Here is a 54,286-nt window from a genome sequence, read left to right as displayed (position 1 = left end):
ATAAGGTATTCAAGACTTAGGTGGCCATGGCGGCGGGGCCCACCCCTTTCCATTCCGAACAGGGAAGTTAAGCCCGCCAGCGCCGATGGTACTGCCACACCAGGTGGGAGAGTAGGTCGCCGCCTTCATTCGAGGGCCCATTCACTTTACGTGAAGGGGCCCTTTTTTTATGGGGTATAATTTTGATTTGAAGTAAATTTGCAGTCTCAGCAATAGATTTCATTATAATTATATCGAGATTGTGGGTTTGTCGAAGGAAGAAAAACTTAATAGTGTTTCTCATGGTATAGGCGCCTTATTGGCCATTATTGGAACTTTTGTATTGTTGAAAGCCAATGAGGCTAAATCTTCTTATGCAACGTTCGCTATCATTGTCTATTCCATCACTCTTATTTCTATGCTTTCGGTATCAAGTGCTTATCACGGTACCGCCAATGTAAGGGTAAAGCATAGGTTGCGTATTCTAGATCATGTAAATATTTATTTTTTGATTGCAGGTACTTATACGCCTGTATCGCTTATCACGCTAATAGAAGGCAAAGGCGTGTCTATTTTCTTTGTTGTTTGGGGAATAGCTTTTCTTGGAACATTTTTTAAAATGTTTTTTACAGGTAGATTTGAATTTATTTCCTTGCTCCTCTATCTTGTTATGGGTTGGTTGATTGTATTTGATTTAGGCAGCATACTTGAACAATTTACCGACTTAGGTATTTGGTTGTTGTTTCTTGGCGGTCTCTTTTATACCTTTGGAATCCTTTTTTACGCTTTTGAAAAAATTCCCTATAACCACTTCGTATGGCATTTGTTCGTTCTGGCTGGCGCAACCAGTCATTGGTTCACTATGCTTTATAGCGTTGTTTAACTAAACCCTTACCAAATTATTTGAATACTCTATTTACCATATGACCTCACTAAGTAAACGATTGCACAAATTTTTTGTTTTTATTCTTATAGTCTTAACTACCTCATGTAAAAAGAATTATGAAGAACCGACAATTTCTTTAGAGGGCTACGAAATTGAAGAGGGTTTTGAATTGAGTGTTATAGCATCAGAACCCTTTCTTGAGGCTCCGGTTCAAATTGATTTTGATTCAAAAGGTCGTATTTGGGTAGCGGAAATGAATGGTTTTATGAGGGATGTTGATGGTACCGGTGAAAACCGACCTACGGGAACCATTAAAATTTTGGAGGACTTGGACCAAGATGGTGTAGTCGATCATTCTAAGATTTTTATTGATAGTCTGGTGATGCCTAGGGCATTGGCTATGGCCTATGGCGGACTTTTGTACGTGGAACCTCCTAATCTGTATTTTGTTGAAATTGACGAAAATGATCAACCTGTAAATAGAGTTTTGGTCGATTCTCTTTACGCGTTGGAAGGAAATCCTGAATATCAGCCCAATGGATTGCGATTGAATATTGACAACTGGTTTTATAACGCGGGTTCTCATTTCAAATATCAAAGAAAGAATGGTGAGTGGATCAAAAAGCCTACCACCTATAGAGGGCAATGGGGGGTAAGTCAAGATAATTTCGGGCGTCTTTATTATAACAACAATTCTACGCAGCTTTTAGGGGATTACATACTTCCTAACAGACTGGTTCGAAATGAATATATGATTCCGAACAAAGGGGTAAACCAAAAATTAACCAAAGACCAAAATGTCTATCCGATACATGCGGCAAGGGTGAATCGTGGATATGTCGATGGGGTGTTGAATAAAGATAGCTTACTTCTAGAAGTAACAGCCGCTTGTGCTCCATTGGTTTATCGCGGTTCTGCCTTTCCAGCAAATTATGATCAAAATGTTTTTGTTTGTATTCCGGAAATAAATGCGATCAAACGGAATATACTTAGCTTCGAGGGTAATAAGGTGGTAGCTAAGCAGGCTTGGAATAATAAAGAATTTCTGGCAAGTACAGATGAAGGGTTCAGGCCTGTAAATTTGTCGGTAGGACCCGATGGTAGTATGTACGTTGTTGATATGCATAGGGGAGTTATTCAACATAATGCATTTCTTAGTCCGTACTTAAAAAAGAAAGCGAAGGAATTCAAGTTAGATACCATTGTGACCTCGGGTCGTATTCTCAAGATTACTTCGAAATTGTCTAAAGTCAGTGAAATCCCTAATCTTGATGAAGCTTCAAGTAGTGAGCTCGTTGCTTTACTAAGCCATGAAAACGGTTATGTAAGGGATCAAGCACAACATCGATTGGTCTATAAGGGTAGTAATGATGTGGTACCCTTGTTAAAAGATTTAGCCAACGACACTCAGAGTCCGATAGCACAAATACATGCGCTGAATACATTAAATGGGCTTGGAGAAGGATTGAGTTTCGAAATTCTATCTGAGATAACTAGAAAGAGCCAACCTGATGTGGTGGCCCATGCCATTGTTTTATTGGAGAATTTTAGGGAGAAAAGCAACATAGATCAGGCACATCAATTATTTGAAGGACTTAGCGAGAAAGCAGATAAAACGATAGATCTTTATCTTGCAAGTACTCTAGGTTACTGGAGCAAAGGGCAACAAAATCAATTTTTGCCATTGTTCAATACTTTACAAAATAGGTATAAAAATAACCCTGTTGTTCAAGAAGCTCTCATGAGCGGAATGGAAGAACTTGAGCCTCAATTTTTGGCTTCGATAGAAGATAATGAGTCCAATGAGGCTTTCGAGGAACTCTGGGAGAAAAATCAAATGCGACAAGCAAAGGACGAAAAAAATCCCATTTATGTACGAAACGGTTCAAGTCAAGATTCTCGTACTAAAGGTGCTAAATTATATAGGCAAATTTGCGCCGCTTGTCACCAAGCGGATGGTACTGGGGCAGAGGGGCTAGCCCCACCGTTGGCGAATTCTGAGCATATATTGCCCTCAGAGAAATTAGGTCTCATTATTTTGCATGGTCTAAGAGGGCCTATCGATGTGAATGGAGTTCATTACGACATCAACCATGCAATGCCAGGGCTGAATTCGAACGAAACACTTTCTGATAAAGACATATCGGCAATTGTTTCATACGTGAGTAATGCCTTCTCAAAATACCCTAAAGGCCTTCGGGAGAAAAAAGTGAAAGAACTTCGGGACGTTACTCCAAAAGAAGATGGAGGATTTACCATTGAAGAACTTGATGAAACACTAAAAACACTAAAGTGATTTTAATATTACAAGGGAGATAAAGAAAGGGCGCTTACTAAGCGCCCTTTTTATTCTTTAGAAATTATTTCTTCTTGCCTATTGGGCTGTCGTCGCATTTCAAATCCCCTAAAACATATTGCATGCCATCCAAAAGAAATTTTAAAAATTCTAGATTGTCCAATGTTTGGGCATTATGTGAAGGAGAAGTGTAAAACACCCTTCCTTTGCCATGTTTTTTAATCCATGCTACATAACTTATGTCATCTTCGGGCTCTTTCTTTAGGCCTTCCAGTTTGGTAACATCGATGTACAGCAAGGGTCTGAAGTTATAATCGGAATAGGCATTCTTGAAAAAGTAAGGCTCATCAACATGTGTAAAGCCGTTTCCTGAAAATGCAGCTACCAAAGGGTGTTTTTCATCCACCTCCATTACATGCATTTCCTGTTGCTTGGGATGGTAGTCAAAACTTCCGCCAGTCATTTGACTGAATTCTTGAGAGTTGTTTTGAACCGTGATGGCGCCATGTAAAATCATAAGTCCGCCTCCTTGAGCAATATAATCCATAAATCCTTTTTCGTACTCTCTTGCCAAAGACTCGATTTTATCATCTGATAGATTAGAGTTTTTTTGAAGTAGGTCCCAGAACAAATCTCTTTTAGGTCCCGCGGGATTACAATTGTTAAAAATAACAGCATCAAACTTTTTTAGATTTTCATTATCGAAACTGTCGATATCATAAGAGTTGGTCACTTCGAAAACTCCTGATTTTTCGCCCAATATCTTCAACATCTCTACATTTTGAGGAGCTGTCCAATGGTAAAAGCCCGTATGCTGCGAAAACACCAGTACTTTTTTGGTTTTCGATTTAACTGTTGGTGTTGAAGGGGCTATTTCCTGAATTTTAGCTATCCATTCTTCGGTAACATCAAAAGAATCCAATCCTTGGGCGATGGTACCCAGAGTCGTGAGAAGTAGTAAAAAGGTCAATTTTGTTTTCATTGTCTATCTTAATTGGTTGTTTTTCTAGAAGATTGTCTAATAATCAGTTGATGCTTTAAAAGAATTTGGTCGGCAGACTCTATATTAATTGAGCCATTGAGGTGACTTAGAATACTTTGACCGGCCAAAACACCCATACGGTACCCAGGATATTCGATGGTTGATAATTCTGGATTAATGACTTCTGACACGGGGTCGTTGTTGAAGCCAATTATTTTTATGTCATCAGGTATTCTATAACCAGCCTTTAAGAGTGCCTTTATGCAATATACGGCAAAAGTGTCGTTGGTAACGAACAGACCGTCGATGGGTTCTGGTGAAGCGGTTATCTTTGCGATTACACTATCAATCTCTCTAGAATTGAACTGGTCAAGAACCAAGAGATTTTCTATTTCGAATAATTTAACTTCATCCAAGGCTTTTTTGTACCCAACATATCTTTGGTAGTAAGCACTTCTGTTCAAGCCATGAGTGATGTGCATTATATTTCTGCACCCTTGGTCAAGCAAGTGCTTTGTAGCGTCATAACCGGCTCTCAGATTGTCGATTATTATGGTGGGGCAGTCGGGAATGTTGATTACACGATCAAAAAATAACAGAGGAATTTTTCGATTGGTAAAAGTATTGAAATGATCATAAGTTTTTGTTTCGTTGGCTAAAGAGACCAAGAGGGCATCTACACCACTTTCAAATAGGGTTTTGGTATTGAATTTTTCTTTTTCTTCCGATTCTAAAGACTGGCTAATAATAAGGTTGTAACCTGCATCATTTGCAATTTTTTCAATTCCAGAGAGCACTGTTGACATAAAGTCTGAATTCAATTTCGGAACGATAACACCGATAGTATTTGATTTTTGGAGACTTAAGTTCGATGCAAACTTATTGATGCGATAACCTGTTTCCTCGGCAGCTAACATCACTTTAGACTTGGTTTTCAAACTGATGGATGGATGGTCATTCAAGCTTCTGCTCACCGTGGCAGGTGACACCCCGAGTCTTTTGGCCAAGTCGTATATAGTTACTTTTTTCTCCAAAATCAGTTATGCAATTTTATGCAACAAAATTAAAGTTTAATGGTATATTTCTTTTATTAATTAAACAATTTACTCTTTTTAGAGTCTTAAATTTATCAAAGGTTTAATTTAATATGATATTTTTTGAAAAAAAACTATGTAACCGATTGCATAATTAGTGAATTTTTCTAGATTTGTGAAAAGTGGTTGCAATATTGATTTTGATTGAATCATGCAATTAAAAACATTGATGAATGACAGGTCTTACAAGCTTCATATCTCATAGCAACAGAACTTTAAGAATTTCCCTAATCGGCCTGCTTCTTACTCTTTGCGTGTCACAGTCTTGCAAGCAAGAATCTCAAGAATTGCAATTAGAGGTAATTATTGATAATGAAAATAGCGCCGAATACGTCGTTTACAACCTTGCAAGGGAAGATAGTGGTAAGATAGATTTTAAAAGACCTGTTTCTGTGCAGCAAGTAATTGGAGACTCTTTGGTCAATGTCGTTTTTCAATTAGACTCATTGGCAGACTTGGTATGGCTTCAGAACAAACAAGTGGGTGGTAAAGCCAAATTGGTCTACAAAATTAAAAATGATGCAACGCCAAAATTGGATTATAAAATTGTAAAAGATGTCGAATCTTCTGGCAACCGAATTCTTTCTTTAAACAATCAGCCAGTGCTACAGTATCGCTATGAAATGACCTATCCGCCAGAAGGGGTCGATTCTCTCTATGCGAAATCCGGATTTGTACATCCGATAATAACTTTAAAGGGTGATACTCTAACTAGAATTCAGGCACCTGACCATTATCACCATTATGGTCTTTGGGGCCCGTGGACCCATACCCAAATAGATGGTGAACGTGTCGATTTTTGGAATTTACGCGAAGGCATGGGTACCGTTCTTTTCAAAGATTTCAAAAGTAAGGTGTCAGGGCCGGTTTTTAGCTCGTTCACCGCAGTACAAGAGCATATTGATCTAAAGACTAAAGACAGCCCGCAGTTGGCATTAGAGGAAGATTTGACCATTCGTTTATGGAACCTGCAACGTGCCGACAGGTATATGTTCGATTATATCACTAATTTTAGTACGCCATTAAAAAATGGTATTTTGTTTGAAGCCTACAGATATGGTGGAGGGTTGGGCCTACGGTTTCATGAGCGGTGGAAAGCTGATAATTGTACAGTTTTGACCTCAGAGGGTAAAGACAGGTCATCAGCTGATGGAAGCAATGCCAGATGGTGTATCGTAAGTGGAGAATCTTCTGATGGAAAGAGTACCAACGGTATTTTATTTTTGAGCCATCCTGAAAATAGAAAACACCCTGAACCAATGCGAGTATGGCCTCTAGACGCTAATGGGGGTAGGGGAGATATGTTTTTTGAGTTTTGCCCAATACGTCATGACGAATGGAAAATTGAACCCAATAATACCTACAATCTTCGCTATCGAATGGTGGTTTTCGATGGTACGCTAAGTGCTGCCGAAGCGGAGAATTATTGGCGGGCCTTTGCGAATCAACCAGAAATCATAGTAACCAAGAATTAAAACATAAAAGATGCAGCGTAGAAAATTTATTAACAGAACAGCCTTGGGCAGTGCCGCAATGGTAGGTTTTCCGTCTATCGTTCCCGCAAGCGTTCTAGGTAAAGATGCCCCTAGTAATAAAATCAATATCGGTCAAATAGGTTGCGGAAGAATTGCCCGCGGACATGACATACATGATACCATCAGATTTGATCAGACCAAATACATAGCTGTTTGTGATGTAGATACAAAACGTGCTGATGATGCTAAGGTGTTGGTTGACTCCTTCTACAAAGAAAAAACCGGCAAGCAAAAATACAACGATACGAAGGTCTATGAAGATTATCGTGAGATGTTATTGAATAAGGATATTGATGCCGTAGTGATCAGTACACCTGACCATTGGCATTCTCAGCCTGCCATGGAAGCTGCCTATGCAGGTAAAGATATCTACCTTCAAAAACCTACCTCGCTTACTGTAAAAGAAGGTCAACAATTGAGGGAAGCCGTTAAAAAAACGGGAGTAATTCTTCAAGTAGGTACCCAGCAAAGGGCCATGCCCCAATTTAGGGTGGCCGCCGAATTGGTACGTAATGGCCGTATTGGTAAGGTTCACACTGTTAAAATAGGGTTGCCAGGTGATCCGGCCGGTCCTGAAGCCCCTGAAATGCCTGTACCATCCAATTTAAATTTTGATATGTGGCTGGGCTCTACCCCCGAAGTGCCCTACACAGAAATTGGCGTACATCCGCAGGAAGGTTACGGTAGGCCGGGCTGGCTTAGAATAAGAAATTATGGTGCGGGAATGATTACGGGTTGGGGCCAGCACCATTACGATTCGGCTGCTTGGGGTATGAATACCGAGCTTACCGGTCCGAAATCGGTTGAGGCATTGGCCGAATTTCCAAAGTCAGGATTATGGAATGTACACGGAGATTTCTTTGTAAAGCACGAATATGACAATGGTATGACCGTATATACGAGCGGTGGTTACACTAACGGTATACAATATATTGGCGATGACGGGTGGATTTTCGTTTCACGGGGTGATTACCAAGCTTCTGCTTCAGACCCGGTAGACAAAGAGAAAAGTGCCAAGGCTTTGAATGCATCTGATCCTAAAATTTTGGAATCCGTTATCGGTGAAAACGAAATTCATTTGGAAAAAATCGATGACCAACACGGTAATTGGTTGGATTGTATTAAAACAAGAAAGCAGCCGATATCAGATATTGAGAAGGGTCATAAAGCCTGCGTCATTTGTTTGATCAGTGATATAGCCATGCAGTTTGACCGCAAATTGGAGTGGGACCCAGAGAAGGAACAATTTATAAATGATGATGAGGCAAACACCCTACTTCATAGAGAACAAAGAAAACCCTACGGAACCGATTATGTAAAAGCATGATTGCTGAATAAATTGCTCAGAAACACCTCCCGTTAAAAAGGAGGTGTTTTATTTAGCCGTAAATTTGAAACTAAGTACCAAAGCCCAATAAACTAAAACCCTAATGAAATATTTTCTAATGCTCTTCTGTACTGTTTTGATGTTTTCCTGTGCAGAAGAAAAAAAGAGTTCAAATACTGCAAAAGAAGAAATGTCACAGAAAGTTAAATTAATGACATTAGACCCAGGCCATTTTCATGCTGCATTGGTCCACAAAAAAATGTATCCGCAAGTAGACTCCACTATTTATCTATTTGCCCCTAAAGGTCCTGAGGTTGAAGATTTTCTAAGCAAGATTGAATCATATAATACTAGGGATGAGGCCCCTACCGATTGGACGGTTCAGAGTAAGTTCAGTGATGATTACTTAAATCAAATGTTGGCAGATAAATCTGGTAATGTGATGATTGTTGCCGGAAAAAATTCCAAAAAAATAGACTATATACTTGCCGCGGTAAAGGCCGGTCTTAATGTCTATGCAGATAAGCCATTGGTCATCAACCCAGAAGGTTTTGAGAAATTAAAAGAGGCTTTTAAAGTGGCCCAAGAGAACAATGTTCTTATCTATGATATCATGACCGAGCGTTTTGAATCGACCACCATGATGCAGAAACTGTTGTCTACCTTGCCCGAAGTATTCGGCGAATTAGAAGACGGAACCGCAGAAGAACCTGCCATCAGCAAAGAAAGTGTGCACCATTTTTTTAAATATGTAAGCGGTCAACCTTTAGTTCGTCCGGCATGGTTTTTTGATGTGAACGAAGAAGGTGAGGGTATTGTAGACGTTACAACACATTTGGTCGATTTGGTGCAATGGGAGGCTTTTCCTGAAGAAATTATCGACACGGCACAAATTGATATGGTCAAGGCACGTAGATGGCCAACATTACTGTCGCCTGATGAGTTCAATACGGTAACTGGTCTAACCGAATTTCCCGATTATTTAGATAAAGATATTAAGGATGGTGAATTGAATGTCTTTGCAAACGGAGAGATGGTATACAAAATCAATGGTAAGTATGCCAAAGTATCTGTTATCTGGAATTACCAAGCACCAGAAGGCACTGCCGATACTCATTACAGTATTATGAGGGGCACTAAAAGTGACCTGATTATTAAACAGGGTCAAGAAGAAAACTTCAAACCAGTACTTTACATTTTACCAAAAGAGAAAGAAGGTTTTGAAGAAAGTTTGAATGAGGCCATCTCAGGCGCAGTTGCCGAACAATTTTCAGGAACTACTATTGAAGAATTGAACGACGGGTCTTTTCGAGTGAATATACCTGATGAATTTAAAATCGGACACGAGGCCCATTTTGGTCAGGTAACCGAAAACTTCCTTAAATATTTGGGGGAGGGTCAATTGCCTAACTGGGAAGTGCCTAACATGATCTCGAAATACTATACGACTATAGAAGCTTACAAAATAACGCAGGAGTAGGTCATTAGCCCTTGAGTATATCTCTGAACTCCAGAAAAAATTCTTCAAAGGTACTCATCGATTCGTTTAAAAACACCATGGTTTCTTGCCAGGTGTTTTTATTGTGGATCGATACCCCTGATTTTTCAATGAATATGCGCGAAACCTCCTTTCCGTTATCCAGTAAGTAAAAATCTTCGTATTGAGCACCAGCGAAATAATCGTCAGAGGTAAGTATCGATTTCAATGATTCCAATTTTTCCCAAAGTTGTAATCTGCGGTCTAGGTCGTCGGTTTCAATATCCAAGATGACCATTGCTTTTTTTACATCAAAATGAAATTTGAAAGCTAAGCCTTTTATTTTGGTATTATACAATATCCATTTACGGGGAAATGATTTTCCGAAGGCAATCCAAAATTCTTCACGTAACTTTTTTGATTCTTCCCTGCTGAACATTTAGATAAAATAGGCGAATAAAATTCCTAATATAATAACTAAAATCTTTCTTAAGTTAAAGCTGTGGCCCTCGGAGCTTTCAAAAAGTATAACGGTAGAAATGTGCAAGAAAACCCCTATGACCAATGAAGTGATCGGTGCATAGTAAGCCTCTACCCATTGCGCGTGCCCTGCCAGATAGCTACCGAGCGGTGTCATTAGTGAAAATATCGTTATAAACAAAAGCGCTTTTGCAAAAGCTATTTTAGAATTTAAGAAGAAGATACTCAAAATAATAGCGATGGGTATCTTATGTACCAATACACCGTAAAGAATGGTGTGATGATGTTCGATCGGAAAACCTTCTAAAAAAGAGTGAATGCACAAACTAATGAAAATAGGCCACGGAAAACCCGATTTATCATGTTCTATGTGTACATGACCATGTTCGGCTCCTTTCGAAAAGAATTCCAAAAAAATCTGCAATAGAATACCCAACATAACGAATACCCCAACTGTTTTGGCATCAGCGCTTTCATATACCGAAGGAAAGAGCTCAAAAATGGTCAAAGCCAAGAGAAAGGCACCACTGAAGGCGAGAATGAGCTTAAAATGACTTTTATTGTCGGGCTTTGTAACGTATACAAGGCAGAAGCTGAGCAATACGGCCAGTATGGGTAGTGAATAAGTCATGAGATGTAACGAAGGCTCAAATAGTTTGGTAAAAAATCGTTTGTCGAGTAAAAGGCAGCTTACTTACGAAACCTAACGAATTGACCGCAATTCTTATATTTTGGGGCAAAATTAACCTATTTTTGCCACTTTCAGATGAAATTTTATGAGCGCAAATTTTAAGATGGTGGCCAAGACCCTTTTTGGTCTTGAGGAGATATTGGCAAATGAAATTCGCAGTATTGGCGGAGGAAATATTGAGCAAGGTGTTCGAAGTGTTTCTTTTGAAGGCGATACAGGTTTTATGTATAAGGCGAATCTATGCCTTAGAACGGCAATTAAGATTATTAAGCCCATTCAGTCGTTTTCAGTGCGAAGTGAAAAGGAACTTTATCAAAAAGTGTATGCGATGGATTGGGAAGAATACCTTTCGGTCGACACTACTTTTACCATAGATTCAACCATTAACTCAGATCATTTCACCAATTCTTTATATGTGTCTCAAAAGGTGAAGGATGCCATTGTTGATAAATTCAGGGATTCTAGCGGTAAAAGACCAAGTGTTGATACCAAATTTCCTGATGTGCGAATCAATATTCACATTCATCAAAACGAATGTAGTGTAGCTTTGGACAGTTCGGGAAGGTCGTTGCACCAAAGAGGTTACCGAACGGCTACCAATATAGCCCCTATAAACGAAGTATTGGCGGCTGGCCTGCTTCTGTTGAGTGGATGGAAAGGCCAATGCGATTTTTTAGATCCCATGTGCGGTAGTGGTACTTTTTTGACGGAGGCCGCCATGATTGCCTGTAACATACCTGCCAACATCAATAGAAAAGAATTTGCGTTTGAAAAATGGAACGATTTTGATGAGCCTCTTTTTGAGAAAATAGTGGACGTTTGTTTGGGTAAGACCCGAGAATTTCATCATAAAATAGTGGGGTACGACAAAGCGCCTTCAGCTGTAAGAAAATCGTTGGACAATATTAAAAATGCCAACCTATCGGAATATATTCATGTAGAACGCAAGAATTTCTTTGATACAGAGAAATATAATGAAGGGCCCTTGCATATGGTTTTTAACCCTCCGTATGGTGAACGTCTAAGTCTTGATATGGAAGATTTTTACTCATCGTTAGGCGATACCTTAAAACAGAGTTACCCAGGTACAGAAGCCTGGTTCATTACTTCAAACTTAGAGGCCCTCAAATATGTAGGTTTAAGGCCGTCAAGAAAAATCAAGGTTTATAATAGCCGATTAGAATCGCGGTTGGTGAAATACGTTATGTACGAGGGAAGCAAAAAAGCAAAATTTCAGAATACCTAGCCACCTACTACTTTTGCTCTTCTGGGATGTTTGGTTCTGGCTGCGGGGCTGGTACGGTTTCTTTTGATGCGGTTTTGGCCTTTTTGTAGAGCGGAATCAAATAACTGATAGAATAATTGTAACCCACCCCAAACCTGCTGCCATCGGTAACCTTGTTAAACCCAGGAATAAATAAGTTTCTAAAATTTTCAGGGTTTTTATTGGTCACTAAAAACCCTAAGCGGGCGCTGGCCCCGAAATAAAGGTTTTTGACTATTTCGGCCTTAATACCCACTACAAATTCTAACCACGATGCATTAAGGCCGCTGAATTCGCCTAATTGTTCGGTGCCGGGGGTAAAATCATCAGGACTCCAATACCTATCTGTATTGAAAATTTTATAGTTATTCAGGGTTTGGCTAAAAGTACTGAAGGCATAGCGACCTCCTACGTATATCATATTTTGTTCGCCGTACCAATTACCGTAGGTATTGTAATCGATACCTAGTTTAATATAGCTTCCAGAAGCAGTAAAATTGTAGAGTTCGCCATCAACGCTCTTCTCATCAATGCCCAGTCGTACTCCAATCGATTTTTTTTCGTTACCCAGTTCGCCCGCCAAGTACAGGTCTTGGGTCAAACGATAGTCTCCAACAAATTCTAAACCGGTGTAATTGTCCTCAAGAAAGGAAATCAAAGGTCTGCTCAAATCGATACCTACCCGAATACCGTAAGGTTGTTTATAGGTAACGGTATCTTTTTTATTTAAGTTAATGGGGCTGTTTTGCCCATAGACCGAAACCGCGAACAATATAAAAAGGCTGCTAATGAAAAATCTTGACATGGGCCGAAGCAGTGTTTTCTATGTTAGGGGTAACTATTGTAAAATCTTGTACCCAAAGACTGTCAGCAGGTTCTTGGGTGCTGATTTCAAGGCCTTGGTAAGTAACTGTATAACCACAGGCCCTTGATTGATAAATTTCCTGTACTTCGTAATTAAAAGTAAGGGTGTCTACATTGATATCATCTATAGAAAGCTGTCTGCTCATGGTAAATGAGGTACTTGTCGCATCGACCCTTAAGGGCAATACGATGGAATCAAGAGCCGCATTATCTAAAGTGTCTTGCTCCCCTTCGGGAAGCAAACCGCGAACAATCAAATTTTGAACATCTTTGAATTCAGTGGTGTCGAGTACATCATAAAACCGAATGACCAGATTCGGAGTGTCGGCATCGATACAGATATCGTCTTTTTCACATGCGGAGAAGGAAAGAATACCTAGAAAAATTATAATTACAATTTTAAGCTTGTTCATGTAGCTATATCTTTTCCAAAAGTACGACATTTTCAACGTGGTGCGTTTGCGGAAACATATCAACGGGTTGAACCTTCACCACCTTATAGGTTTCTTTCATGAGCTCCAAATCTCTGGCTTGTGTGGCACTGTTGCAACTTACATACACTACTTTTTTCGGAGCAATGTTCAAGATTTGTTGAACCACATCTTTGTGCATACCGTCCCTCGGGGGGTCGGTAATAATAACATCGGGTATGCCATTCTCTGAAATAAAGGCCTCATTGAAGACATTCTTCATATCTCCCACAAAAAAGGAAACGTTCTCTATTTCATTTCTTTTGGCATTGGCCTTTGCATCGGCAATGGCTTCTAATACCGATTCGATACCCACCACCTTCTTGGCTGTTTTGGCAACGAACTGAGCAATGGTTCCTGTACCGGTATAAAGGTCATACACCAGTTCATCTCCCTTTAGGGCAGCAAAATCTCTAGTCACCTTGTACAGTTCGTAAGCTTGTTCAGAATTGGTCTGGTAAAAAGATTTGGCGGTTATTTTAAATTGAAGACCTTCCATCTCTTCAAAAATATGATCGCGACCAGCAAAACAAATGACCTCTTGGTCGTAAATGGTGTCGTTCTGCTTTTGATTGACCACGTAAAGCAATGAAGTTATTTCAGGAAACTGATTCTCTAAAAAACTTAGAAGTAAGTTTCTGGCCGTTTCATCATCTTCATAAAACTGAATAAGTAACATTAACTCGCCCGTCGAAGCGGTTCGTATCATCATGGTTCTGAGCAGCCCGTACTGATTTCTTGGGTTGAAAAAGCTCAAATTGTTTTCTATAGCAAAGTTACGGGTCGCCAGACGGATTGCATTTGAAGGGTCTTGCTGAAGATGACACTTCTTGATATCTAAAATTTTATCCCACATACCGGGAATGTGAAAGCCCAAGGCATGCTTATCCTTTATTTCTTCATCAGAATTGATTTCATCTAGGGTCAACCATCTACTATCCGAAAAGGAAAATTCCATTTTATTTCTGTAGAAATACCTCTTTTTAGAACCTAAAATAGGAGTAGTGGCAGGTAAGTCTAAATGCCCGATTCGTCTTAGGTTGTTTTCTACTTCTTTCTGTTTGTAAAAAAGCTGATGCTCATAGCCCATATCTTGCCATTTACACCCGCCGCAAACCCCGAAATGTTGGCATTCGGGTGTTGTTCGCTTGTCTGATAATTCATGAAAATGGGTGGCTACACCCTCGAAGTAGGCTTTTCTCTTCTTGGTGGTCTGAACATCTACAATATCGCCCGGTACGGTATTGGTCAAAAAAATGACCCTTCCGTCGGGTGCTTTACCGATGGTTTTACCTTTGGCACCTGCATCGACCACTTCTACATTTTCGAAAACCTGTCGCTTTCTATTTTTTCGCATGGCGCAAAAATAGGATGTTTGAATAAATTCACAGAAGCGTTTAAGACTTTATTAGGCCAATTGCTGGTTAAGTATGGCCAATATTACGGTAGGCTAGAGGAGGTCTATCATTTTATCGATCGATAGAGTCGTTTTATACCCAAATCTCAGGGCAGCATCATTCAAATTTAGTAATTTAGCGGCTCTACGAATTGGATGATTTCTCTCCCATAAGCAGGAATTGCTAAAGTTTTATTTAAAGTAATTTTATCATGTCAGTTTTAGAAAAAATGACTTCTAAAGATGCAATTGCATTGGAAGATAGGTATGGAGCACATAACTACCATCCACTTCCGGTAGTTTTGAGTAAAGGTGAAGGAGTATTTGTTTGGGATGTTGAAGGAAAAAGATACTACGATTTTCTTTCGGCCTACTCAGCTGTCAATCAAGGGCATTGTCACCCTAAGATTGTAGGTGCCATGACACAACAGGCACAGACCCTTACCCTAACATCTCGTGCTTTTTATAATGATATGCTGGGTAAGTATGAGAAGTACGTAACCGAAACTTTTGGGTTTGATAAGCTATTACCCATGAACACAGGTGCCGAAGCTGTTGAAACCGCCCTTAAAATCTGCAGAAAGTGGGCTTATGAGGAAAAAGGTATAGAAGAAAACGAGGCGAAAATTATCGTGTGCGAGAATAATTTTCATGGTCGTACAACCACTATCATATCATTTTCAAACGACCCTGTAGCCCGTAAAAATTTTGGGCCCTATACCCAAGGTTTCATAAAAATTGAATACGATAGCCTGAAAGCACTTGAAGATACCTTAAAAGAAAATGATGATATCGCCGGTTTTCTAGTAGAGCCTATTCAAGGGGAGGCAGGGGTGTATGTGCCATCAGAGGGTTATTTGACCAAGGCGAAGGCTTTGTGTGATAAGTACAATGTTCTTTTTATTGCTGATGAGGTACAGACAGGTATTGCAAGAACCGGTAAAATGTTGGCGGTCGACCACGAAAATGTGAAACCTGATATTTTAATTCTCGGCAAGGCCTTATCGGGTGGTGCATACCCAGTTTCGGCAGTTCTGGCCGATGACCATATAATGGGCGTTATTCGACCAGGTAACCACGGTAGCACCTTTGGTGGTAACCCTGTGGCTGCAGCTGTAGGAATGGCGGCTTTGAAAGTCGTGAAAGATGAAAAACTAGCTGAAAACGCCATGAGATTAGGAGAATTGTTTAGAAAGGAATTGACCAATTTTATACCTGAGTGCGAATTGGTGACCAAGGTTCGTGGCAAAGGACTTCTAAATGCGATTTTAATTAATGATACTGAAGATAGTTCTACTGCTTGGGACATTTGTATGGCCCTGAAAGAAAATGGTTTGCTGGCCAAACCGACCCATGGGAATATTATTCGTTTCGCACCTCCCTTAGTGATGAATGAAGAACAGTTGATGGAATGCGTTTCCATTATCATATCTACATTAAAGGATTTCAGAAAGTAACCGACAATTAATATATGGAAAAAGGCCCGAAACATTGCTTCGGGCCTTTTTAGTTGATAAAATGTTAGTTTCCTACATATTTTGTCCGCTAAGGGCGGCCATTACAATAGCTGCTATTGCGCCAAAATAAAGAATGCCAATCACTAAATATATGGCTGCTATTGCCAGACCGATATAAGATAGGGTCTTACCGGTTTTTGCATTTTCTATACCTGTATACTCGCCTGAGCTCCGTTCAAAAACTCTTTCGGCAGTTTTGGCATTCGAAAGGCCTATAAAACTGAATATGGCACCGAATGGTCCGCAACAAATTAAGGTCAGTACAATAGATAATATTCCAAAAGTGAGCGCATTGCTTGAGCCGGGTAACTGTTGTTGATTCATTCCATTTTAGTTTTGCTCAACACCCCACTGTTCCATTATTTGTTTGGTCTGCTCCAAATAAGCTTCCCAACCTCCCATTTGCATGATGGAAAAAACGGTCCATATCAATGAAAGAACACCCAATACCAATCCGATGATTGCAACAATTTTTGCCGTCTTCAGCTGACTGAAATTTGAATAATTTTCCGGTTGTACTTTATAAAGCTTTTCATCCTTCGAAGTTAAGAATAGGGCTATTCCAGAGAGAATGATACCTCCAATACCTGCACTGAAACAGCAGCATAAAAAAGATACAATACCGAGAACTAGGGCAATCGTTACGTTAGGTAATTTCTGTTGGTCCATAAAAAAAGGTTTAGTTAGATGAACTTTAAAATATAGTTGCCGAGAATCATTACGATACTGGCAGCTGTAAAGAATACAATAATTTTGTTGCTGATCTTTAAATTTGAAAAACTGCTCAATGATAAAAAAATGAATAAAGGCACTATGGCGTAGATGGCAGGGTACATTTTAAAAGCCGTAACAAAATCTCCGCTGAACAAAGCAAGTAACGACCTTTGCATACCGCATCCTGGGCAATCAACCCCAAAAATCCTCTTGGTCAGGCACGGCAGCATGTAATCTTCTATGGCAAGAAAAAAATGTGTAAGCTGTATTTTCAACTTTCAAAAATTGGTTGAGGAAAATTACCATTATTTTTGTGGATATAAAATAAAACATGTCCGTTTTTAAGATTGGAAATAAGGTAGAGACCATTGATGATGTCATATCGGGGATAGTGGTCAAAGTGGGCGATAATGAAGTTTCAATAGAAACGGATGAGGGCTTTGAACTCAGTTTTCAGCCAAACGAACTTGTAAAAATAGGGGATGGGGAGATTCGGGTGACTAACCACGAAGCTCATTTGGTAAAATCTGAAAAAGAAATACCAAAACGAAGGCGACGGCCTGCACCCAAACCAAAAGAAAGAAATGCGCCGAAAATGGAGGTCGATTTGCATATCAACCAATTGGTGCCATCCACCCGAGGAATGACTAATTACGACATGTTGAACATTCAGATAGAAACCGCTAAAAGGCGGCTAGAGTTTGCCATGCAAAAGCGCATTCAAAAAATAGTCTTTATTCACGGGGTTGGTGAAGGAGTGCTTAAAGAAGAACTCTATTCTTTGTTCAGAAGGTACGAGAATGTGAACTATTACGATGCCGATTACCAAAAATATGGTTTAGGTGCCACTGAGGTTTATATTTACCAAAATCACTAATTGCCAAAAGTAGTATAACTACCCATTTCAACGCTATTGATTATAGGCAGCTGTACGTCATTTGCGTCTTCTCCGGTACCTCTTAATGTTAGAATAAGACTGTCAATGATAAAATTGTGGGTATAGGTGATGTTACCACTTTCATCGGGCTCTCCTTCAAGAGTCTCTATCTTTAATGTGCCGTACGTAGAATCGTAATACCAATTTTGAATATCCTCGGCCAATTCGATATCGGTACAGACCATATCGCTTGAAGAGAAAGTATTGGTTACCACATATTTTAGAAGACCGGTTGAAACATCTATTTTTCTAGGAAATTCTTCTTGGGTTGCCATATTGGCAAGTGAATCGAAAGGTACATCTAAAGCAATCAACTCATCATTGATCACCTTTACCAATCGGATGGTCGAATCTGTTGGGTTTTCTAGGCATTCAGTGTAGTTGTCAATTTCACTATAGTTTGAAAAGGGTTCTTCTAGTCTTGCGCTATTGGCCGTACTAGTAGTAAAAGTACCGTACTCAAAAGTTGAGGTGTCGGTGATACTTTCATTTTGGTCGTTAGTGAGAGCCAAACCTGTTATTGAAATGGTATGGCCATAATTCTTAACATCTTTGGTTACGGATCGTACTTTGGTTTCAATATTTAGGGTGCCTCCAGTGGCCGTATTCTCTTCCATAACCATCGGTTCTAACGGAGGAACCACATCACAGAAATAGTCCTGGGTAACATCATCGGTAAAGAGACGGTAAATTAATTCTGAGGCGGAAGGGATGGCACTTGAGATAGTGCCGGGCTCTGAAGTTTCATTAGCCAATAGGCCGCCGGCAAGGTTTAAGATCAAAGCTTCATCTTGGTCAATTTTGAAGAAAAAGGTGGTTTCGGTCGCATCGTCTTCGTCGCCACAGGTGGTTATGCTAACCGAATCAAAATCAACTTGTTCAATCTGTAAGTCTCCGTCGTCACAAGCAAAAAAAACGGTTAACAGGCACAAAAGCAAGGTTTTCTTCATGCGCCAAATTTAAGGGAATTTAAGTACAAGTTTAAGTGCAATTAGGGAGAAATTAACTTTAATTACTCTAATTTTGACCCCTCATTTGTGAAAAGGATTTCAAGAACACGCAATGGAAAAAGTGTATTTAGATAATGCCGCCACTACACAGGTAAGGGAAAATGTAATTGAAAAGATGCAAGAGGCCCTTGCCAAATTTTATGGCAACCCTTCATCGACCCATAGTTTCGGTCGGTCGGCTAAAACGGCAATAGAAAGTGCCAGAAAGACGATTGCCAAAGAGCTAAATGCACATCCTTCCGAAATCATTTTCACCTCAGGTGGTACCGAAGCCGATAATATGATTCTCAGGTGTGCTGTGCGTGATTTAGGCGTGCAAACTATCATCACATCTAAGGTTGAACATCACGCAGTCTTACATACTGCTGAAGATTTGGCGAAAGAAAAGAATGTGAAATTGCACTTTGTAGCTATAGATTCGGATGGTAACCCAGATTTAAGTCATCTCAAAGAGCTATTAATGGCAGATGATACTAAGAAGCTGGTCAGTTTAATGCATGTGAACAACGAAATCGGAAATATCATAGATATTGATAGTGTCTGTCAACTTTGTCATCGACATGATGCCTATTTTCACTCCGATACCGTTCAAAGTATCGGTCATTATCCTTGGGATATAAAGAAAACACCTGTTGATTTCATGACCGCGGCCGCCCATAAATTTCACGGACCTAAAGGAGTCGGTTTTGCTTATATCAAAAGAAATTCGGGCTTGAAACCTTTTATTTCAGGAGGCTCGCAGGAAAGAGGCTTTCGCGCCGGCACCGAATCATTCCATAACATTGTGGGTCTCGAACAGGCTTTTGTTACAGCTTATGAGAATTTAGAAGAAGAGATGGCTTATGTGAAGGAACTAAAGACTCACTTTATTCAAGAATTGAAGACGAAAATTCCAAAAGTGGAATTTAATGGCCATTCAGCTGATATGACCAAGAGTACCTACACATTGGTCAATGTTCGCTTGCCCATTGAACCTCAGAAAGCCTTGATGTTGCTCTTTCATTTAGACATTAAGGGTATTGCCTGTTCTAAAGGTAGCGCATGCCAATCGGGAAGTGAAACCGCATCGCACGTACTTGAAGAAATTTTGGGAAAGGAAGATTTAAAAAAGCCTTCGATTCGGTTCTCTTTTTCAAAATATAACACCAAGCAAGAGCTCGACTATACAGTAGATGTTCTTAAAAGTTTCGTAGAGGATTAATTTGCGGGAAGACTTAATTGTCTTTTTTTCGGTCTTTACGCTTTTCGCGGTCGTAAGGAAATTTACGGGCGGCTAACTTCATCATACGGTCGATGAGGTCGTTGGTGTTTTTTCCTGATTTTTTATTGATTTCCTTTTCGTATTTCCAGAGAAGTTTGCCTGTAGTACCGTCGCTAACCTTTACGCCGATACGCCCGTAGTTGGCACTTCCCGAAAAATAATCCATAAAGTTGAAATCAGTAGAAACGCCATTTGACAGCAGAACATTCAAATCGATATTTCCGCTAATAATACCATCGACCCCCAAAATTTCACTGAGTTCTTTGATGGTATATACATCGATATTACTAAAATTGATATTGTGTTGGGCCAAAATGGCATTTGTATTCTTAATGTTCTGAAAGTCTACCGAAAATTTTTTCTTCTGTTTTCGTTTTGAAAAATAGGTCTCTAGCGCGTTTTGCACCGCATAACCTTCTTTTTCTTCGAGATTTTTCATCTCTTCTTTCGATATGTTATCGTCAAGATCAAGTTCGGTAATAAAAGGTATAATGGCCAATTCTTCGTGCTCTGAACTCAGTTCGTCGAATCGGTTGCTCTCGTAGATGTTCTTTTGGGCAAATACAATAGTTGAACAGAAAATTATGCCTAGAAACAGTATGTTTTTCATTTTCTTTTTTGGTTAAAACCGCATGCGTATTCTAAGGTTCAAAATACGACTTGTCATAAAATTGGGTATGGCGTACTGGTTTTTACTTTCTACATCTCTAACCCAAGTGTTTGTAATCGAGTTTTGGTTGTTGAACATATTATAGAGTTCTAAACCGGCGCTCAATTCTTTAAAGTGCCCTCTCCAGTAATTTTTGGGATGCATCTTTTTTCCACCCGCAAAAATATATGAAATTCCTAAATCAGCCCGTTTATACGTTCTTAATCTATTTTGGTATTCGTAGGGGTCAACATAGTTGGGCGAGCCACCGGGTAGCCCTGTGTTGTAAACCAAATTAAGGTACATTCTGAAATCGGGAAACTGCGGCACATAGTCTTGGAAAAGCACCCCCAACTTAACGCGTTGGTCGGTCGGTCGCGCAATATAGCCACGATTGTTCCAGTTTTCTTCCGTTTTTAAAAGCCCAAGACTCACCCACGATTCTGTACCAGGTACAAAAGCGCCGTTCAACCTAAGGTCCAATCCGTAAGCATAGGCAGAAGCGATATTGGCGGCCACATATCGTATTCTTACATCGTTCAACGTATACGGGTTGACATTTTCGAGGTTTTTATAATACACCTCACTCGTTAAATTAAAGGGTCTTGACCAAAGGTTAAACGAGTATTCATTGGCCAAAACAATCTGTTCTGAACGTTGCGCATCGATTTGGGGCCGCAAATTGCCAGAGGCGTCACGTAATTCCCTATAAAAAGGAGGTTGGTGGTAAAGCCCGCCACTAAGTCGGAACAACATGTCAATATTCCATTGGGGTTTAAAGGCTAACTGGGCTCTCGGACTGATAACCACATGCGATTGACTCGACAGTTCTTGTGATGAGATATTCCAATAATGCGAACGAACACCCAAATTGTAATAGATATGACCAACATTTTTTGTTATTCTATTACTGAACTGTAGAAACCCTGAAATGCGATTGGTATAGGTGTAGTTTCTTGCGTTGATATACGAATAAGCCACTAGAGGGGCCTCGAACGGAACATTGGGTTCATTGTTTTGAAATTCCGGTAATGGGGGTCTGACGGAATAGCCAAGGGAGTCTAAAAATTCAGATTCCCTGATCTGATCTCGAATATCTTCATGGGTGTATTTAACGCCCCATTCCCATTTTTTATGGTCAACAGAACGGCTTCCTTGGTGCTCAAGGTTAACAATAAGGGCATCTAAATCATTACGGGCCCTTCTGAACTGACTTCCCAAACCTTGTTGGGCACTCGCCCCGCTGTTCATTTCAGACTCAAGTGGCGACAGACGATAAGTGGCGATGACATCGCTGTATTCTTCTTCAGTGGTATGATAAATTGATGAAATTAAGTTAAGAGTAGTTTTTTCGTCAGGAAAATAATTTGCTTTTAATGCGCCTAGGACCGTTTGATATCTATTATTCTCATTACCCTCATAAAAAACGATCAGAGTGCGAGGTTCTGAAAGGGTGCCAAAATTGGTCTGTCTAGATAGAGGTTCGTTTCGATAATCGTTAATTGATAAGTTGCCTAAAAAATTTAGATGAAATTTTTCGGAGAAACGATACGTGTCGAAAGTCTGAAAATCGATAAACCTTGGTCTAAAGTTGGCCGTTGTATTTGTACTGTTGACCAATAGACTATTGTTTCTATAGCGTATACCACTGACACTACCGAAGTTCTTGTCATTTGAAATTGTTTCTAAAGTGGCCGCGGCACCCAAAAAACTTAAATCTATAGTAGTTGCAAATGACGAAGGCTTTTTATACCTGATGTCTAGAACAGATGATAATTTATCACCGTATTTAGCTTGAAACCCGCCTGATGAAAACTCAACGCTTTGCACCATGTCGCTATTTACAAAACTGAGTCCTTCTTGTTGGGCCGATCGAATTAAAAATGGCCGATAGACTTCAATACCATTGATATAAACCAAGTTCTCATCAAAGTTTCCGCCTCGTACGTTGTATTGGGTACTCAATTCATTGTTGGAAGTTACGCCGGGCAATAACTTGATGATGTTTTCAACCCCTGCATTCGCTCCCGGAATATTTCTGATTACCTCATTGGAAATGGTTTTTATGCCTTTGGTCTCCCTTTCGCCTGAAGGACTCACGGTTACCTCGGCAATCTGGGTAATTTCTTGTTCTAAAATGGGGTTGAAAAAATAGGTTTCATTGGTGGTAAGAATTAGGTTTTTTAATAGCACATCCTTAAAGCCAAGAAAGGAAATAGTTATGTCAACCGGTGTTTCCGAAGGAACCTGAATAGAGTAGAAGCCTGACTCGTCAGAAATGGTCCCGTTATTTGCAATAGTGATGGTGGCATTGCTGATGGGTTGGTTATGTGAATCAAAAATGACACCTGTTACAGTTGCTGTTTGGGCATTACCTGGCATGACAATGAATGCCACTAAAATTATCCAAACGGTGCTTAGATGTTTCAAAAATTTATTTTCTGAAAAAGGTACTTTTAAAGGTAGTTGTATTCCCGACGTTATCGGTAACCGTAAGCTCTAATTCGCATTCTTTTTGATCAAGAATGATATCATCGAAATTGTAGGTGAGTGTATTCGTTTTGGGCTCGTACTCCATTAGGATCCACTTACCGTTGAGAGTGGCCGAATAGGTATCGATGCCGCTCAAGTCATCGGCAATATAAATACTTAGATAGCGATAATTGTTCAGCCATTGACCGTCTTTAAAATTCTTTGGGCGCACCTTGGGGGCGGTAGTGTCTTTGGCCAAAGTGTAAGTGCCGAGATTACGTGTTCTGGTGGTGAAAGTATCGCCCCGTTTATAGGTTGATGAGTGATAAGGTCTCAGTCGATTGTCCAATCTAGCAATGAACATTTGGTTTCGCTCATCGGCAGAATATTTAGAGACATCAAAAGTAATTGTGAAATTTCTATGGGCAGCTACCCGGCTATTATGTATGGTTACCGTGTCTGGACCTTTTTCAAGCTCTAAATAAAAATTATCATAGAAAGTGTTGGCCGGAAAATAAACTTTGGCCCCTCCCAAATCATAATTGTTGGGTTTTTTGGCAATCACATAGTTATCGGTCTTTTCGAGTTCCTTTGCGATAATTACCGGTTCATTTTTACCCTCGACAGGTATAACAGCCTTGGTCAAATTGCCTTCAAAGTCTTTAATAAGAAGCTCTACCTGATAACTTAGACCTTGGTTGACATCAATTTTACCATCATTGTACAATGTCTTGTAAATGCTCAATTTATTGCCGGGCGCTTTGAACAATTGCTGTACACGCTGGCGGTATCTACCGTACCTATTGTAGTCTATTAAAGTGTTTAGAAGTCTTGTTTCGGAAAAAGAAAAACTTTCAAAATCATAGGCCGTATATGTAGTTCCGTTGACAAGCTGCTCAACAGAGTATACTCCATTTCTATTGGCTGCCAAGTCTTGACGGTCGTACCCTATAAAACCGAAACCGATTGTTCCGGTGGCATTTACTTTTTCGGCTAAATACGATCCGTCTGCCTGCTTTTTGAATTGAAGCTCTATTGGTTCTCTGCTCTGATTGACGATGGCGTCTTCCGATAGGGCATAGGCATAAATTTTTTCAAGGGTAGGGTTGGTGGCATCTCTTACTTCTAAGCCATATAAAAGCGGATTGGTCGGCTTTTCTGAAAGACTGCTCCTAATTTCAAAATGTAAATGCGGCCCTGAAGATCCTCCGGTATTGCCTCCGTAGGCCACTATATTGCTCTGGTCAACTTTAAGCTCGCCATATTTAGGGAAAACTTCCACCTCGTACGATTGTTTTTCGTACTGCACCTTTTTGATGTATTCCTCTATTTCGGGGCCGAACTTTTGCAAGTGCCCATAAACAGAAGTATATCCATTAGGGTGGGCAATATATAGAGCCTTGCCATACCCCCAATGAGATACTTTGATTCTCGTTACGCTACCATCGCCAATGGCGTATATCGGCAGACCTTCCCTCTGCTTTGTTTTGATATCGACTCCAGAGTGAAAGTGGTTCGAACGTAGTTCACCAAAAGTACCGGCCAGTACAATAGGAATATCCATAGGAGAACGAAACGCATCTTGAGGATAATTCTCTTGTCCGGTCAACAACAACGAAAAAAAGAAAAGGATAAGAAAAATAGATTTGCCCATAATCATAGTAAGTGATACGAAATTAGCCAATAGCTTTCAATTCTTGAAAATGAACTTCACAAAAAAACTTTCGACTATGCCAATAACGGACTACCAGACAGTTAAAGTATTACTTCAAGAATAATTGAAAAAAGAATTGCTAACTAGACATAGGTATGTTAACTTTGTGTAAAATGCATCGCGTTTGAAATTATGAGTGAATTGGTCAAGGTTGTCGATTCTTTGGAGAACAAAATCAGCAAGTTACTGCATAAGATGGAGTTGCTTCAACAGACCAATACTAGACTGGAAGACGAACTGAATACCCTTAAAAATGAAAGGGAAAAAGTTCTTGAATCCGTATCCCATTGGGAAAATAAATACAATTCGCTCAAACTTGCTGACACGATGTTTGGCAGTAATACAGATAAGACAGAAGCTAAGCTTAAGATAAATGCTTTGATAAGGGAGTTGGATTATTGCATAGCCCAACTAGCCGAATAATAGTGAGAATAGAAAGATGTCGGAGAAGCTCAAAATAAAACTTTCCATAGCCGATCGGGTCTATCCATTGACCATTGATCCAAGTCAGGAAGAAGGTTTGCGAAAAGCGGCCAAGAATATTGAGCAACTGGCTAAAAAATTCGAACAAAGTTACGCTGTACGCGATAAACAAGATGTTTTGGCCATGTGTGCCTTGCAATTTGCATCTAAAATAGAGCAACGCGGTATCGATCAAACAGAAAATAATAAAGAAGCCACCGACCGCTTAAAAGCATTGGAGCAATTGGTGGCATCAAAGCTTAGTGTAAAGTAGACGTTCTTTAAAATAGCATAAGTTACTGCCCACATTGGTAATATCTTTTGACAAACTCAACGTTAATTTGTTTAAAAAGGGTGAGTTTAGATTGTAAAAGCAGGCCTTCTCGTTTAAGGATCCTTGATCAGTCTGTTAGCCCTAAACCTGTTTTTAGGAGTTTGTACAAAACTTCCTCCGATGTGGGCTTTTTTTATATTAAATTTTCATTGTATGGATATTGCAACACTAATAATAGCGGCAATTGTCGGAATCGCCATCGGTTTCGGAATTGCCAAGTTTATGGAAAAAGGCAAGGCCTCTAAAACCCTTGCCAACGCCAAGCACCAGGCCGATGCCATTCTTAAGAGTGCCAAAGTTGAGGGCGAGAATATTAAAAAGGATAAAATTTTTCAGGCTAAAGAAAAGTTTTTAGAACTCAAGGCCGAACACGAGAAGGTCATTGTTGGTAAGGACAAAAAAATTAATGATGCCGAGAAGCGAACCCGTGATAAGGAATCACAGGTAAGTAGCGAGCTGGCCAAAAACAAAAAACTGAACGATCAGCTCGACTCCAAATTAAAAGAGTTATCGCACAAAGAATCGATTTTTGAGAAAAAACAAACGGAACTTGATAGGCTTCACCGAAATCAAGTGCAACAACTTGAGGTAATATCGGGTTTATCGGCCGATGAGGCAAAAGGCCAGTTGCTAGAATCTTTAAAAGAGACGGCAAAGACCGACGCCATGGCCTTTATACAAACTACGTTGGAAGAGGCCAAATTGACTGCCCAACAAGAAGCCAAGAAAATTGTTATCAACACCATTCAGAGAATAGGTACCGAAGAGGCCGTTGAGAATTGCGTATCGGTTTTCAATCTAGAGTCAGACGATGTAAAAGGCCGTATTATTGGTCGTGAGGGTCGTAATATTAGGGCTCTTGAGTCGGCTACAGGTGTTGAAATTATTGTAGACGACACTCCTGAGGCAATTATACTTTCTTGCTTTGATTCCGTTAGAAGAGAGGTGGCACGTTTATCGTTGCACAAGTTGGTTACCGATGGTAGAATTCACCCGGCACGTATTGAAGAGATTGTAAAGAAGACCGAAAAGCAGATCGAACAAGAGATTGTTGAAGTAGGTAAAAGAGCGGTAATCGATTTAGGTATTCACGGTCTGCATCCTGAATTGGTTCGTGCAGTCGGTAGAATGAAATATCGTTCTTCATACGGTCAAAACTTACTACAGCACTCTCGTGAAGTTGCTAAGTTGTGTGGTGTCATGGCAGCTGAATTAGGTTTGAATCCTAAACTGGCAAAGCGAGCAGGCTTGTTACATGATATTGGTAAAGTGCCGAATACCGAAGCTGAACTAGAAACCCCTCACGCCATTTTAGGTATGCAGTGGGCCGAAAAATATGGTGAGAAACCAGATGTTTGCAACGCTATCGGTGCTCACCACGACGAAATTGAGATGAAAACCCTGATTTCGCCTATCGTTCAGGTCTGTGATGCCATTAGCGGTGCCCGACCAGGTGCTAGAAGACAGGTGTTAGATAGTTATATTCAAAGATTAAAAGATCTTGAGGATATAGCCTTTGGGTTTGGCGGTGTTCAAAAAGCCTACGCTATTCAAGCGGGACGTGAACTTAGGGTCATCGTTGAAAGTGAAAAGGTAAGCGACGACAAGGCGGCCCAACTGTCTTTTGAAATTTCGCAAAAAATACAGACGGACATGACGTACCCCGGCCAAGTGAAAGTTACCGTTATCAGGGAAACCCGATCGGTGAACGTAGCAAAATAAATATTCGTTATTCCAAAGATATGAAAGACCGCCATACGGCGGTCTTTTCTTTTTATAGGGCAGATTATTGAAGATTGTTTAGTTGTTTTTTGCTATTTTTAGCAATTCCTAATTTTTTCTGAGATGAGCGTTTTGCTACGGGTCAAAAACCTCCCCCTTTTTGGTTTGTTATGGTATGGTATCCTATTTCTATCATGTGCTGAAAAACCACCTCAAAACATTGCTTTTGCCGATTTATCCGAAGAAGATAAAAGAAAGCCTGAAAATGCTTTGGCTTCTATGGAGGTGCATGACGATAGCCTAGAATTGACGCTGTTTGCCTCAGAACCAATGATTAGCAATCCCACCAACATGGCCATTGATGCCAAAGGCAGGGTATGGGTCTGCGAGGGTACCAACTACCGTAGTTTTGCCAATCCTGATATTAATTATGAGAATAAAGGCGACCGTATTGTTATTCTAGAAGATACCGATGAAGATGGTATCGCCGATACCTCAAAGGTATTCTATCAAGGTCAGGATATCAATTCAGCATTGGGTATAGCTGTTTTGGGTAATAAAGTGATTGTTTCTGTCAGCCCGAATGTATTTGTTTTTACCGATACCGATGGGGACGATGTTCCCGATTCCAAAGAAGTTCTTTTTTCTGGAATAGGAGGAAAGGATCATGATCATGGGGTACACTCTTTTGTTTTTGGGCCTGATGGAAGACTTTATTTCAATTTCGGTAATAATGGGGAGCGGTTATTGGATAAGAACGGTGACGCGGTAAAGGATAAGTACGGAAATGAAATAGTGGGCGATGGTAGCAATTTTAGGGAAGGAATGGCCTTTAGGATGGAGCTAGATGGCTCAAAACTTGAAGTACTGGGTCACAACTTTAGAAATCCGTACGAACTGGCTTTAGATTCTTACGGAAACATTTGGCAGTCAGATAACGATGATGACGGCAATCAAGGTACTCGCATCAACTATGTGATGGATTATGGTAATTACGGTTTCAAAGATTGGCTTACCGGTCAGAATTGGCGAGAACGTAGAACAGGTTGGGAAGAGGAAATTCCATTTAGGCATTGGCATTTAAATGACCCTGGTACAGTGCCTAACTTATTGCAGACAGGTTCTGGTTCGCCTTGCGGTATGATTGTATATGAAGGTGATTTGCTTCCGAAAAAGTTCAAAGGGCGTTTAATTCATACCGAACCAGGCCACAATGTAGTGCGTACCTACATCGTAGATCCGGAAGGTGCCGGTTTTAAAGCCTCCATTGAAAACCTTTTGACCAGTGAAGACGATTGGTTTCGGCCCGATGACTTGACGGTCGCTCCCGATGGTTCCCTTTTCATATCCGATTGGTATGATGGGGGAGTAGGCGGCCATAAGGCGGAAGATATTCAACGCGGAAGAATCTATCGATTGGCTCCGTCAAAGGCTTACAAGCCGAAATCTTATAGTTTTAAAACAGGAACAGATGCTTTTAAAGGAATCTTATCCGACAATATGGATGTATTCTACCAATCTTGGCTTAAACTAAATGAGATGGGAGATGCAGCCGATCCCTTTGTCAAAGAAATGCTGACCAAAGGTGATATTGCCAAAGCAAGGGCACTTTGGTTGGGCGCAAAGAATTGGACAAAATCTCATAACTATATCAATCTGGCACTTGCTGACAGCGACCCCAAGTTTAGGGCGCAGGGTGTACGCATGGCACGGTACCTTCGTCAGAAAGACCTTCGCATATGTTTGGAAGAAGCAGCACAAGACCCGTCCCCAGAGGTGCGCAGGGAGGTAGCCCTCACTCTACGCCACATCGGTAATGAAAATGCAGCTGAAATTTGGTCTGAGCTTGCCAAGCGACATGACCCCAACGATCGATGGTATTTAGAGGCATTAGGTATAGGGTCTGACAAGTTCGCGGATCTTTACTTTTCAAAGTGGGAAGAAAGCACTAAACCAGAACTTTCTTCCGAAATTGCCAAACAAGTAATTTGGAGAACTAGGGCTTCCAAAACGGTACCCTTGACAGACAAAATTATTCGGGGCCAAAACCTCTCCGATGATTTATTGGAAAGGTATTTTAGATCTTTGGATTTTAAGGAGCATCCGCAGAAGAATCAGATATTGCTTTCACTTCTCAATATAAATCACTCGAAATCGAAAAGAATTCAGGCCTTGGCCATCGCCCAGCTAGATAAAGAGTTTGTTCTGGGCTCACCTCGTAATTTGGCCAAAGTAAAGGCGGTACTTCCTAAAATTCAGGGAACGCCAGAATGGCTAATGGCAGTCAAAAGACTCGAGCTTAAAAATCAGAACAACTACATTTTCGAAATGGCCCAGAATAGCGAATCGGAAGATTTGCAGAAAGAGGCCGCCAATTTGTTGACCGAAACAGACGGAACTGAAATGATTGCCGATTACCTAAGGTCAACCGTTGCCGATAATGAAAAGATGAATTTCTTAAAGATTATGGGCGGGGTTTCAAATGATAACGGTGTTAACGTACTTAAAAATGCTTTGATAGAAGATTCTTTGAGTGCCGCGCTTAACCGTCAAATAGTCGAGGCGTTAGGCAATTCTTGGTCAGGTCAGCATAGCCTTTACGATTTGTTAGAAAACGATAAGCTACCTGAAAATAGCAAAACCGCAGCTGTGTTGAAATTAATGAACAGTTGGAGCAGTGAGATAAAACAAAAGGCCACTCAATTTTTGGCCGATTCAAATCAAGAAGATTTGAATATTGAAGAGCTGGTGGCAATTAAAGGTGATGCCGACAAAGGTCAAGAACTTTATACCACTTATTGTAGCTCTTGCCATATGGCGGCCAACAAAGGTGTCAAGTTCGGGCCTGCATTATCCGATATTGGTAACAAGTTGTCAAAACAGTTTCTTTATTCCAATATAATCTACCCAAGCGCCGGAATCAGTTTCGGATATGAGGGTTATACAGTCGAAATGAACGAAGGCTCTATTTATACGGGTTATGTGTTGAGTAGAACGGAGGATGAAATTACACTGAAAATGATGGGAGACACTCAAAAATCCTTAAATCTTGCAGATATCAAAAAGATGGAAGCTATGGATAGGTCTTTAATGACCGAGGGCCTCCACAAAGTTATGTCAAAAGAAGATTTGGTGAATCTTGTCGAGTATCTGACTACCCTAAAAGTGGACGAACAGGCAGTTGCCGTTCACTAGGGGAAATATTTTGAAAACAAGTATTTAGATAAATCGGTTTATTTAATCCTTCTGGACTGAGTAGTAAAAGATAGGCCTTGTTGACCTACAGTGGAATTCATCACTCCTTCAAATAAAGGTTCAGGAGACTCTATAGGGGTTTTCCATTCAAAGATAAAGTTGGAACCCGTACCTCCGGTAACATCTACTTCATCAATGATTATTTCAGTAGTTTCCATTGGGGCCAGATAAATAGGATGGTCAAAATAAGTACGTACCAATTCACCATGCGTATCATAATAATTGGCCTTTAGTATGTAAATAGTATCTTGATCGCTCGTATTGCGCATACTTACCATGGCGGTAAGATTATGGGTTTTGTGTTCCGAAAGACTATAAATCTGTGAATAAATTGAAAGATAAGATTTACCGCTCTCCAGGCTGTCTTGAGCCGATATCTCAACCTTTCTCTTAGACCAGTTTTCAGGATTAACGGAACTTAACCCTTTTTCTTTTTTAATATCACATGCTACCAAAAAGAAACCGGAAATGAAAAGAAGTATAATAAATCTTGGCAGTTGGTTCATGTATATGGTTTGTGTCTATTTCAACAGATTTCCTTATGGATTGTAATACTTTAGTACAATTTAGCAATGGACCAAAGCATTCATCAAATCTACCAATTTTCTGGCTATTTAATGCTTGTCAAAATGGCCAAGGTAGTTTTTATGGAAGGTAAATTGTGCCTTTGAGGTAAAGCTTTGCATTTCCGCTAATTTCGACTCTATCTTGCAAGTCTTTGCACATCAACCAACCTTTTCTTTCGGACAGTTGCACTGCACTCAATTTGGATTTATTTAGCTTTTTTGCCCATATGGGTGTTAATGAAGTGTGCGCCGAACCGGTGACCGGATCTTCGTCTATACCGGATTGCGGACCAAAAAACCGGGAAACAAAATCACAGGCATCTCCCTTTGCGGTTATGACAAGTCCTCTGGCATCTAAATCACTAATATTTTTAAGGTTGGGCTTCAAAGCTTTGATTTCCGTTTCTGAACCAAAGACTAAGATATAATCGGTTTTGCCTTTATAAGCTTCATTAGCTTCAATTTGAAAACAACTATTTAGTTGCGGGCTTAGGGGAACTTCGATTAGTTTGTCTGTTGGAAAGTTTAGGGTGAGATGGTTTTCTTCTTTTACAATGGTCAAATTACCACTTCGAGGCGAGAAAAAATCAATCTTAGGGCCTTGGTAATTTTCGAATTCAAATAAAACATGGGCTGCAGCTAGAGTGGCATGGCCACAAAGGTCAACTTCTACGCTTGGGGTAAACCAGCGAATGCTATAGCCACTCGAGGTTTTGACAATGAAGGCAGTTTCTGCCAAGTTGTTTTCCATGGCAATTTTTTGCATGATGTTATCATCAAGCCATTGTTCCAAAGGACATACGGCTGCAGGATTGCCCGTGAAAACTTCATTGGTAAAAGCATCTACCTGATATATCTTGATTTCCACTTTCTAATTTTAAATCAAAATTAGGCATTGGTGTCAAGTAATCAAATTTCTTTGGCGAGACTGAAATGAAAGAAAATACCCTTCTTTCCGTTAGGTCTATGGTCGATTCGAATTTGTCCACCTAATTTCTCGATAATAGTCTTTACCGTTGCCAGACCAATACCAGTGTCTTTCGGTCCAGTTCTTTGAAGTGTTTCGAACATTACGAATACTTTGCCCCAAAACTTTTCGGATATACCCGGGCCATTATCTTGAAAAGTGAAATAGTAGAAATCTTCATCCTCGTAAAACTCTATCCATATCTTAATGGGCTGCTCGCAGAATTTAATGGAGTTCTGAAAAAAATTCGTGAAGATTTGAGTAAAACTTGAGGCCGAATTTTTGATAATCGCATTACCGTTCTTGATAAATAGCTCGAATGGGGTAGTGGAACCTAAGTTTTTTACGATATCATTGATTTCCCTTTCAATATGAAAATCATCAAAGGCAATTTCGGAATTCGTTACATTGATATAATTGGTAATACCGCGAATTAAAGACTCCATAAAATGAACCCTATCACCAATGGTATCAAGCCAACTGGGTATTTCGGTACTTTCCAATAAAGAGGAATAGTCTTCTTTGATAAAACCTACCAACGAACTAATACCATGTAAGGGTGTCTTCATATCGTGGGCCAATCGATATGTAAAATGCTTTAGCTGGTTGTTCTTGAGGCTTAACTCTTGATTGATTATTTTTTGAATGGTATATTGTCTTCTCAATTCTAATTGAGCCATTACCTGATTGGCCAACGTAATCAAGGCTTCTTTCTGATTATCAGAGAAATCGTAACGGGGTTTTGTATCTACAACGCATAAAGTACCGATGGCCAGACCGTCTTTCGTACTTAATGGTGCACCCGCGTAAAATTTAACCTTAGGCCCGCCGATTACCATGGGGTTATCAAAAAAACGCTCATCTTCATCGGCATTGTTAACAATGAGAGGTTCATTGGGCCGATTGATGGCATGGGCGCAAAATGCTATGTCTCGGGGTGTTTCAGTGGCATCAATTCCGTAATGCGATTTGAACCATTGTCTTTCTGCATCTACCAACGACACAAGAGCCATTGGAGTGTTGCTTATATCGGCGGCAATTCGGGTAATGCCGTCATACTCTTTCTCTTCAAGGGTATCAAGTATATTAAAGCTATGAAGGGCTTTTAGGCGCTCTGCTTCATCAAAAGGAATTTCTGGTTTTTTCATCTACCAAAAGTTATGCTTTAGAATTCATTGAAAGATTGAACTTTCAAAGTGGATTTAATTCACTTATTACCTGAATTCTGTTAACGCAAACTTGGCTTTGATATTGTTAAAATTCCTAGTTAATTGTAAGAAAAGTATTAAAAAAATCTTTAGTGTCGGATATATTTTCTAGACCCAATATCCAACACGTCTCCGATAAATCCGAGAAGTCTAATCCGCCTTTTGTTATGGCTTCATTGTTATACCTGTTTTCTTTGCCATTATACCGATTACCTAGCTCAACGGCGTGTTGCCATAGGGTCAAAAGCTGTTTATCACCGATTTTCTCTTCCCAATCAGTAAATGATTCCGTACGAAAACCCGGTGTACCATTACCAACCGCATTACCATCGGCAATTTTATGGTACTTACAGTTTTTTTTGACATATGCCAAGTTCTCCTTGTTGGTTACCTCTTCGTTCCACTCGCTATGTTGAACAATATGAATTCGAATTTTAGCATCTAATTTTGGGTTCTCTTGCAATATCTTTTTTACCAGGGCAGCCGAAAAATCAGATTGACCTGCTTCCGCTATCCATATATTTCCGCCTTTGGCAAGAGTTTGTGAAGCTATGTTTTTTACCTTGATTACCGCTTGATCAAAATTGGCATGGGCATCCGTCCAATTACTTCCGAAGGCGAGCTCAAAAAGACTGTTGGGTGGTACGTATAAACCTTCCTGTTCCCCATAGGTGCCAGCCACGGCGTGGTGTTTAATATCTGAATATTGGGTTTGGCTGAGAAGCGATTTGAAAGCCGCTACCGTATGTAAATCATCTACATCGGTTTTGCAATCAAATTGGGCCAACAACAAGTCTTTACTAGGGTCGAGGCGGCCTGCCATTTCATATTGCCCGGTTATCGGAGATTTCGAAGAAGCCACCAAAATAAGGCTCCATCCTATAATCGATAAAGAACCCATTAATTTCATTGTGAAAAGATTTACTAAGTGTATGGTCTAAAGGCTAATTTTCTTCGGTATCAATATCTTCATCGTCATCATTTGATTCTGCCTCTCGGTTGAGACTATTCTCCATGATGTTCAATTTCTTCAATTTACCTTTCCAGGTTGCTAAAGATTCTTTGTGCCCGTTTACCCTTTTGACCACATCCTGTACGATTGGATTATCTTCACTCGAATCTGAAAAGAACTGAAGATTATTTTCTAATTGTCGTATGTCGCCTTTGATTTCTTCTATTTTTTTGCGAATAAAACTTCTCTCGTTCTGAATGGCGTTTACATTATCGGTTTCTGCCAATTCCTGTACTTTGTTACCGTACTTGAGAAGCTCGGCATCTTGGCGACTTATGTTCAACTTTCTAAAAATACCGTCTAGAATCTTATTGAACTTTTGGTCGATGTTTTTCTTTCTAAATGGTACGCGGCCATATGTTTTCCACTCGGCTATAAATTTCTTTAAAGCATCGATGTCTTTTGAATTATTACCGCTAAGCTTGAACTCTTTTAATTTGTCAAGGCAGGCCTCCTTTTTCTTTAGGTTATCTTCTTCCTCTTTAAAGTCTTTGTTCTTAAGCGCATGCAGCCTATCAAAATAATGGTTGCAGGCATTTTTAAACTCTTTCCAGATTTTATCGGAATACTTTCGCGGTACATGTCCGATTTTTTTCCAATCGCTCTGTATGCGCTTCATTTGCGGGGTAGTGCTATCCCAATCGTCACTATCTTTAAGGGATTCTGCCAAATTGAGAAGTTCTCTTTTCTTCTGAAGGTTATCTTGCTGCTCTTTTTTTAGGTTCTTATAATAAGAATTTTTGTTACGGTTAAAACTTCTAACCGTCTCTTTGAACTCAGACCAAGTTTTTTCATTCTTATTTCTAGGAACTTTGCCTGCCGTAAAAAACTGCTCTCTCAGTGCTTCTACCTTTTTTATTTGCTGCTGTAATCCTCTATGGTTATTAGCGGTATTACCGGCAACCTGCCTTATTTCAGATATAATTTCCTGTTTCTTTTCCCAGTTTTTTTCGTACTCAGAATCGAGCTGTTTGTAATAATCCTGTCTTCTTTGGTGCAATACTTTGGTAGCATTGCTAAAACGCTCCCAAATTTCTTCACGGTGCTCTTGGCCTACAGGCCCGACATCTTCTTTCCAGATTTTATGAAGTATCTGAAGCTCTCTAAAGACTTTGTTGAGGTCTGGTTCGGTAGCTAGCGCCTCGGCTTGCTGAACCAGTTTCTCTTTTTCGCCAAGATTGTGTTTAAAATCAAGATCGCGCAACTCACGGTTCAAATGCAGAAAATCATAGAAAATTTCTACATGGTGCTGATAGGTTCTCCAAACATCGTTGTAATTGGCTCTAGGTATGGGGCCGGCGTTTCGCCATTGTTCCTGTAAATCTTTAAAGGTTTTATAAGTCGAGTTCATGTCTTCTTCAACACTTACCAATCCTTTGAGTTCTTCAATGATTTCAAGCCTTTTGTTGAGATTAGACTTTAAGTCTTTTTCTAAGTTTTTATAGTATTGGTTGCGCTTTTCACGATAGTCTGAGTATACCTCGTTAAACTGCCTTTTCGTAACAGAGTTATAGCGAAAATCAACTTCGTTACCGCCACTGGCGACGAAATCTTCTTTTTTCTGCTCAATGAAATCTTGAAATTTAAGGTCAAATTCAGATTTAATGCCATCAACATGTTTTTTGATGGCCTGTACTTTCTCGTTTCTCACCAGTCGTTGTAACTCACCTACTAAGTTTTCCATCGACATAGAATGGTAGTCTAGAATAGGTATGGTGTGCCTGTGCTGGTTGTCGGTATCTTCGGCATCTTCGGCATTATTTTCATCGATTTCGCCCAGAACGTCGTCCTGATTATCTGCATTGTCATCTGGTTCGTCGCTCGATGATGTATCTGCAGATTCAACAACTTCGTTGTTTTCGCTTGCGGGTTGATCCGTCAATGTATCTTCAGTATCTACATCGTTTGAGTTGTTCCCCGAAGCTACACTATCATTTTCAATCTCAGATGCTTCAGTTTGGGAAACAGTTTCACCCTTCGGGTTCTCTGCCTCCGTTATGTTCTCTTGAAGTTTTTTATCTTCAGACATTATCGTTGTTGTTTGTTTGACCCTTACACACCTTGAAATATTTTTCGGTATGCATTCTCCTTCTCCAAAAATTCTTAGGGACTGAATGTAATCACATGATAAGATTAATGAATTGTGATTTTAAACATCAGCTCTATTTAATGGTAAGATACTAACAACCTTATAAAGTACAAAGGTTCTCACATTATTTTAAGAAACCACAGCAATCGGGTCGGGGCGTCAATTAAATTCACTCTTAGAAGCTAGTGAAGCCAGAAAATCTTGATTATATCAAAATAGATTCCGGTTGTTAAGAAATGACATTACATATTCCATATTTCCCAAGCCCTGTCAGCTTGCAATTCAAGCATTCTCAATCCATTACAGATTTGAGCACCTCTTGATTCACCCTCTTTAAGAAATGCGGTCTTATTAGGATTGTAAATCAGGTCAAAAAGTAAATGGTCTTTACCAATAAACTTATACGGTATATTAGGTTTAAATTCTATATTGGGATGCGTGCCAAGTGGGGTACAGTTGGTAATCAGCGTGTGCTCTTTAATCGTTTTTTCGTCAAGATCATTATAATTCAACTGATTCTCTAGAGGACTTCTTGAAACGATTTTAAACTCTATTTTTAGTTCTTTCAATACGTAGGCAATGGCCTTAGATGCGCCCCCAGTGCCTAGAATGAGAGCTTTGGTATGGTGAGCCTTTAAATGGGGTTCTAGTGATTTTTGAAAGCCATAGGCATCTGTATTGTGCCCTACAAGACCCGAAGGCGTAAATTGAATAGTGTTGACTGCACCAATTTCACTTGCCTGAGGACTTAGACTATCCAAAAATTCAATAACATCTTGTTTGTAGGGTATGGTTACGTTTAAACCCTTTAAATCCTTATTGTTTTTGAGCATATCAGGAAACTGATCAGCCTCTTGAAGGTCAAAATTCTCATACGAGTGATTTTCCAGTTGCAGGGTTTCGAACTTTTTCTTGAAATATCCTCTAGAAAAAGAGTAAGAAATATTTCTTCCGACAAGGCCAAACCTTTTTTTGCTATCAATCATTATTCTTTTTTCTGTTTTTTCCGTACCAATCCAAAGAAAGCAATATAACTACACCCACAATTACGAAAAAAAGGGCCCACCACGTTTCATAACTGCCCCAATCGGGCAGGTAACGTTCGTAGTTGACTATGATCTGTTTGCCGTTAGAATCTAAGATGGCATTTCCCTCACTGTCCGTTTTTATAATAGTTTTTTTCCATGGCCATACCACTCCTAAAGACCCCGTAATAAAACCAATAATTACCGCCGTGGTAATATGTTTAAAGTGCTTTAGAACATAACTCAACAAATGGGATAGGCTCACCAAACCAGTAGCTGAACCTACCGTGAAAACTGCCAATATAACTAAGGTATCTAGACGTTCACCATTATCGACGAAACTAAAATCACCTCTGAGTATTTCGGCAAAAGTGTCATACAATGCGTTGACCGAATCGACCAGCAACAATACATAATTTCCTAGAAGAATGAGGATAAAAGATCCTGAGAGCCCCGGCAGGGTCATACCCGAAACACTGATCATGCCACATAAAAAGATGAAAAATAGGTTGTCGTTCTCTTTTGCTGGACTCAGAAAACTAATGGAGATTCCTATAATAAGACCGATAATTCCCGAGGTTATCGTGGTTCGGTTCCAATGTTCAAAATCTTTTGAGATGTAATAAATAGACCCCAAAATCATTCCGAAGAAAGCAGCCCAAACGTACAGTTCTTTTTGTTCCAAAAAATAATCCAACAACTTCGAAATGCTGAAATAGCTGACCAGCATACCAAAAAGAAGTAGAGAAAGAAAAGGGCCGTTTACATACCGATAGAAACTTTTAAACCTACCATTGAAAAGTAGCTTAAAAGCCTTGGTATTGATTTTTTGAAGGGAATAGATAAACTCTTCGTAAAAGCCGGCCACAAAGGCTACAATGCCACCCGATACACCGGGAACCTTATTGGCAGCCCCCATGCACAGGCCTTTAATGACCAAAAAGAGCTTGTCTAAAAATGACCGGGGTTCGTACATGTAAGTGCTCTTATTTTTTTGCTGCGATGCGCTCTAAGATAAAAATAAGACCAAATCCGACCAACGCAGCAACTATTGCAATTACTAATTGGTTGTCGCCTGCAAAATTGAATGGTGAAACGTTCTCGTCGATGGTAATTATTTTTTCGCCAATTGTACGGGTTTCCAAAACGCGTTTCCAAGGCCAAATTTTGTTCAGAGAACCGATAATAAAGCCGGTCAATAGCGCCAAGGTCAAATTTTTGTAATGGGTAAACATCCATTTCAAAAGACGTGCAAAACTCAAAATACCAAAGATAGCGCCAGCTCCGACCACTGCTATTATCTTGAAATCCATATTGTGCAGGGCGTCGATAATGGTTTTGTAAGAACCGAGTAGAACTAATATAAACGCCCCTGAAATTCCGGGTAAAATCATGGCACAGATGGCAAGTGCGCCCGAAAGAAACAAAAACGGGAGACTGTCTACACTACCTGAAGGGGGCAGAGTAGTAATGTAGTAGGCGGTTGCGGCACCTATAATCAAGGCGATTACTGTGGCCACGTTCCATTTCTTTACCTCTTTACCTACCAATAAAATACTGGCGATGACCAAACCAAAAAAGAATGACCAAATAAGAATAGGCTTGTTCTCAAGAAGCCAACTCACCAATTTAGCCAATGACAGAACACTGATGCCTATTCCGATAAAAAGGGCAACTAGAAAATTACCGTTCAGCTGTTGCCATGCAGACTTGAAGCCGTTTTCTTTCAACGTTTTGATCAATGATAGGTTTACATTGTTTATTGAAGTAATCAACTCTTCATAAATACCGGAAATAAACGCAATTGTACCACCTGAAACACCAGGCACAACGTCGGCAGCACCCATGGCCATGCCTTTTAATGTGACTAAAAAGTATTGAAATAAGTTTCTGTTCTCCATTGAAATTAATTGAGCGAAAACAAAAATAACCTTTTTAAAATGGTATCGTGATTAAAATAAGGCAAAGCGTGCCGGTCGAAACCAAGGTAGAAAATTGAACCACAGATAATCAAATCTGATATTAACCTCGAAAAGAGAGATTTACCTTAGCGATTTCTCGATTTTGGCCACGATACCACGCAACCAGTCGGTGGCCGCATATTGTGGATATTCTTGTTTGAATGCATCTAGTTTTTTAAAATCTAGATTTAATGCATCAATTAAACAAATTCGAGCATTGATGGTATCGTTCATGTCAAGGTAGCATCCCGCTGTTTTATACTTTAGTTCAGCGTTATCCGGATAGAATTCTTGTCCCTGTGATAATACATGAATGGCCCCTGGTAAATCATCATTTCTTTTAATGACCTCTGCCCAATCGAGCCATGTGCCCAATTCATAATTGCCAAGGTCTACGGCCTGCTTATAAGAAAAATCGGCTTGATCGTAGCGCTCAAGAGCAAAATTGATCATGGCACATTTTTTCCAATATTGCGGATTTTCACCATCGATATTCAAGGCCTTATTCACATAGAATAGTGCCTTTTTGTAGTTTTTACGTCTATAGTAGAAATCGGTAATCGCCAACCAACCCTTATCTAGAAGAGGGTCTTCATGTACCGTGTGATAATAGTAGTACTTGGCCATTTCATCGTTCTCCAATCGCTCATAGCATTTACCAATTCTTAGGTAGGCATGAGAGGTCGGGTCTTCCATTTGAATGGTTGTCTCGTAGTTCTCTATAGCCTCATTGTACTTGCCCAGTTTTTCAAGAACCTTTCCCTTTTCAAAATAGGCGCCGATAAAAGTGTCATCGGAAATGATAGCAAAATCAAAGGCGGTCAATGCCTCCGAAAGCATATTTTTGGCAATGTATTGCTTACCCAATTGATGCCAAGCGACCTCGCAATACGGATTGCGCTCTAAATAGTCGTTCAGATAAACAATGGCACCATCATGATCTTCTAAAAACTCAAAGCAGTAGATTACATTGTAAAGCGATGAATAATCTTGCTCATCGAAATCTACACAGCGCATAAAACTCTCTTTGGCCAGCTTGTAATCGTCCATAAAGAGATACTCCATTCCTAAAAGGGAATAAATATCAAAGCTATTATCGGTAAGGTCTAGAGCTTTGTTCAGAAACTCGACAGCGGCCTCATGATTGTCTTTTTTAGAGAAAATATTGGCCCGCTGAATAAAGATTTCTTCATTGCTGCTATCCAGTAATTGAAGCTCATCGAGATACTGCTCGGCTTGGTCGAGATGGTTCTCAAAAACAAGAACCTCTACATCGAGTAGCTTTAGTTCAATGGAACCCGGGTGCTGTTGAAGCCCAATTCTAATTGCTTTTTTGGCCAAGGTAATCTTGCCGTTGTTCAGATAGTGATGGATGATATCCTCAAAATCTTCGGCATCGAAGAAATAAACATCGTCAGTCTTGAGCATTGATTCAAACTTGGCGATGGATTGGTCTGGCCTTTCGTTAGATTCTAACGCCATAAGAACGTTTTGGTTAAACTATGGAATTAAAAGTAACCTTTTGAAAGGCACTTTTTTTTCCGTTGGAGCCTATATTATTAACAAATTAGTTAACAGCTTATTGCTCATATGCATTTAAAACTTCAAGTATTGTGCCACATCCGATTTCTATTTCATGTTCTGACATGGTCAGGGGTGGCGAGATTCGTAAGGCCCTCGGTTCGAACTGTAACCAAAAGAGAATCAGTCCCTTTTGGGCGCATGTCAAAATTACATGGTTAGCCAATTCAGCCGATTTTAGTATGGGGGCAAGCATCAATCCAGTACCTCTAATTTCCTCAATAAGAGGGTGTCGAAGGTACCTTCGAAACAAGGCCTCTTTCTTTGAGATTTGTTTCATAATATCTGATTGAACCAATTTTTTTAAGGTGGCCAACGAAGCCGCAGCAATTACAGGGTTTCCACCAAAGGTGGTAATATGACCTAATTTTGGGCTATGTTGTAAATGGGCCATTAGGGCATTGGAGGCAACAAAAGCACCTACTGGAAGACCTGAAGCCATGCCTTTACCGATAACCAGAATATCAGGAACAATATTATAGTGTTCAAAAGCAAACAATTTACCTGTTCTGCCGAAACCTGGTTGAATCTCATCAAGAATCAGTAGTGTACCCGTCTCATCACATCGCTTACGAACTTCTTGGAGGTAATTTTTCTCCGGAAGAATAAATCCGGCCCCTCCTTGAATAGTCTCTAAAATTACGGCCGCTGTTTGGTGGGTTATATTCTCTACATCATCAACAGAATTAAACCTGATGAAGTGCACATCGGGAAGCAAGGGTCTAAAAGGTCCTTTTCTTTCTTTATTGCCTAATACGCTCAAACTGCCCATGGTGTTGCCATGGTAGGCATTTTTGGCGGCTATCAACTGGCTTCTTCCTGTAGCCCTTCTCGCCAATTTTAAAGCGCCTTCGACTGCTTCGGTGCCCGAATTGACCAAATAGGTAGTATCCAGGCCTGCTGGTAGAACCGAGGCCAATAATTTAGTGTATTCAACTGCGGGTGCTTGGGCATATTCGCCATACACCATCACGTGCATGTATTTTTCCGTCTGGTCTTTAATGGCAGAAACCACTTCGGGGTGGCAATGGCCTAAAGTACACGCAGAAACCCCTGCTACAAAATCAAGATGGGCTTTACCGCCGGTGTCATAGATATAACTGCCTTCAGCCTTTTCCACCTCCATTGCCAGAGGGTGAGGAGAGGTTTGGGCCTGATATTTTAAGAAATCATCTGTCATGGCCGCTAATTTTCTAATGAATTATTGGAATTGGTTCGGGTCGGAGGTAACCTTAATTTGTTTTGGTCTGTCGGAAACCTTGGTATTGATAGGAACGTTTTTGGTCGGAGGGATGCCATTTACGGGGTCGTTCGAATTTTGATCACGTTCGGCCTCCAATGCATCAATATCGATTGGGTTGTCGAGACCATTGATAACGACCAGCTCTAAATTATTGTCGTCCTCATCAAAAATATCTTCCATTTTTAATATTCTCTCATCTCCCCGCCAAACAAAGCCTTTTAGTTTTCTACTTTCAAAAGGAAGCTCTTTGTCTGGAAATATATCACCATCAGGATCGGTATAAAAGGTAAGGTCTTCCACATCGTTATTGGCCATCGTAATTCGAATTTTACTACAAATCGTTTTATCGATACCAATGAGCTCGTCATCATCATTGTACATGTAATAGATGACTTCTGTGTTCTTTATGAGGTCAATAATTTTCAATTCGTTATCGATGAATTTACCAAAAAGATCTTTGCCCTTTGCCTGATTGTAACCTGTTTTACTGATACTATCAAGCGATACGATGAAGGCATTGTTGATTACCTTTAAAGAATCGAGTTTTTCGGTTTTCAAGTTTGATATCAAATGAATACTATCACCGGTCATTTGGTTTTCGCCATTCCATAGTACCGGATTTCTTATTAGTTGGGTAATTCCGGTTTTTTCGGAGAAGTGAAGGGAGTCACATTTGCCGCTCAAATCGGTTTTATAGAATTTGGCATTATGAAAAGCGCGTGAAATTCTATTTTTTGGCTTTCCGGTAACCATTAAGGTATCGCCGTGCATATAAAGGGAATCTTGCTCTACCAAACTTATAGAGACAGCTCTTTTCGTGGCGAAAACGGAGTCTTTTGCCTTATAAATTTCTGCATAATGCGCTTTTATAACACCGTCGTTTACCGTATCGGTCACCACTATATTATTAGTCGCGGAAGCAAATTCGGTCGCTTTGTCAAAAAAGACACTATCACCTTCGATTATTCTATTGTTGTAGTCGATTCTGGTGTTTTTAATTCCGTAACCACTCTCTATTTTAGTGTCGTAAAAACCTCGTTCACAGTAAATTTTATAGCTTTCCCCTGTGATAGTCGAAGCACCGTACATGTAGGCGTTCTTTGAGGTCGTGTAGTAATCTAAGCGTTCAGAATCTAAGGTATATTGCGGATTTTGGATATGTACACTATCTAGAAACTGATATTTCTTCAGTTCCATAAAATAGCGCCCTATTTCACTGGTGAGTGTGTTGGTCGAATCTACAATCGTACCCGAACTGTTATAATACGATTCTTGATTCTCTCTATCAAAATAAAGGGTGTCTGTACGAAGCGTCATTTGACCTGTCTGCTGATCAGCTCTTAGAAGAACATCTTCGTAGGCTTTTGCCAATTTGGTCTCGCCATCGTAATTTATTTTTCCACTAGTAAGTTCGATGGAGTCTCCTTGTTGCAAGCGAACGTTTCCTAGAGCCCTAAGCCTATTTTCCTTTTGATAGTAAATGGCTATGTCGCACCAGAGATCAGCCCCTTGGTGCTCAAACTGAACTTGTCGGGTATCTTTACTGAAAATCGAAGCACCCGGAAACTGCGCCTCGTTCTTCGTAAAGTTGGCCCCGTAGACGATATTGATCTGCTTGTTTTGAACGGTGTCAGCACTTTGGTTTTGCCCCTGTGCATAACAAATGGTAGAACACGCTAGGAAAATTAGAATGCGGGAAATTAGATTCAATTCCTATTAGATTTTGTCCAAAAATAGTCTTTTTGTGGTCTATGGAATAGAGTTTAGCAAAGATTTAGCAAGTACCTATAGCAGTCTAGGCACCTAAACCTTCTTTGCTAAACCCAAGATTATCTTAAAATCGTTTGAGTACGGTCAGGACCGACCGATACGATCTTTATAGGCACTTCAAGCTCTTTTTCTAAAAATTCTATATAAGCAGCAAGCTCTTTTGGCAGCTCGTCGGCTTTCGACATTTTAGTTAAATCTTCTTTCCAACCCTTCATCTCGCTGTAAATCGGGGTAACGTTTTCGGCTTCAATATTGTATGGTAGGTGAGTGATTTTTTCACCTTTATAGTTGTATGCCGTACATATTTTAATGGTTTCGAATCCGCTAAGAACATCAGCCTTCATCATCATAAGCTCTGTAACACCGTTAACTTGAACGGCATATTTCAAAGCTACAATATCAAGCCAGCCACAGCGTCTTGGTCTACCCGTAGTAGCGCCAAACTCGTTGCCGACTCTTCCCATGGTTTCACCATCTTCGTCGAATAACTCGGTAGGAAACGGTCCGCTACCCACACGTGTTGTATATGCTTTAAAGATACCTTTCACCTCACCGATTTGGTTCGGTGCAACGCCTAAACCAGTACAAGCACCAGCGGCGGTGGTATTACTGGAAGTTACGAAAGGGTAGGTGCCAAAATCGATATCAAGAAGTGATCCTTGCGCGCCTTCGGCCAAAATTTTCTTACCTGACCTTTGAGCCTGAAACAGATATTCTTCACTATCGATAAAGGTGAGTTTTTTTAGTGCTTCTACTGATTTGAAGAATTCGTTTTCCAACTCGGCCAAGTCATATTCTATATCAACATTGTAGTAGTCGATCATAGCTTCGTGCTTGTCGGCAAGGGCACGGTATTTTTCTTTCCAATCGCTCATCTCAAGATCACCTATTCTCATGCCGTTACGACCTGTTTTATCCATATAGGTGGGGCCGATACCCTTAAGGGTCGAGCCTATTTTGGCCTTACCTTTAGAAGTTTCAGAAGCAGCATCGAGCAAACGATGGGTAGGTAAAATTAAATGTGCCTTACGGGAAATGAGCAATTTCGATTTTATATCGATTTTAAACTGCTCAAGGGCTTCTAACTCTTTTTTGAAAATAACAGGATCTATTACCACCCCATTGCCAACTATATTAATGGCATTTTTGTGAAATATACCTGAAGGAATGGTATGAAGTACGTGTTTAATGCCATCAAATTCCAAGGTGTGCCCAGCATTCGGACCTCCTTGAAATCTGGCAATTATATCATAGTTTTTGGTCAGTACATCGACGATTTTTCCTTTTCCTTCGTCTCCCCACTGTAATCCTAACAATAAATCTACTGCCATTTAAAATTTTCGCTTAGCTGTTGGTGTTTTCGTTTTTATTTCTGGTGCCATAGAAATAAAGAGAGTGGTTACTGATCTTGATATCAAAAACCTCTTCTATGGTCTTTTTTATAGATTGAATACGAGGGTCGCAGAATTCTACGACCTCACCTGTATCGGTAAGTATTACGTGATCGTGTTGGCGGTCGAAATATGACTTTTCGTATTGTGCCTGGCTCTTACCAAATTGGTGCTTGCGAACAAGTTTGCATTCTAAAAGCAATTCAATGGTATTGTATAGGGTTGCCCGGCTTACCCTATAGTTCTTATTTTTCATGTTAATGTAAAGCGATTCTATATCGAAATGCTCTTCACTATCATATATTTCCTGTAAAATAGCGTAACGCTCGGGTGTTTTTCGATGCCCGTTATCCTCTAGAAAGGTGGTAAATACGTTTTTGACTATTTCTTGGTTTTTATTTTCTGCCATAACAAGAGTACGTACTACAATTTGCAAATGTACAGTTATATTTTAATTCAAATCTACAAACGGGTTACTTTATCTATTCCGTTGATGCGCTTGAGGTTTTCAATCAACTTTTTGAGAATGCCGTTATTCTTTACCACTACAGTGATACGGCCTGTGAAGGTGCCACCATCGGTACTGAAATTTAAATTGCGCATGTTTACATGCATATCGTCTGAAATGACTTCGGTTATCTCATTTACGAGACCAAGATTGTCGATACCTGTAAGTTTGATTTCACTCTGAAATTCTTCTTGTGTAGAGTCGATCCACTTGGCAGTGATGATACGATACGCATAATTCGATTGTAATTGTATCGCGTTGGGGCAGGCTTTTTTATGCACTTTTATGCCTTCGTTAACGGTCACAAAACCAAATACTTCATCACCTGGAATGGGGTTGCAACATTTAGAAAGGGTATACTCGAGTTTTTCCTCTTCCTTACCAAAAACCAGTACATCGAACTTTGAAGTGATTTCTTCTCTATCAATGCTTTCAGGAACAGGGGTTCTTCGAATTTTATTCTTAAAGAAGCTGATAAAAGCATTACTGTAAGACGACACAAAATCTTTGATCATTTGATTGTCGATAGCCCCAATACCGACTCTGTAAAAAAGATCTAAGCTGGTTTTTAGCTTAAAGTAGATGACCATTTTGTTGATGGAGTCTTCGTTCAACGTAACTTTTTGCGAACGTAGCTTTCGGCGCAAAATTTCTTTTCCTTCATCTGCGACAACCTTTTTCTCTTCCCTTAATGAAGATTTGATTTTTGCCCTTGCACGGGCGGTAGTGGCATAATCAAGCCAGTTTTGATTCGGTTTTGCTTGGTCGGAAGTGATAATCTCAACCTGATCCCCACTGTGTAATGTGGTGTTTAAAGGAACCAATTTGCCGTTTACCTTGGCACCTCTGGTGCGCATACCCACCTCGGTGTGAATATGAAAGGCAAAGTCTAGTGGAGTGGCCCCTTTGGGAAGCGATTTCAAATCTCCTTTAGGGGTGAAGACGAAAATTTCTTTGGAATATAGGTTCAATTTGAACTCTTCAACAAAATCTACGGCATTCGAATTGGCGTTTTCCAAAGCTTCTTGAAGTCTGTTGAGCCACATCTCAATGCCTTGTTCTTTTTGTTCACCATGCTTGTACTTGAAGTGAGCCGCATACCCCTTTTCTGCAATTTCATGCATACGCTCACTTCGAATCTGAACTTCTACCCATCTACCTTTTGGGCCCATAACGGTAATGTGCAGGGCTTCATAGCCGGTCGATTTGGGGGAGGATATCCAGTCGCGTAATCGAACTGGGTTAGGGGTGAAATGGTCGGTTACTATAGAATAAATTTTCCAGGCCAAGAACTTTTCGTTCTGCCTGTCCGACTTATAAATAATTCTAATAGCGAACTTATCGTAAATTTCGTCAAAAGACACATTTTGGGCCTTCATCTTTCTTCTGATAGAGAAGATAGATTTCATCCTGCCTTTAATGTAATAATTGAGTCCTTCTTCTTTTAAAGATTTGTCTATAGTGGCCGAGAAGGCATCAATGTAGGCTTGTTGCTCTTCTTTAGAATCTTCAATTTTTTCCTTAATGTCTCTGTAGACTTCCGGCTCAGTATACTTGAGACTTAAATCTTCGAGGTCGGTTTTAATATTGTAAAGCCCGATTCTATGGGCTAGTGGAGCATATATATACAAAGTTTCCGATGCCATTTGAACTTGCTTGTGCTCGGGCATCGAATCCATAGTAAGCATATTATGGTATCGATCGGCAATCTTGATTAAAATTACCCTGACGTCATCATGAAGGGTGAGCAACATTTTGCGAAAGTTTTCCGCTTGCTGTGAGGTGCTCATATCCTTTTTCAGGTGGGCAATCTTAGTAAGTCCGTCAACAATGCGGGCAATGGTTTCTCCGAACATGCGCTCCATGTCGTCAAGAGTATATTCTGAATCTTCCACCACGTCGTGAAGAAGAGCCGAGGCAATAGCCACCGCATCAAGACCGATTTCAGAGGCAACTATCTTGGCAACTGCTATAGGATGAAATACATAGGCTTCTCCTGATTTTCTTCGCTGATCCTTATGGGCATCCAATGCTACCTCAAAAGCTGAGCGAATAAGGGTCTTGTCATCATCGGTAAGATGTTGATAGCTTATGCGAAGCAATTCTTTGTATTGCTTTGCAATTTCTTTGTTTTCTAGTTCTAAAGCTGCCTCCGTCATATAAAATAAAAATAGGATAATCTATATAGTTACACAACAAAAATTATGCCCTTGAATCGGCCGAAACACTTATCAAACGTTATAGTTCGGTGATTTTAGTAAGTCTTGTGAGAAAGTATTTTTAAAACCTTATTTCTTGAGATTGGCAATACGCTTGCTTAAAGGCGGATGCGAATAATGCATAAATACATATGCCGGGTGCGGGGTAAGGTTGCTCAGGCTGTTTTTCGATAGTTTCTTTAGAGAACTGATCAATGGCAGAGCGGCATATGTAGATTTAGCATAATCATCTGCCTGGTATTCAAACTTTCTGGACAGGTGATTCATAATGAGTCCTGTAATTTCAGAAATCGGACTGTACAAAATGGCAAACCCAATTAATGCTGCATGAAAACTTGGGTTGGTAACACCTATGGCATAAGAAACCTCAGGGTTATTGATAAACAAAGAGAGAATGAATAAGGTAGCCGCCGTTAATACCAGCGAAGCGGTAAGGTTAAAAATGATATGGTTTTTCTTGTAATGCCCTACCTCATGTGCAAGTACGGCTACAATCTCCTCTTCTTCTAAATCGTTGATTAGGGTGTCGTACAAGGTTACTCGCTTCTCCCTTCCGAAACCAGAGAAATAAGCATTGGCCTTGGTTGACCGTTTAGAGCCATCTATAACAAAGATATTTTGCAGCTCAAAACCGACATTTTGCGCAAAACCTTCAATTTTATTTTTTAGGCTGCCTTGTTCCAAGGGCGTTTGTTTGTTGAAAATAGGTACAATCAACTTGCTATAGAACAAGTTCATAAAAATGGTGAAAGTGGCTACAATAGCCCAGGCATAAATCCAGAAATTAGGGCCTGCCAACTCGAAAAATAGAATGATAGAGGCTAAAATACCACCACCAAATAGTGCCAGCATCAACCATCCTTTCAGCTTATCAAAGAAGAAAAGTTTTTTAGATGTTTTATTGAACCCGAAACGTTCTTCGATTATAAAGGTTGAATAATACGAAAATGGCAAGGTAATGAGGTCATTTCCGATCATAATAATGCCGAAGAATAGCAAGGCCATGAAAATGGGCTCTTCTGTAATGCTTCGAACATATTGATCGACCATTTCAAATCCGCCGAAACTAAGAAAACCTAAGGTGAGCAGTAACGAAAAACTAGAAGTGAACAAGCCGAACTTATAATTGGTCTTTTTATAGTCTTGAGATTTCAAATATTCTTTCTCGTCAAAGACATCACCCAAATCATCAGGTATGGGGTCGCTGTAATGACGGGCATTTAGATAGTCTAGCGTAGTCTCAAGAACAAACTGAAACACCAGTATGGCAATAATGACGTAGAATAGTATATTCACTTTCTGATGTTTTGCGGTTTGGTTCTTTTAAGGGGTCAAGACTTTAGAGTTTTGCCTTGACAGATTTTTATAACGACTTTTTAGTCCGTTTCGTTTAAAAACCTCGTTGTCTTTTCGCTTCAAAGATAAGAATACCTGCCGATACAGACACATTCATTGAGTCTATTTCGCCTTGCATGGGTATGATTATGTTTTGACTGGAGTTTTCTAACCATTCTGTCGATAGTCCGGTAGCTTCTGTGCCGACCACGATCGCAGCAGATTTCGTAAAGTCGGCTGTTGAATAGTTGATGGATGCAGTTAAAGCCGCGCAGTAAATATCTATTTTCTTCTGTTTTAAAAAATCGATTATTTCGGTGGTAGACCCCATGGCAATTTGATTGGAAAAAACACAACCCACACTTGAGCGAATAATATTAGGATTATAAATGTCGGTCTTAGGGTTGGCAATGATTACCCCGTCTAAATTGGCTGCGTCGGCAGTTCGTAATAGAGCCCCTATATTTCCTGGTTTTTCAGGGGCTTCGGCTACCAAGATAAGTGGGTTTTCATTCTTTATCGAAAAACCTTCAAGGGTGTGGTTCTTGTGTCTCACTAAAGCGATAATTCCTTCGGTTGTTTCCCGATATGCTATTTTTTTATAGACCTCCTCGCTCACAGAAATAAGGCTAGGTGGGTGCTGAGAAACAGAGGTCAGTTCTTTTAATTCTATTTCACCTAATAGCTCTGGCCGATAGAATAAAGTGTCGATTTGGTAATCAGATTTGAGCGCAAGCTGTATTTCGCGCTTTCCCTCCATTATAAAAAAACCACTTTTTTTTCTTTCCCTAGATTTCTCACGTAGCAGAACTGCCTTTTTCACCAAGGCATTACCAACACTTGTTATTTCTTTATGATTTTGCACGAGGCAAATGTAAATAAAAGCTTGTACGAACGACTATAAGCTATAACCTAAAACTTGCTTATGACCCGTTACTATTCTGTGATTATTATTGTCGTGTTTCTAATTAGTTGTAAAGAAGCACCTTCAAAAACTGCTAAATCGAACGATTTGCCAATTGAAGTTGAAGGAGTAATTCTATCTGAATTTCCTACAGATTTTATTTCAGTACTTGAAGCACATGGTTCTTTAAAAGCATGGAAAAAGCAAAGAACCCTAACGTTTGAGATAGAAAAGGGAGAAATTACCGAAACACATACCATTGATTTAAAAACACGTCAAGATGTTGTTGCTGCCGATAAATTTTCCTTAGGTTTTGATGGAAAAGAGATTTGGCTTGAAGATGAAAACAATGATTATAAGGGTAACGCAGCGGTGTACCATAATTTGATGTTTTATTTTTATGCCATGCCATTTGTGTTTGCCGACCCGGGAATCAACTACGAAGTTGCTGAGCCTTTGTTGTATGAAGGTAAGGAGTACCCAGGTATTCATATAAGTTACGATGATGGGGTAGGGGCCTCTTCAAAAGATGATTACTATTTACATTACGATCCTGAAACTTTCAAGATGAAGTGGTTGGGGTATACGTTCACTTACGGAAGTAATGAAAAATCAAAAGATGTAAAATGGATTCATTATAACGATTGGGTTGAAATTGAGGGGTTGCTGCTTCCTAAGACCATAACCTGGCACGATTATGAAGATAGAACTATAAAAGGGGCAAGAGACCCATTGACTTTTCATAAAATTGGTTTGGCAGAAAGCCCTAAAATACCTACTTTCTACGAAAAGCCTGAAAATGCCAAAGTCGTCTTAAAGCCCTAGTAAATCGCATTTTTTTAAGTAATTTGTACTTTTAAACAAGAATGTATTATGGAGGTACTGTTATTTGGTATTGCCAAAGATATTGTAGGCAGTTCCAGTTACAGATTTAATGATAAAGAACCGAAACCGTTGACGGTTAAAGAGCTTAAGGGTAAAATGCGGCAGGCTTTTCCTGAGCTTGGCAAATTGTCATCTTTGGCTGTGGCAGTCAATAGTGAGTATGCCGAGGACCATACTTCTGTGGTGAGCGGTGATGAAATTGCTTTGATACCTCCTGTAAGTGGCGGCTAATGAATCATATTAAAAAAATAGAAATTGTCGATCAAATAGATGTATCGCAGGTCTATGACGAACTATCGCACGCCAATAGTGGCGGTGTCTGTGTTTTTGTTGGCTCAGTGAGAGAGTTTACCCAAAACGAACAAGTGGTGGCCTTAGAATTTGAGACTTATAAGGCAATGGCCTTGAAAGAAATGGCCAAAATTGCCGATGAAGCTTGTGAAAAGTGGCAATTGAACAAAGTGGTCATACGACATGCCGTTGGAAGAAAAGAAGTTCAAGAGCCGGTAGTGGTCGTTGGGGCTTCATCGGGTCATCGAGATGGTTGTTTTGAAGCCTGTCGATTTTTAATCGATACATTGAAGGATACCGTGCCGATTTGGAAGAAAGAAATCTTCAAGAATAAAGAGGTTTGGGTATCTTCAACCCCGTAATTGGAAACAAAAATATATAGCCAGAATAACTTTATGCTCGTAGACAATCACAATAGAAGAATAAATTATGTAAGACTAGCGGTTACCGACCGTTGTAATCTTCGTTGTAACTACTGTATGCCGGCTGAGGGAATCAACTTTGCCAAGAGCGATAAGTTGTTTACCATAGATGAGTTGGGTAGGTTGAGTGAATTGCTAGTATCTCAAGGTGTCGATAAAATAAGAATTACAGGTGGTGAACCATTTGTGAGGAAAGATTTGATGGTCTTATTTCGAAAATTGGCATCTCTCAAAGGGCTAAACGAGATTTCCGTTACTACCAATGCCACCCTCATTGGTCCTTATATTGATGAACTAAGTGAGTTGGGCATAAAAAACGTGAATGTTAGTATGGATGCCATTAACCGCGAAACATTTGAAAAAATTACCAGGCGTAATCAGTATGATGTTGTCTATGAGAATCTGATACGACTGATTTCAGAAGGTTTCAAGGTGAGAATCAATTTTATTGCTTTAGAAGGACAGAATACCGAGGACATTCTACCGATGTTGGAGCTGACAAAGCATTACGATGTTTCCGTACGTTTTTTAGAAGAAATGCCGTTTAATGGGGGATCCAAGAAGTTTCAAACTATAAAGTGGGACTATAAGACCATTTTGCAGCACATAAAAAATCAATATCCCGATTTTTATAAGCTTGAATCACCCGATACGTCTACATCTATTAATTATAAAATACCTGGTTTCAAAGGTTCGTTCGGTGTTATACCGTCGTTCAGCAGAACCTTTTGTGGTTCTTGCAACAGACTTCGAATATCGGCGACCGGCGATGTCATTACTTGCCTTTACGCAAAGCCGAGCATGAATATTCGCAATATTTTTCGACAAGAAAAATCGGACCAAAAAGTGAAACAAAAAATTCTAGAAGCCATCAGTAATAGGGCAAAAACCGGCTTTGAAGCACAACAGAAGTACCAAGGTATTTTTGAAAATAGTATGACTTCAATAGGGGGCTAATAAAAGTCTTGAAGTTTAATTACAATAAAATTTTAAATGAGTAACCTTTCGCATATCGATGAAGCCGGAAATGCCAGTATGGTCGATGTTTCAGATAAAAAAATAACTTCACGAACGGCAATTGCTTCGGGTAAAGTTTCTTTTCCTAAATCGGTGTTCGAAACATTGGCAGGGCAAGATTTTTTAGGAAAAAAAGGTAGCATCATACAAACAGCGGTAATAGCAGGTATACAGGCCGTAAAAAAAACATCAGAACTCATTCCGTTGTGCCATCAATTAAGTTTGTCAAAAGTGCACATTGAAATCGTGCCATTTGAAAACAGCTCTTTAAAGATTACTTGTACGGTGAAGTGTAACGAGAAGACAGGGGTCGAGATGGAAGCATTGACGGGGGTTTCGGTTAGTGCGCTAACCATTTATGACATGTGTAAGGCACTTTCGCACGACATTGTGATTTCCGATATACAATTGAACGAAAAAACAGGAGGTAAGAGTGATTATAGGTCCTAAGATATATGGTTTGGTATTGGCCGGTGGCAAAAGTACTCGAATGGGTAAGGATAAAGGTTTGATTACCTACCATGGCATGCCACAAAGAGAATATTTATATCATCTTTTAAGTAGGGTCTGCGAGCGCACATATTTGAGCCTTCGTAACGATCAAGTTGGCGATGTCTCTGATGAATTCGATATAATTGTTGATAAAGACGAATTTAAGGGCCCTTTTAACGGTTTGCTTTCGGCCCACGAAGAGAATGAAGAAGTGGCTTGGTTGGTTTTGGCCTGCGATTTACCGTTGATTGATCTTCAGTCGTTACAAGAATTGATTTCCGGCAGAGACCCAAATGAGGTGGCGACGACTTTTGCCCATCATGAAAATCCGCTGCCAGAGCCCATGTGTGCTATATGGGAACCTACTGCCCTTAAGCAAGTGGCATCTTATTTAAATGAAGGAAACGGAACATGCCCAAGAAAATTCTTGATAAGAAAAAATGCCAAACTTATTATTCCTCGAGATGAGAATGTGTTGATGAATGCGAACTCCGAAGAAGATTATAAAGAAGCTTTGGTCAAATTATCTATTGAATGATGGAACGTTACGAGCGGCAGATAAAATTGGCTGAATTCGGAAACGAAGGCCAAGAGAAATTAAAATCTTCAAAA

50 protein-coding genes, 1 rRNA gene and 1 other RNA gene (1 of these 52 only partly in view) are annotated in these 54,286 nt (G+C 39.9%); 22 read left to right on the top strand and 30 right to left on the bottom strand.

All coding sequences use genetic code 11. The annotated features are described in order from the left end of the window. The first annotated feature begins 16 nt into the window (after positions 1-16). From rrf to IL356_RS18475, 3 genes are all read left to right on the top strand, one after another. Positions 17-128, top strand: a 5S ribosomal RNA gene (gene rrf, locus IL356_RS18485). 113 nt (positions 129-241) lie between these two features. Then, entirely contained in the window at positions 242-862 is a 621-nt protein-coding gene (gene trhA, locus IL356_RS18480; RefSeq protein ID WP_317125480.1) for a PAQR family membrane homeostasis protein TrhA, read from the top strand. 40 nt (positions 863-902) lie between these two features. Further along, positions 903-3,161 (top strand): DUF7133 domain-containing protein, encoded by a 2,259-nt coding sequence (locus IL356_RS18475; protein ID WP_225621554.1) that lies wholly within the window; start codon positions 903-905, stop codon positions 3,159-3,161. 64 nt (positions 3,162-3,225) lie between these two features. On the opposite strand, the gene IL356_RS18470 is transcribed toward IL356_RS18475, so the two are convergent. Both IL356_RS18470 and IL356_RS18465 read right to left on the bottom strand, forming a co-directional pair. Beyond that, positions 3,226-4,143 (bottom strand): ThuA domain-containing protein, encoded by a 918-nt coding sequence (locus IL356_RS18470; RefSeq protein ID WP_121849571.1) that lies wholly within the window; start codon positions 4,141-4,143, stop codon positions 3,226-3,228. Between the two features lie 8 nt (positions 4,144-4,151). Next, positions 4,152-5,177 (bottom strand): LacI family DNA-binding transcriptional regulator, encoded by a 1,026-nt coding sequence (locus IL356_RS18465; protein WP_121849570.1) that lies wholly within the window; start codon positions 5,175-5,177, stop codon positions 4,152-4,154. A gap of 233 nt (positions 5,178-5,410) precedes the next feature. Here IL356_RS18465 and IL356_RS18460 point away from each other — a divergent pair, with 233 nt between their 5' ends. The 3 genes from IL356_RS18460 to IL356_RS18450 all read left to right on the top strand — a co-directional run bounded on the left by IL356_RS18460 (position 5,411) and on the right by IL356_RS18450 (position 9,579). Further along, the gene (locus IL356_RS18460) at positions 5,411-6,712 is read left to right on the top strand and encodes a DUF6807 domain-containing protein (RefSeq protein WP_121849569.1); all 1,302 of its coding nucleotides are present in this window, start codon (positions 5,411-5,413) and stop codon (positions 6,710-6,712) included. Positions 6,713-6,722: 10 nt separating this feature from the next. Next, positions 6,723-8,099 (top strand): Gfo/Idh/MocA family protein, encoded by a 1,377-nt coding sequence (locus tag IL356_RS18455; protein ID WP_121849568.1) that lies wholly within the window; start codon positions 6,723-6,725, stop codon positions 8,097-8,099. Positions 8,100-8,202: 103 nt separating this feature from the next. Further along, positions 8,203-9,579, top strand: coding sequence for a putative oxidoreductase C-terminal domain-containing protein (locus IL356_RS18450; RefSeq protein WP_121849567.1), 1,377 nt, complete (start codon positions 8,203-8,205; stop codon positions 9,577-9,579). Positions 9,580-9,583: 4 nt separating this feature from the next. On the opposite strand, the gene IL356_RS18445 is transcribed toward IL356_RS18450, so the two are convergent. Together IL356_RS18445 and IL356_RS18440 are read right to left on the bottom strand one after the other, a co-directional pair. Continuing rightward, on the bottom strand, positions 9,584-10,015 hold the full coding sequence (locus IL356_RS18445; RefSeq protein ID WP_121849566.1) for a DUF4268 domain-containing protein: 432 nt from the start codon (positions 10,013-10,015) through the stop codon (positions 9,584-9,586). After that, a complete protein-coding gene (locus IL356_RS18440) occupies positions 10,016-10,687 on the bottom strand; it encodes a ZIP family metal transporter (protein WP_121849565.1) in 672 nt (223 codons plus the stop codon). A 145-nt stretch (positions 10,688-10,832) separates the two neighbouring features. Here IL356_RS18440 and IL356_RS18435 point away from each other — a divergent pair, with 145 nt between their 5' ends. Next, a complete protein-coding gene (locus tag IL356_RS18435) occupies positions 10,833-11,993 on the top strand; it encodes a THUMP domain-containing class I SAM-dependent RNA methyltransferase (RefSeq protein ID WP_121849564.1) in 1,161 nt (386 codons plus the stop codon). A gap of 7 nt (positions 11,994-12,000) precedes the next feature. Here the strand turns inward: IL356_RS18435 and IL356_RS18430 are convergent, their stop codons facing one another. The 3 genes from IL356_RS18430 to rlmD are packed head-to-tail and all read right to left on the bottom strand — an operon-like array spanning position 12,001 to position 14,702. Next, positions 12,001-12,816, bottom strand: coding sequence for a DUF6048 family protein (locus IL356_RS18430; RefSeq protein WP_121849563.1), 816 nt, complete (start codon positions 12,814-12,816; stop codon positions 12,001-12,003). Continuing rightward, positions 12,797-13,288 carry a DUF6452 family protein gene (locus IL356_RS18425; protein WP_121849562.1) on the bottom strand — a complete coding sequence of 164 codons (492 nt, stop codon included), beginning with the start codon at positions 13,286-13,288 and terminating at the stop codon, positions 12,797-12,799. The genes IL356_RS18430 and IL356_RS18425 overlap by 20 nt, the downstream gene beginning before the upstream one ends. A 4-nt stretch (positions 13,289-13,292) precedes the next feature. Next, entirely contained in the window at positions 13,293-14,702 is a 1,410-nt protein-coding gene (gene rlmD / locus IL356_RS18420) for a 23S rRNA (uracil(1939)-C(5))-methyltransferase RlmD (RefSeq protein ID WP_121849561.1), read from the bottom strand. Positions 14,703-14,953: 251 nt separating this feature from the next. On the opposite strand from rlmD, the gene rocD reads away from it, so the two are divergent. Beyond that, positions 14,954-16,198 carry an ornithine--oxo-acid transaminase gene (gene rocD, locus IL356_RS18415; protein WP_121849560.1) on the top strand — a complete coding sequence of 415 codons (1,245 nt, stop codon included), beginning with the start codon at positions 14,954-14,956 and terminating at the stop codon, positions 16,196-16,198. 72 nt (positions 16,199-16,270) lie between these two features. Here the strand turns inward: rocD and IL356_RS18410 are convergent, their stop codons facing one another. Genes IL356_RS18410 through IL356_RS18400 form a run of 3 tightly spaced genes read right to left on the bottom strand, consistent with a single transcriptional unit; the run spans position 16,271 to position 17,247 of the window. Beyond that, on the bottom strand, positions 16,271-16,582 hold the full coding sequence (locus tag IL356_RS18410) for a CCC motif membrane protein (protein ID WP_121849559.1): 312 nt from the start codon (positions 16,580-16,582) through the stop codon (positions 16,271-16,273). Positions 16,583-16,588: 6 nt separating this feature from the next. Continuing rightward, entirely contained in the window at positions 16,589-16,927 is a 339-nt protein-coding gene (locus tag IL356_RS18405) for a CCC motif membrane protein (RefSeq protein WP_121849558.1), read from the bottom strand. 14 nt (positions 16,928-16,941) lie between these two features. Beyond that, complete coding sequence (locus IL356_RS18400) at positions 16,942-17,247, bottom strand: DUF2752 domain-containing protein (protein WP_225621553.1); 306 nt, start codon at positions 17,245-17,247, stop codon at positions 16,942-16,944. A 56-nt stretch (positions 17,248-17,303) separates the two neighbouring features. Between IL356_RS18400 and IL356_RS18395 the strand changes: the two genes are divergently transcribed. Continuing rightward, positions 17,304-17,849: a Smr/MutS family protein gene (locus IL356_RS18395; protein WP_121849557.1), complete on the top strand. Its 546-nt coding sequence runs from the start codon at positions 17,304-17,306 to the stop codon at positions 17,847-17,849. On the opposite strand, the gene IL356_RS18390 is transcribed toward IL356_RS18395, so the two are convergent. Further along, on the bottom strand, positions 17,846-18,859 hold the full coding sequence (locus IL356_RS18390) for a hypothetical protein (RefSeq protein ID WP_192466574.1): 1,014 nt from the start codon (positions 18,857-18,859) through the stop codon (positions 17,846-17,848). The genes IL356_RS18395 and IL356_RS18390 overlap by 4 nt on opposite strands. A gap of 112 nt (positions 18,860-18,971) precedes the next feature. On the opposite strand from IL356_RS18390, the gene IL356_RS18385 reads away from it, so the two are divergent. Continuing rightward, positions 18,972-20,120, top strand: a complete 1,149-nt coding sequence (locus IL356_RS18385) for a cysteine desulfurase family protein (RefSeq protein WP_121849556.1) — start codon at positions 18,972-18,974, stop codon at positions 20,118-20,120. 13 nt (positions 20,121-20,133) lie between these two features. Here the strand turns inward: IL356_RS18385 and IL356_RS18380 are convergent, their stop codons facing one another. From IL356_RS18380 to IL356_RS18370, 3 genes are read right to left on the bottom strand one after another with little or no spacing between them, the layout of a single operon-like run. Beyond that, positions 20,134-20,790, bottom strand: a complete 657-nt coding sequence (locus tag IL356_RS18380) for a hypothetical protein (RefSeq protein ID WP_121849555.1) — start codon at positions 20,788-20,790, stop codon at positions 20,134-20,136. A gap of 12 nt (positions 20,791-20,802) precedes the next feature. After that, the gene (locus IL356_RS18375; RefSeq protein WP_121849554.1) at positions 20,803-23,211 is read right to left on the bottom strand and encodes a TonB-dependent receptor; all 2,409 of its coding nucleotides are present in this window, start codon (positions 23,209-23,211) and stop codon (positions 20,803-20,805) included. Positions 23,212-23,263: 52 nt separating this feature from the next. Then, positions 23,264-24,955, bottom strand: coding sequence for a M23 family metallopeptidase (locus IL356_RS18370; RefSeq protein ID WP_121849553.1), 1,692 nt, complete (start codon positions 24,953-24,955; stop codon positions 23,264-23,266). Between the two features lie 192 nt (positions 24,956-25,147). On the opposite strand from IL356_RS18370, the gene IL356_RS18365 reads away from it, so the two are divergent. The 5 genes from IL356_RS18365 to IL356_RS18345 all read left to right on the top strand — a co-directional run bounded on the left by IL356_RS18365 (position 25,148) and on the right by IL356_RS18345 (position 30,728). After that, positions 25,148-25,438, top strand: a complete 291-nt coding sequence (locus tag IL356_RS18365; RefSeq protein WP_121849552.1) for a cell division protein ZapB — start codon at positions 25,148-25,150, stop codon at positions 25,436-25,438. Positions 25,439-25,454: 16 nt separating this feature from the next. Then, positions 25,455-25,751 (top strand): cell division protein ZapA, encoded by a 297-nt coding sequence (locus IL356_RS18360; protein ID WP_121849551.1) that lies wholly within the window; start codon positions 25,455-25,457, stop codon positions 25,749-25,751. 54 nt (positions 25,752-25,805) lie between these two features. Further along, positions 25,806-25,914, top strand: a non-coding RNA gene (gene ssrS, locus IL356_RS18355) — 6S RNA. A 50-nt stretch (positions 25,915-25,964) separates the two neighbouring features. Further along, complete coding sequence (gene rny, locus IL356_RS18350; protein WP_121850748.1) at positions 25,965-27,533, top strand: ribonuclease Y; 1,569 nt, start codon at positions 25,965-25,967, stop codon at positions 27,531-27,533. 123 nt (positions 27,534-27,656) lie between these two features. Beyond that, positions 27,657-30,728 carry a PVC-type heme-binding CxxCH protein gene (locus IL356_RS18345; protein ID WP_121849550.1) on the top strand — a complete coding sequence of 1,024 codons (3,072 nt, stop codon included), beginning with the start codon at positions 27,657-27,659 and terminating at the stop codon, positions 30,726-30,728. Positions 30,729-30,766: 38 nt separating this feature from the next. Here the strand turns inward: IL356_RS18345 and IL356_RS18340 are convergent, their stop codons facing one another. The 16 genes from IL356_RS18340 to IL356_RS18265 form a co-directional block, all read right to left on the bottom strand. Next, positions 30,767-31,294 (bottom strand): DUF3124 domain-containing protein, encoded by a 528-nt coding sequence (locus IL356_RS18340; RefSeq protein ID WP_121849549.1) that lies wholly within the window; start codon positions 31,292-31,294, stop codon positions 30,767-30,769. Between the two features lie 139 nt (positions 31,295-31,433). Beyond that, positions 31,434-32,222, bottom strand: a complete 789-nt coding sequence (locus IL356_RS18335) for a PhzF family phenazine biosynthesis protein (RefSeq protein WP_121849548.1) — start codon at positions 32,220-32,222, stop codon at positions 31,434-31,436. Between the two features lie 41 nt (positions 32,223-32,263). Then, positions 32,264-33,469: a sensor histidine kinase gene (locus IL356_RS18330; protein ID WP_121849547.1), complete on the bottom strand. Its 1,206-nt coding sequence runs from the start codon at positions 33,467-33,469 to the stop codon at positions 32,264-32,266. A 115-nt stretch (positions 33,470-33,584) separates the two neighbouring features. Next, complete coding sequence (locus IL356_RS18325) at positions 33,585-34,439, bottom strand: hypothetical protein (protein ID WP_121849546.1); 855 nt, start codon at positions 34,437-34,439, stop codon at positions 33,585-33,587. Between the two features lie 34 nt (positions 34,440-34,473). Beyond that, entirely contained in the window at positions 34,474-36,570 is a 2,097-nt protein-coding gene (locus IL356_RS18320) for a DUF349 domain-containing protein (RefSeq protein WP_121849545.1), read from the bottom strand. 302 nt (positions 36,571-36,872) lie between these two features. After that, positions 36,873-37,616 carry a shikimate dehydrogenase family protein gene (locus IL356_RS18315; RefSeq protein ID WP_121849544.1) on the bottom strand — a complete coding sequence of 248 codons (744 nt, stop codon included), beginning with the start codon at positions 37,614-37,616 and terminating at the stop codon, positions 36,873-36,875. Next, positions 37,609-38,631, bottom strand: a complete 1,023-nt coding sequence (locus IL356_RS18310; protein WP_121849543.1) for a DUF368 domain-containing protein — start codon at positions 38,629-38,631, stop codon at positions 37,609-37,611. The genes IL356_RS18315 and IL356_RS18310 overlap by 8 nt, the downstream gene beginning before the upstream one ends. 10 nt (positions 38,632-38,641) lie before the next feature. Further along, positions 38,642-39,556 carry a DUF368 domain-containing protein gene (locus IL356_RS18305; protein ID WP_121849542.1) on the bottom strand — a complete coding sequence of 305 codons (915 nt, stop codon included), beginning with the start codon at positions 39,554-39,556 and terminating at the stop codon, positions 38,642-38,644. Positions 39,557-39,697: 141 nt separating this feature from the next. Continuing rightward, positions 39,698-41,098, bottom strand: a complete 1,401-nt coding sequence (locus IL356_RS18300; RefSeq protein ID WP_121849541.1) for a tetratricopeptide repeat protein — start codon at positions 41,096-41,098, stop codon at positions 39,698-39,700. 97 nt (positions 41,099-41,195) lie between these two features. Beyond that, entirely contained in the window at positions 41,196-42,377 is a 1,182-nt protein-coding gene (locus IL356_RS18295) for an aspartate aminotransferase family protein (RefSeq protein ID WP_121849540.1), read from the bottom strand. Between the two features lie 21 nt (positions 42,378-42,398). Next, a complete protein-coding gene (locus tag IL356_RS18290) occupies positions 42,399-44,150 on the bottom strand; it encodes an OstA-like protein (protein WP_121849539.1) in 1,752 nt (583 codons plus the stop codon). 119 nt (positions 44,151-44,269) lie between these two features. Next, positions 44,270-45,541 carry an adenylosuccinate synthase gene (locus IL356_RS18285; RefSeq protein WP_121849538.1) on the bottom strand — a complete coding sequence of 424 codons (1,272 nt, stop codon included), beginning with the start codon at positions 45,539-45,541 and terminating at the stop codon, positions 44,270-44,272. 13 nt (positions 45,542-45,554) lie between these two features. Beyond that, positions 45,555-46,010, bottom strand: a complete 456-nt coding sequence (locus IL356_RS18280) for a Fur family transcriptional regulator (protein ID WP_121849537.1) — start codon at positions 46,008-46,010, stop codon at positions 45,555-45,557. 53 nt (positions 46,011-46,063) lie between these two features. Next, positions 46,064-48,268, bottom strand: coding sequence for a RelA/SpoT family protein (locus IL356_RS18275; RefSeq protein ID WP_121849536.1), 2,205 nt, complete (start codon positions 48,266-48,268; stop codon positions 46,064-46,066). 129 nt (positions 48,269-48,397) lie between these two features. Beyond that, a complete protein-coding gene (locus IL356_RS18270) occupies positions 48,398-49,624 on the bottom strand; it encodes a M48 family metallopeptidase (protein ID WP_121849535.1) in 1,227 nt (408 codons plus the stop codon). 94 nt (positions 49,625-49,718) lie between these two features. Continuing rightward, positions 49,719-50,528 (bottom strand): TrmH family RNA methyltransferase, encoded by an 810-nt coding sequence (locus IL356_RS18265; RefSeq protein WP_121849534.1) that lies wholly within the window; start codon positions 50,526-50,528, stop codon positions 49,719-49,721. A 60-nt stretch (positions 50,529-50,588) separates the two neighbouring features. Here IL356_RS18265 and IL356_RS18260 point away from each other — a divergent pair, with 60 nt between their 5' ends. The 7 genes in view from IL356_RS18260 to IL356_RS18230 are tightly spaced (at most 48 nt apart) and all read left to right on the top strand, a layout consistent with a single transcriptional unit that may run on beyond the window. After that, entirely contained in the window at positions 50,589-51,392 is an 804-nt protein-coding gene (locus IL356_RS18260) for a DUF6503 family protein (protein ID WP_121849533.1), read from the top strand. 48 nt (positions 51,393-51,440) lie between these two features. Further along, positions 51,441-51,683, top strand: coding sequence for a MoaD/ThiS family protein (locus IL356_RS18255; protein WP_121849532.1), 243 nt, complete (start codon positions 51,441-51,443; stop codon positions 51,681-51,683). Further along, positions 51,683-52,105 carry a molybdenum cofactor biosynthesis protein MoaE gene (locus IL356_RS18250; protein ID WP_121849531.1) on the top strand — a complete coding sequence of 141 codons (423 nt, stop codon included), beginning with the start codon at positions 51,683-51,685 and terminating at the stop codon, positions 52,103-52,105. Before IL356_RS18255 ends, IL356_RS18250 begins: the two co-directional genes overlap by 1 nt. 33 nt (positions 52,106-52,138) lie before the next feature. Then, positions 52,139-53,122: a GTP 3',8-cyclase MoaA gene (moaA, locus tag IL356_RS18245; protein WP_121849530.1), complete on the top strand. Its 984-nt coding sequence runs from the start codon at positions 52,139-52,141 to the stop codon at positions 53,120-53,122. Positions 53,123-53,158: 36 nt separating this feature from the next. After that, on the top strand, positions 53,159-53,632 hold the full coding sequence (gene moaC / locus IL356_RS18240; RefSeq protein ID WP_121849529.1) for a cyclic pyranopterin monophosphate synthase MoaC: 474 nt from the start codon (positions 53,159-53,161) through the stop codon (positions 53,630-53,632). Then, positions 53,616-54,212, top strand: coding sequence for a molybdenum cofactor guanylyltransferase (mobA, locus tag IL356_RS18235; RefSeq protein WP_317125478.1), 597 nt, complete (start codon positions 53,616-53,618; stop codon positions 54,210-54,212). The genes moaC and mobA overlap by 17 nt, the downstream gene beginning before the upstream one ends. Beyond that, on the top strand, positions 54,209-54,286 hold the beginning of the coding sequence (locus IL356_RS18230; RefSeq protein WP_317125477.1) for a HesA/MoeB/ThiF family protein. 987 nt of this gene lie beyond the right edge of the window; the window shows 78 of its 1,065 coding nt (coding positions 1-78); it begins with the start codon at positions 54,209-54,211; its stop codon lies off the right edge, out of view. Before mobA ends, IL356_RS18230 begins: the two co-directional genes overlap by 4 nt.

The sequence above is a fragment of the Euzebyella marina genome, assembly GCF_014855515.1.
Classification (GTDB): domain Bacteria; phylum Bacteroidota; class Bacteroidia; order Flavobacteriales; family Flavobacteriaceae; genus Euzebyella; species Euzebyella marina.
The sequence above is the reverse complement of the archived record's forward strand: the minus strand, read 5'-3'. Positions and strand labels throughout refer to the sequence as shown.

Coding starts and splice junctions, on each gene's coding strand:
- IL356_RS18380 (WP_121849555.1), bottom strand. CDS start 20,790: ATGAAAAACATACTGTTTCTAGGCATAATTTTCTGTTCAACTATTGTA.
- IL356_RS18390 (WP_192466574.1), bottom strand. CDS start 18,859: ATGAAGAAAACCTTGCTTTTGTGCCTGTTAACCGTTTTTTTTGCTTGT.
- IL356_RS18395 (WP_121849557.1), top strand. CDS start 17,304: ATGTCCGTTTTTAAGATTGGAAATAAGGTAGAGACCATTGATGATGTC.
- IL356_RS18405 (WP_121849558.1), bottom strand. CDS start 16,927: ATGGACCAACAGAAATTACCTAACGTAACGATTGCCCTAGTTCTCGGT.
- IL356_RS18315 (WP_121849544.1), bottom strand. CDS start 37,616: ATGATTGATAGCAAAAAAAGGTTTGGCCTTGTCGGAAGAAATATTTCT.
- IL356_RS18285 (WP_121849538.1), bottom strand. CDS start 45,541: ATGGCAGTAGATTTATTGTTAGGATTACAGTGGGGAGACGAAGGAAAA.
- IL356_RS18295 (WP_121849540.1), bottom strand. CDS start 42,377: ATGACAGATGATTTCTTAAAATATCAGGCCCAAACCTCTCCTCACCCT.
- IL356_RS18385 (WP_121849556.1), top strand. CDS start 18,972: ATGGAAAAAGTGTATTTAGATAATGCCGCCACTACACAGGTAAGGGAA.
- IL356_RS18275 (WP_121849536.1), bottom strand. CDS start 48,268: ATGACGGAGGCAGCTTTAGAACTAGAAAACAAAGAAATTGCAAAGCAA.
- IL356_RS18365 (WP_121849552.1), top strand. CDS start 25,148: ATGAGTGAATTGGTCAAGGTTGTCGATTCTTTGGAGAACAAAATCAGC.
- IL356_RS18435 (WP_121849564.1), top strand. CDS start 10,833: ATGAGCGCAAATTTTAAGATGGTGGCCAAGACCCTTTTTGGTCTTGAG.
- rocD (WP_121849560.1), top strand. CDS start 14,954: ATGTCAGTTTTAGAAAAAATGACTTCTAAAGATGCAATTGCATTGGAA.
- IL356_RS18280 (WP_121849537.1), bottom strand. CDS start 46,010: ATGGCAGAAAATAAAAACCAAGAAATAGTCAAAAACGTATTTACCACC.
- IL356_RS18340 (WP_121849549.1), bottom strand. CDS start 31,294: ATGAACCAACTGCCAAGATTTATTATACTTCTTTTCATTTCCGGTTTC.
- IL356_RS18455 (WP_121849568.1), top strand. CDS start 6,723: ATGCAGCGTAGAAAATTTATTAACAGAACAGCCTTGGGCAGTGCCGCA.
- IL356_RS18260 (WP_121849533.1), top strand. CDS start 50,589: ATGACCCGTTACTATTCTGTGATTATTATTGTCGTGTTTCTAATTAGT.
- IL356_RS18370 (WP_121849553.1), bottom strand. CDS start 24,955: ATGGGCAAATCTATTTTTCTTATCCTTTTCTTTTTTTCGTTGTTGTTG.
- IL356_RS18345 (WP_121849550.1), top strand. CDS start 27,657: ATGAGCGTTTTGCTACGGGTCAAAAACCTCCCCCTTTTTGGTTTGTTA.
- rny (WP_121850748.1), top strand. CDS start 25,965: ATGGATATTGCAACACTAATAATAGCGGCAATTGTCGGAATCGCCATC.
- IL356_RS18450 (WP_121849567.1), top strand. CDS start 8,203: ATGAAATATTTTCTAATGCTCTTCTGTACTGTTTTGATGTTTTCCTGT.
- IL356_RS18330 (WP_121849547.1), bottom strand. CDS start 33,469: ATGAAAAAACCAGAAATTCCTTTTGATGAAGCAGAGCGCCTAAAAGCC.
- IL356_RS18320 (WP_121849545.1), bottom strand. CDS start 36,570: ATGTCTGAAGATAAAAAACTTCAAGAGAACATAACGGAGGCAGAGAAC.
- moaC (WP_121849529.1), top strand. CDS start 53,159: ATGAGTAACCTTTCGCATATCGATGAAGCCGGAAATGCCAGTATGGTC.
- IL356_RS18360 (WP_121849551.1), top strand. CDS start 25,455: ATGTCGGAGAAGCTCAAAATAAAACTTTCCATAGCCGATCGGGTCTAT.
- IL356_RS18425 (WP_121849562.1), bottom strand. CDS start 13,288: ATGAACAAGCTTAAAATTGTAATTATAATTTTTCTAGGTATTCTTTCC.
- moaA (WP_121849530.1), top strand. CDS start 52,139: ATGCTCGTAGACAATCACAATAGAAGAATAAATTATGTAAGACTAGCG.
- IL356_RS18475 (WP_225621554.1), top strand. CDS start 903: ATGACCTCACTAAGTAAACGATTGCACAAATTTTTTGTTTTTATTCTT.
- IL356_RS18430 (WP_121849563.1), bottom strand. CDS start 12,816: ATGTCAAGATTTTTCATTAGCAGCCTTTTTATATTGTTCGCGGTTTCG.
- IL356_RS18460 (WP_121849569.1), top strand. CDS start 5,411: ATGACAGGTCTTACAAGCTTCATATCTCATAGCAACAGAACTTTAAGA.
- IL356_RS18300 (WP_121849541.1), bottom strand. CDS start 41,098: ATGGCGTTAGAATCTAACGAAAGGCCAGACCAATCCATCGCCAAGTTT.
- IL356_RS18445 (WP_121849566.1), bottom strand. CDS start 10,015: ATGTTCAGCAGGGAAGAATCAAAAAAGTTACGTGAAGAATTTTGGATT.
- IL356_RS18250 (WP_121849531.1), top strand. CDS start 51,683: ATGAATCATATTAAAAAAATAGAAATTGTCGATCAAATAGATGTATCG.
- IL356_RS18470 (WP_121849571.1), bottom strand. CDS start 4,143: ATGAAAACAAAATTGACCTTTTTACTACTTCTCACGACTCTGGGTACC.
- IL356_RS18375 (WP_121849554.1), bottom strand. CDS start 23,211: ATGCCAGGTAATGCCCAAACAGCAACTGTAACAGGTGTCATTTTTGAT.
- IL356_RS18255 (WP_121849532.1), top strand. CDS start 51,441: ATGGAGGTACTGTTATTTGGTATTGCCAAAGATATTGTAGGCAGTTCC.
- IL356_RS18305 (WP_121849542.1), bottom strand. CDS start 39,556: ATGGAGAACAGAAACTTATTTCAATACTTTTTAGTCACATTAAAAGGC.
- rlmD (WP_121849561.1), bottom strand. CDS start 14,702: ATGCGAAAAAATAGAAAGCGACAGGTTTTCGAAAATGTAGAAGTGGTC.
- IL356_RS18440 (WP_121849565.1), bottom strand. CDS start 10,687: ATGACTTATTCACTACCCATACTGGCCGTATTGCTCAGCTTCTGCCTT.
- IL356_RS18410 (WP_121849559.1), bottom strand. CDS start 16,582: ATGAATCAACAACAGTTACCCGGCTCAAGCAATGCGCTCACTTTTGGA.
- IL356_RS18325 (WP_121849546.1), bottom strand. CDS start 34,439: ATGAAATTAATGGGTTCTTTATCGATTATAGGATGGAGCCTTATTTTG.
- IL356_RS18310 (WP_121849543.1), bottom strand. CDS start 38,631: ATGTACGAACCCCGGTCATTTTTAGACAAGCTCTTTTTGGTCATTAAA.